The organism is Pseudoalteromonas sp. AWH4_217, assembly GCF_056161105.1.
This window is the reverse complement of record NZ_JBSWYM010000011.1, coordinates 115343-173013: the sequence shown is the minus strand read 5'-3', so window position 1 is coordinate 173013 and position 57671 is coordinate 115343. Positions and strand designations below refer to the sequence as shown.

48 protein-coding genes and 1 other RNA gene (2 of these 49 running past the window's edge) are annotated in these 57671 nt (G+C 45.6%); 18 read left to right on the top strand and 31 right to left on the bottom strand.

Annotated features, from left to right (window positions below; translation table 11 throughout):
* The 3 genes in view from ACXAH1_RS15360 to ACXAH1_RS15350 are tightly spaced (at most 19 nt apart) and all read left to right on the top strand, a layout consistent with a single transcriptional unit that may run on beyond the window.
* A protein-coding gene (locus tag ACXAH1_RS15360; protein ID WP_475197805.1) for an HlyD family secretion protein crosses the window boundary here: on the top strand, nucleotides 1-392 show its final stretch. The gene continues 859 nt to the left of window position 1, outside the view; the window shows 392 of its 1251 coding nt (coding positions 860-1251); its start codon lies off the left edge, out of view; its stop codon occupies nucleotides 390-392.
* Nucleotides 393-411: 19 nt separating this feature from the next.
* Complete coding sequence (locus tag ACXAH1_RS15355; protein ID WP_054016499.1) at nucleotides 412-1119, top strand: ABC transporter ATP-binding protein; 708 nt, start codon at nucleotides 412-414, stop codon at nucleotides 1117-1119.
* 1 nt (nucleotide 1120) lies between these two features.
* Nucleotides 1121-3559 carry an ABC transporter permease gene (locus ACXAH1_RS15350; RefSeq protein ID WP_253043501.1) on the top strand — a complete coding sequence of 813 codons (2439 nt, stop codon included), beginning with the start codon at nucleotides 1121-1123 and terminating at the stop codon, nucleotides 3557-3559.
* 241 nt (nucleotides 3560-3800) lie between these two features.
* Here ACXAH1_RS15350 and ACXAH1_RS15345 read toward each other — a convergent pair whose 3' ends face one another.
* On the bottom strand, nucleotides 3801-4664 hold the full coding sequence (locus ACXAH1_RS15345; protein ID WP_475197803.1) for a hypothetical protein: 864 nt from the start codon (nucleotides 4662-4664) through the stop codon (nucleotides 3801-3803).
* Nucleotides 4665-5372: 708 nt separating this feature from the next.
* Here ACXAH1_RS15345 and ACXAH1_RS15340 point away from each other — a divergent pair.
* A complete protein-coding gene (locus tag ACXAH1_RS15340) occupies nucleotides 5373-5546 on the top strand; it encodes a hypothetical protein (protein WP_475197801.1) in 174 nt (57 codons plus the stop codon).
* Between the two features lie 672 nt (nucleotides 5547-6218).
* On the opposite strand, the gene ACXAH1_RS15335 is transcribed toward ACXAH1_RS15340, so the two are convergent.
* The 6 genes from ACXAH1_RS15335 to ACXAH1_RS15310 all read right to left on the bottom strand — a co-directional run bounded on the left by ACXAH1_RS15335 (nucleotide 6219) and on the right by ACXAH1_RS15310 (nucleotide 10251).
* Entirely contained in the window at nucleotides 6219-6602 is a 384-nt protein-coding gene (locus ACXAH1_RS15335; RefSeq protein WP_475197800.1) for a hypothetical protein, read from the bottom strand.
* A gap of 105 nt (nucleotides 6603-6707) precedes the next feature.
* Complete coding sequence (locus ACXAH1_RS15330; protein WP_475197799.1) at nucleotides 6708-6998, bottom strand: putative quinol monooxygenase; 291 nt, start codon at nucleotides 6996-6998, stop codon at nucleotides 6708-6710.
* A 95-nt stretch (nucleotides 6999-7093) separates the two neighbouring features.
* Entirely contained in the window at nucleotides 7094-8014 is a 921-nt protein-coding gene (locus tag ACXAH1_RS15325; RefSeq protein ID WP_475197798.1) for a helix-turn-helix domain-containing protein, read from the bottom strand.
* Nucleotides 8015-8217: 203 nt separating this feature from the next.
* Nucleotides 8218-8547: a type II secretion system protein GspG gene (locus tag ACXAH1_RS15320; RefSeq protein ID WP_475197797.1), complete on the bottom strand. Its 330-nt coding sequence runs from the start codon at nucleotides 8545-8547 to the stop codon at nucleotides 8218-8220.
* Between the two features lie 126 nt (nucleotides 8548-8673).
* Complete coding sequence (locus ACXAH1_RS15315; RefSeq protein WP_475197795.1) at nucleotides 8674-9663, bottom strand: fatty acid desaturase; 990 nt, start codon at nucleotides 9661-9663, stop codon at nucleotides 8674-8676.
* 150 nt (nucleotides 9664-9813) lie between these two features.
* The gene (locus tag ACXAH1_RS15310) at nucleotides 9814-10251 is read right to left on the bottom strand and encodes an acyl-CoA thioesterase (RefSeq protein WP_475197794.1); all 438 of its coding nucleotides are present in this window, start codon (nucleotides 10249-10251) and stop codon (nucleotides 9814-9816) included.
* A gap of 801 nt (nucleotides 10252-11052) precedes the next feature.
* Between ACXAH1_RS15310 and ACXAH1_RS15305 the strand changes: the two genes are divergently transcribed.
* Entirely contained in the window at nucleotides 11053-13905 is a 2853-nt protein-coding gene (locus ACXAH1_RS15305) for a TonB-dependent receptor plug domain-containing protein (RefSeq protein WP_475197793.1), read from the top strand.
* Between the two features lie 345 nt (nucleotides 13906-14250).
* Here the strand turns inward: ACXAH1_RS15305 and ACXAH1_RS15300 are convergent, their stop codons facing one another.
* Nucleotides 14251-14679 carry a hydrogenase gene (locus tag ACXAH1_RS15300; protein WP_475197792.1) on the bottom strand — a complete coding sequence of 143 codons (429 nt, stop codon included), beginning with the start codon at nucleotides 14677-14679 and terminating at the stop codon, nucleotides 14251-14253.
* A gap of 169 nt (nucleotides 14680-14848) precedes the next feature.
* Nucleotides 14849-15442, bottom strand: coding sequence for a Crp/Fnr family transcriptional regulator (locus tag ACXAH1_RS15295; RefSeq protein WP_475197790.1), 594 nt, complete (start codon nucleotides 15440-15442; stop codon nucleotides 14849-14851).
* Nucleotides 15443-15733: 291 nt separating this feature from the next.
* Between ACXAH1_RS15295 and ACXAH1_RS15290 the strand changes: the two genes are divergently transcribed.
* Together ACXAH1_RS15290 and ACXAH1_RS15285 are read left to right on the top strand one after the other, a co-directional pair.
* Nucleotides 15734-16705: a transposase gene (locus ACXAH1_RS15290; protein ID WP_475197789.1), complete on the top strand. Its 972-nt coding sequence runs from the start codon at nucleotides 15734-15736 to the stop codon at nucleotides 16703-16705.
* 141 nt (nucleotides 16706-16846) lie between these two features.
* Nucleotides 16847-17506, top strand: coding sequence for an IS30 family transposase (locus ACXAH1_RS15285; RefSeq protein WP_475197787.1), 660 nt, complete (start codon nucleotides 16847-16849; stop codon nucleotides 17504-17506).
* A gap of 19 nt (nucleotides 17507-17525) precedes the next feature.
* Here ACXAH1_RS15285 and ACXAH1_RS15280 read toward each other — a convergent pair whose 3' ends face one another.
* From ACXAH1_RS15280 to ACXAH1_RS15260, 5 genes are all read right to left on the bottom strand, one after another.
* The gene (locus ACXAH1_RS15280; RefSeq protein WP_475197786.1) at nucleotides 17526-18002 is read right to left on the bottom strand and encodes a hypothetical protein; all 477 of its coding nucleotides are present in this window, start codon (nucleotides 18000-18002) and stop codon (nucleotides 17526-17528) included.
* 448 nt (nucleotides 18003-18450) lie between these two features.
* Nucleotides 18451-18933: a GNAT family N-acetyltransferase gene (locus tag ACXAH1_RS15275; protein ID WP_475197785.1), complete on the bottom strand. Its 483-nt coding sequence runs from the start codon at nucleotides 18931-18933 to the stop codon at nucleotides 18451-18453.
* 205 nt (nucleotides 18934-19138) lie between these two features.
* The gene (locus tag ACXAH1_RS15270) at nucleotides 19139-19588 is read right to left on the bottom strand and encodes an FxLYD domain-containing protein (protein ID WP_475197783.1); all 450 of its coding nucleotides are present in this window, start codon (nucleotides 19586-19588) and stop codon (nucleotides 19139-19141) included.
* A gap of 696 nt (nucleotides 19589-20284) precedes the next feature.
* Complete coding sequence (locus ACXAH1_RS15265) at nucleotides 20285-20797, bottom strand: DUF4410 domain-containing protein (protein WP_475197782.1); 513 nt, start codon at nucleotides 20795-20797, stop codon at nucleotides 20285-20287.
* A 1052-nt stretch (nucleotides 20798-21849) separates the two neighbouring features.
* On the bottom strand, nucleotides 21850-22419 hold the full coding sequence (locus tag ACXAH1_RS15260; RefSeq protein WP_475197781.1) for a hypothetical protein: 570 nt from the start codon (nucleotides 22417-22419) through the stop codon (nucleotides 21850-21852).
* 533 nt (nucleotides 22420-22952) lie between these two features.
* On the opposite strand from ACXAH1_RS15260, the gene ACXAH1_RS15255 reads away from it, so the two are divergent.
* Complete coding sequence (locus tag ACXAH1_RS15255) at nucleotides 22953-23858, top strand: IS30 family transposase (RefSeq protein ID WP_475197780.1); 906 nt, start codon at nucleotides 22953-22955, stop codon at nucleotides 23856-23858.
* A gap of 150 nt (nucleotides 23859-24008) precedes the next feature.
* Nucleotides 24009-26465 carry a patatin-like phospholipase family protein gene (locus ACXAH1_RS15250; RefSeq protein WP_475197779.1) on the top strand — a complete coding sequence of 819 codons (2457 nt, stop codon included), beginning with the start codon at nucleotides 24009-24011 and terminating at the stop codon, nucleotides 26463-26465.
* Nucleotides 26466-26743: 278 nt separating this feature from the next.
* Here the strand turns inward: ACXAH1_RS15250 and ACXAH1_RS15245 are convergent, their stop codons facing one another.
* The gene (locus tag ACXAH1_RS15245) at nucleotides 26744-27142 is read right to left on the bottom strand and encodes a hypothetical protein (protein ID WP_475197777.1); all 399 of its coding nucleotides are present in this window, start codon (nucleotides 27140-27142) and stop codon (nucleotides 26744-26746) included.
* A gap of 776 nt (nucleotides 27143-27918) precedes the next feature.
* Nucleotides 27919-30816, bottom strand: coding sequence for an aminomethyl-transferring glycine dehydrogenase (gcvP, locus tag ACXAH1_RS15240; protein WP_475197776.1), 2898 nt, complete (start codon nucleotides 30814-30816; stop codon nucleotides 27919-27921).
* 14 nt (nucleotides 30817-30830) lie between these two features.
* Here gcvP and ACXAH1_RS15235 point away from each other — a divergent pair, with 14 nt between their 5' ends.
* On the top strand, nucleotides 30831-30965 hold the full coding sequence (locus ACXAH1_RS15235; protein WP_475197774.1) for a hypothetical protein: 135 nt from the start codon (nucleotides 30831-30833) through the stop codon (nucleotides 30963-30965).
* A gap of 201 nt (nucleotides 30966-31166) precedes the next feature.
* On the opposite strand, the gene gcvH is transcribed toward ACXAH1_RS15235, so the two are convergent.
* From gcvH to ACXAH1_RS15220, 3 genes are all read right to left on the bottom strand, one after another.
* Nucleotides 31167-31556 carry a glycine cleavage system protein GcvH gene (gene gcvH / locus ACXAH1_RS15230; protein ID WP_054016478.1) on the bottom strand — a complete coding sequence of 130 codons (390 nt, stop codon included), beginning with the start codon at nucleotides 31554-31556 and terminating at the stop codon, nucleotides 31167-31169.
* A gap of 62 nt (nucleotides 31557-31618) precedes the next feature.
* The gene (gene gcvT, locus ACXAH1_RS15225; RefSeq protein ID WP_054016477.1) at nucleotides 31619-32701 is read right to left on the bottom strand and encodes a glycine cleavage system aminomethyltransferase GcvT; all 1083 of its coding nucleotides are present in this window, start codon (nucleotides 32699-32701) and stop codon (nucleotides 31619-31621) included.
* Nucleotides 32702-32781: 80 nt separating this feature from the next.
* A complete protein-coding gene (locus ACXAH1_RS15220; RefSeq protein ID WP_253111241.1) occupies nucleotides 32782-33372 on the bottom strand; it encodes a hypothetical protein in 591 nt (196 codons plus the stop codon).
* Nucleotides 33373-33501: 129 nt separating this feature from the next.
* Between ACXAH1_RS15220 and ACXAH1_RS15215 the strand changes: the two genes are divergently transcribed.
* On the top strand, nucleotides 33502-34347 hold the full coding sequence (locus ACXAH1_RS15215; protein ID WP_010385250.1) for a LysR family transcriptional regulator: 846 nt from the start codon (nucleotides 33502-33504) through the stop codon (nucleotides 34345-34347).
* A 464-nt stretch (nucleotides 34348-34811) separates the two neighbouring features.
* Here the strand turns inward: ACXAH1_RS15215 and ACXAH1_RS15210 are convergent, their stop codons facing one another.
* Genes ACXAH1_RS15210 through ACXAH1_RS15195 form a run of 4 tightly spaced genes read right to left on the bottom strand, consistent with a single transcriptional unit; the run spans nucleotide 34812 to nucleotide 39059 of the window.
* Complete coding sequence (locus ACXAH1_RS15210; protein ID WP_475197772.1) at nucleotides 34812-35978, bottom strand: FAD-dependent oxidoreductase; 1167 nt, start codon at nucleotides 35976-35978, stop codon at nucleotides 34812-34814.
* Between the two features lie 9 nt (nucleotides 35979-35987).
* On the bottom strand, nucleotides 35988-37160 hold the full coding sequence (gene ubiH, locus ACXAH1_RS15205; protein WP_475197770.1) for a 2-octaprenyl-6-methoxyphenyl hydroxylase: 1173 nt from the start codon (nucleotides 37158-37160) through the stop codon (nucleotides 35988-35990).
* 19 nt (nucleotides 37161-37179) lie between these two features.
* Nucleotides 37180-38496: a Xaa-Pro aminopeptidase gene (gene pepP / locus ACXAH1_RS15200; protein WP_475197844.1), complete on the bottom strand. Its 1317-nt coding sequence runs from the start codon at nucleotides 38494-38496 to the stop codon at nucleotides 37180-37182.
* Nucleotides 38497-38501: 5 nt separating this feature from the next.
* Nucleotides 38502-39059: a UPF0149 family protein gene (locus ACXAH1_RS15195; RefSeq protein ID WP_046005547.1), complete on the bottom strand. Its 558-nt coding sequence runs from the start codon at nucleotides 39057-39059 to the stop codon at nucleotides 38502-38504.
* Between the two features lie 220 nt (nucleotides 39060-39279).
* On the opposite strand from ACXAH1_RS15195, the gene ssrS reads away from it, so the two are divergent.
* Nucleotides 39280-39462: non-coding RNA, 6S RNA (ssrS, locus tag ACXAH1_RS15190), on the top strand.
* Between the two features lie 264 nt (nucleotides 39463-39726).
* Here the strand turns inward: ssrS and ACXAH1_RS15185 are convergent.
* The 3 genes from ACXAH1_RS15185 to zntR all read right to left on the bottom strand — a co-directional run bounded on the left by ACXAH1_RS15185 (nucleotide 39727) and on the right by zntR (nucleotide 42578).
* Nucleotides 39727-40824, bottom strand: coding sequence for a lysophospholipid acyltransferase family protein (locus tag ACXAH1_RS15185; protein WP_475197769.1), 1098 nt, complete (start codon nucleotides 40822-40824; stop codon nucleotides 39727-39729).
* A gap of 133 nt (nucleotides 40825-40957) precedes the next feature.
* The gene (locus tag ACXAH1_RS15180; protein ID WP_475197768.1) at nucleotides 40958-42178 is read right to left on the bottom strand and encodes an SO_0444 family Cu/Zn efflux transporter; all 1221 of its coding nucleotides are present in this window, start codon (nucleotides 42176-42178) and stop codon (nucleotides 40958-40960) included.
* Nucleotides 42165-42578, bottom strand: coding sequence for a Zn(2+)-responsive transcriptional regulator (gene zntR, locus ACXAH1_RS15175; protein WP_475197767.1), 414 nt, complete (start codon nucleotides 42576-42578; stop codon nucleotides 42165-42167). Before zntR ends, ACXAH1_RS15180 begins: the two co-directional genes overlap by 14 nt.
* Before the next feature lie 138 nt (nucleotides 42579-42716).
* Between zntR and ACXAH1_RS15170 the strand changes: the two genes are divergently transcribed.
* Nucleotides 42717-43664 carry a D-2-hydroxyacid dehydrogenase gene (locus ACXAH1_RS15170; RefSeq protein ID WP_475197765.1) on the top strand — a complete coding sequence of 316 codons (948 nt, stop codon included), beginning with the start codon at nucleotides 42717-42719 and terminating at the stop codon, nucleotides 43662-43664.
* 735 nt (nucleotides 43665-44399) lie between these two features.
* Nucleotides 44400-44762: a DUF3192 domain-containing protein gene (locus ACXAH1_RS15165; RefSeq protein WP_475197764.1), complete on the top strand. Its 363-nt coding sequence runs from the start codon at nucleotides 44400-44402 to the stop codon at nucleotides 44760-44762.
* A gap of 41 nt (nucleotides 44763-44803) precedes the next feature.
* Here ACXAH1_RS15165 and ACXAH1_RS15160 read toward each other — a convergent pair whose 3' ends face one another.
* From ACXAH1_RS15160 to ACXAH1_RS15145, 4 genes are all read right to left on the bottom strand, one after another.
* Nucleotides 44804-45706: a GGDEF domain-containing response regulator gene (locus ACXAH1_RS15160; RefSeq protein WP_475197763.1), complete on the bottom strand. Its 903-nt coding sequence runs from the start codon at nucleotides 45704-45706 to the stop codon at nucleotides 44804-44806.
* A gap of 4 nt (nucleotides 45707-45710) precedes the next feature.
* Nucleotides 45711-49406 carry a PAS domain-containing hybrid sensor histidine kinase/response regulator gene (locus ACXAH1_RS15155; RefSeq protein WP_475197761.1) on the bottom strand — a complete coding sequence of 1232 codons (3696 nt, stop codon included), beginning with the start codon at nucleotides 49404-49406 and terminating at the stop codon, nucleotides 45711-45713.
* A gap of 106 nt (nucleotides 49407-49512) precedes the next feature.
* Nucleotides 49513-50136 (bottom strand): LysE family translocator, encoded by a 624-nt coding sequence (locus tag ACXAH1_RS15150; protein WP_475197759.1) that lies wholly within the window; start codon nucleotides 50134-50136, stop codon nucleotides 49513-49515.
* Between the two features lie 229 nt (nucleotides 50137-50365).
* Nucleotides 50366-51766, bottom strand: a complete 1401-nt coding sequence (locus tag ACXAH1_RS15145) for a PhoH family protein (protein ID WP_475197758.1) — start codon at nucleotides 51764-51766, stop codon at nucleotides 50366-50368.
* A 385-nt stretch (nucleotides 51767-52151) separates the two neighbouring features.
* Here ACXAH1_RS15145 and rapA point away from each other — a divergent pair, with 385 nt between their 5' ends.
* The 3 genes from rapA (at nucleotide 52152) to ACXAH1_RS15130 (ending at nucleotide 56656) form a co-directional block, all read left to right on the top strand.
* Nucleotides 52152-55046, top strand: a complete 2895-nt coding sequence (gene rapA, locus ACXAH1_RS15140; protein ID WP_475197756.1) for an RNA polymerase-associated protein RapA — start codon at nucleotides 52152-52154, stop codon at nucleotides 55044-55046.
* Nucleotides 55047-55210: 164 nt separating this feature from the next.
* A complete protein-coding gene (locus ACXAH1_RS15135) occupies nucleotides 55211-55744 on the top strand; it encodes a hypothetical protein (protein WP_475197755.1) in 534 nt (177 codons plus the stop codon).
* Nucleotides 55745-56041: 297 nt separating this feature from the next.
* Entirely contained in the window at nucleotides 56042-56656 is a 615-nt protein-coding gene (locus ACXAH1_RS15130; protein ID WP_475197753.1) for a DUF4231 domain-containing protein, read from the top strand.
* 490 nt (nucleotides 56657-57146) lie between these two features.
* Here the strand turns inward: ACXAH1_RS15130 and ACXAH1_RS15125 are convergent, their stop codons facing one another.
* Entirely contained in the window at nucleotides 57147-57305 is a 159-nt protein-coding gene (locus tag ACXAH1_RS15125; protein WP_235414450.1) for a hypothetical protein, read from the bottom strand.
* A gap of 305 nt (nucleotides 57306-57610) precedes the next feature.
* Between ACXAH1_RS15125 and ACXAH1_RS15120 the strand changes: the two genes are divergently transcribed.
* Nucleotides 57611-57671 carry the beginning of a cytochrome c peroxidase gene (locus ACXAH1_RS15120; protein WP_475197752.1) on the top strand. The gene runs 2210 nt beyond the window's last position, so only the first 61 of its 2271 coding nucleotides appear in the window; the start codon lies at nucleotides 57611-57613; the stop codon falls past the right edge of the window.

Sequence of the window (57671 nt, the reverse complement as noted above, 5' to 3'; positions counted from 1 at the left end):
CAACCGTTAAAATTCGCAACGATCAGGTTGCTGCAAAAGTACAGCGCATTACCCCAGAAGTACAGGATGGCATGGTTGAGGTCGAAGTTGCATTTGTTGCAGAGCTATCCAGCTCGGCGCGGCCTGAACTCAGTGTCGATGCAAAAATCTTCACTAAAGCACTAGAAAATACCCTTTATATCGAACGTCCGGTCAACGTCAGAACCCAGTCGACACAAACCTTGTTCAAACTGGATGACAGTGGCGATGCGGCTTATCGGGCGCAGGTCACGTTTGGCGAAGACGCCGGACGCTATTTACAAATTACCTCAGGAGCCAAACTGGGCGACATCTTTATTTTATCGGATATGGCCAGTTTTAAAGAATCAAAAACAATAGGCATCATCAACTAGGAGCCGGGAGAAGCATTTTATGTCCAAGTCAATTATCACCCTTAACGGGATCAAAAAAGTCTACGCGACGGAAGAAATGGAAACCCATGCACTGCGTGGCGTGAATTTAGAAATCAAAGAAGGTGAGTTTGTTTCAATCTGTGGCCCTTCTGGCTGCGGTAAATCAACCTTGCTGTCTATCCTGGGTCTGCTGGACATTCCTTCAGAGGGCACCTATATGCTCGATGGCATGGACGTCAGCAGCCTTTCGATTAAAGAAGCGGCAGCCATTCGTAACCAGAAAATCGGCTTCATTTTCCAGTCATTTAACCTGATTGATGAGCTGAGTGTGTACGACAATGTGGCATTACCACTGGATTATGCAAACACCCAATATAGCGACGAAGAGATCCGCACCCGCGTTGAAAAATGTCTGGCGACGGTTGATATGCTGAACCGCGCTGGTCACAAGCCAAACCAGCTTTCGGGCGGTCAGCAACAGCGTGTGGCGATTGCACGGGCACTGGTATGTGAACCTGCTCTACTGCTGGTTGATGAGGCCACCGGTAACCTGGATTCCAAAAATGGTGATGCGGTAATGGCGATGCTGAAATCACTCAACGACAATGGCACGACAATTTGTCTGGTTACGCACGACCCTCGGTATGCCGATCACGCCAACAAGCAATTCCGCTTAAGTGAAGGCCTCATTGAGCAGCACATTGAGCAGGTTGCGGAGGCTGTGTGATATGTTATTCAAAAAGAATCTGCGCAACGCGCTGAATAACCTGCTGCGTGCACCAGGTTATTTTATCACCATAGTGCTGACCTTAGGGATCACCTTAGGTGCCCTGTCGTCCATTTTTAACCTCAATTACCTGTTGAGCTTCGAACCTTTGCCCTACCCGGATCAGTCACGACTGGTGATCAGTAACTGGCGTCATACCGACGATGGCAAGCTTAAATTCGCCAATGCCCAGAACTACCCGGGATTGCGCGAAATGGCCAACTCCGCAGAGCTCTTTGAGCAACACACCTTTATTAAATATGGCGAAGAGATACTGCAAAATGACCCGAGCAAAAGCAAACTCAAAGCGGCATACACAGGCCCGGAGTTCATGCAATTGCTGGCGGCTGAATATGCGCTGGGTCGTGGCTTTCAGGACACTGAACGCAAAGACAGCCACAACCCAGTTGCCGTGATCAGCTATGATTTCTGGCAGGACTTTTATGCCGGCAGCCAGGATGTACTGGGCCAGACTCTGGAAATTCAGGGCACTAAGTTCTCGGTAATTGGTGTGACCAGCCCTCAATTCGTTGAACCGCAGTTAATGTCGGTCGACAATAAAACGCAGGTGTGGATGCCATGGGACTTCAACCCGGTCAGTGAAAAAGACGATACCGACTGGGGACTGTTCTTCATCGATATCTTTATGGTTGCTAAGTTGCAAGCAGATCAATCGCCTAAACAGGCTGAACTGGTACTGAGCAACGCCATTAATACCAAATTCCGCGCCGAGAACGCAGGCGTGGCTTACTTTGAATCGCGCAAAATTGACGTTACTTTAGAAAAGTTTGAAACGGTCATTTTGGGTGATACCCGTTCTCAAACCTTACTGATGCTGGCGGGTATGATCATCCTGCTGCTGATTGCGGCGGTTAACGTGACCAACCTGGTACTTGCCCGTGCAGCCAACAACCATCGTAAATTCAGTATTCAGGCCGCACTGGGCGCCAACAAGCGTCATATTTTCTCTGCGATTCTGGCTGAAATTGGCCTGGTAATGACAGCCGCAGCGGTTTTCTCCGTCGTGATCACTTTGATTGCAAACAATCTGCTGGTCAGCTTTGCACAAAACCATATTCCGCGCGTCGCAGAGCTACACCTGAATGTGGCAACTGTGGTCTTCTCATTTGCGGTTGCCTGGTTACTGGCGTTTGCGTTTGCCACCATTACCACACAACAGATCAAGTACCGTGCTCTGGCGGGTGCCATTCAAACCAGTGGTAAAGGCAGCGGCCTGCAAATTTCAAGAAGCCTGCGCACGACCCTGATGGCCAGCCAGGTAGCCCTCAGCGCACTGCTGGTAACCTGTAATGCCTATGTGCTGAGCAAAGCGTTAGACAATATCCAGCGCCCGCTTGGATTTGAATCTGAACAGGTTGCCTATGTGTCTATGGAGCTGGGTGGAGTCGATCTGCAAACCCGTGAGCAATGGATGAGCCTGGTACAGGATCTGAAAGATAAAATTGCCACGCATCCGTCGGTTGCCGAAGTCAGTATAGGATCCAATGCCCCTATGGCTCGCACTAAAAACATGGAATGGACCATAGCGGTAACCACGGAGCAAGGCGGTGGTGACCGCATCAGCCCGGGGGTAGCACTCATCGATGAGCAATACGTACCTTTAATTGGTTTGCCAATGCATCAGGGCCGTAACTTTACCGCTGAAGATGTCGCCAATCGCCAGAAGGTTGCGATCATCAACCGCACCATGGCCGAGCAAATTGACCCAAGTGGTAACGTGCTTGACCGCCCTGTGTATTTACCTCGTCAAAAAGACCCTTACATTATCGTAGGTATCGTTGAAGATATGCAGGTACCTGCACAGGAAAATAGTCCACGCTTTTATATTCCAAGCATCTCGGCGGCCAGCTTTATGGTGAAGTATAAGCCGAACAATCGAGTCAGCATTCTGGAATACAACCAGCTGGCAGAGCAAGTACACTCTCAGGTATATCTGTACGACGCCTATGACATGACCAGCATCCATGACCAGAAACTGGCACTGGATCGCATCTTTGCCTGGATCTCAGCTTCGCTGGGTGTCTTGTCTATCCTGCTCGCAGCCATTGGTCTGTACGGTATGTTCAGCTACAGTGTGACACTGCGTAAGTTTGAACTGGGCGTGCGTATGGCCATTGGTGCGGCGCCAAATCGTATCATCTCTTTACTGCTTAAAGATGCGATGACACCTCTGCTGAGTGGTATCGTGATAGCACTGCTTGGCCTGGTTGGGATTTACTATTACCTAAGCAACCACAGCACTTACTTTGTAGAGCTGGATATAGTCAGCGTACTACTGTCATTGCTGGTGATTGTAGGCACATCTGTGTTGTCTGCTATCTATGCAAGCAGCCCGCTGATCCGCAACCGAGTGATTTATTCACTACGCGGCAGCGACTAACCACAAAAAGCCACCTGTGTGACAGGTGGCTTTACCCTCTTGAACTTATCTTTTTATTTAACACCCAGTTAAGGTGTGTTTGGTAGACAAATCTGTGTTTAGTAGACACGCACTATTACTTGAATTAACCATGTCAGAGCAGAGCTTTTTCTTCTCCAAAGCCAGGAAAAGCAAAGCCCCGCAAGTGTGAGGCTTTGGATTCAAAAATTATTGGGTTGTATTTGTTCGTAACAATATTTCTTTAAATCAAAGATTTTCTAATTTCTTCCAGGCTATGAGAGTACGATTTTTTTCTTTCTAAAAACAGACTGTTAAGCCTCATACCGACCAGTTCAGACAAGTCACCGTCCAATATCGTGGTTGAAGCTATTCGTAGTTTTTGCAGTTTACGCAGCTTAGAAATGCCAGAAATAGATTCAATGGTCGAGCAATTTTCAATTACTAAACCTTCTAACCCAGATAGAGTGAGTAGTTTTGATAACCCTCTGACCTGTTTACATCCTTCTATTTCAACACTAGCAAGGCCTAACGAAGTTATGGCATCAATGCTCTCCAACTTTCTACATTGATATAACGAAATAGAATTTAGCTCACTTAATTTTTCTAACCCATCTAAGGTCTTCAACTTACTTGGCTTTATGAGATCTAATCTGCGGATGGTTAATGGTAATAAACCACTTAGCGATTCCTCCTTAAATCCATTCAACAATAAAACCTCAACTGAAGTGCTCTCAGAAATATTTTTTAAGCAAGGTTTCCAGTCGATCCGCACATCTTTTAAGTTACAAAGTTGTGAAACATCAAATCCAACCTTTAATTTGGGGCACTCCAAATATAGCACTTCCAGATTCACTAAATGGGATACTTTTGAGATATCTGTGATTGTCGAATCAAAGATATACAACGCTTTAAGCTGCGTGAGCTCTGTCAAAAAATCCAATGGCTCACACTTCCAACCCAGCCATTGATTTAGCATCAGAGAAGTTACATTTTCACGGTTGATCACGTCAGCAATTTCACCATCAAAATCGCTGAATAATTGCATCTTGACTCCGTTTACTGAGTCATCATGTAAAAGCTTATATTTTACATTGCTTTCACTCATCAACACTCCCCCCCTTCTGCAAGGTTAACTTAATTTGTAATTTTATCAGATTTTGCACCTACACCATCAGCGGAAGCTTAGCTCGAAGTGCGGAGTTTTGTTCGCGGAGTTGGAGAGTTTTGTTCGGACACTCACTCAAAAGCAGTTTCTACTTGAAACTTCCCCTCGTAAAACACGGTTCGACTTGTAGTGATGAGATCAATGAGATCAAAGACACCCATTCCACAGCCTGATCAGCATCACAAAATATAGATAAATTTGGCTGGGTGCCTTTGCAATTACCATAGGCCTACTCGGCTTGACATCGCTGGAGCTCAATATATGTTCATGTAGCTGCGTGTAGCTTGCTCTTGCTAACCAGGCCAATTCGCCGGCAATACGCCCACAACCCATGAACGGATACTTCAGATGTATTTCATCTATTGTCTTCATACTGTCGAACGTTTCCTGCGACTCCCCTTGGGTTGGTAATAGGCAAATGCACGGCTAATTTCTAGCAGCTCATATTGGCGCTTCAACGCCATGAATGTGTTTGTCGGTTTATTTTTCTTATGTGCTATTGCAATGATCGAATATTCTAAATTTGCAGACAATTTCTGTTATGTACTTCAAAACTAACCACCTTAAACTGAACACAAAATAAACATTGTATTATCATATGTAATGCGATAGCTTATTATTTAACACAAAATAAACAAAGGAATAACCATGAAACTGAAACTAAAGAAAGGTATGCTTAAGAAACTTAATAACACTAAAGTTTTGGCTAATGAAAACACTGGGGCAGTTGTTGGTGGTTTACCACTAGACTCTCTTTATTGTGAAACCATGACTCCTTGTTTGACGAAAGAGACATGCACTGATTGTTTAGTGACCATGTAAATGGTTCTGTGTAACAGCCAGAGCTGTCAAGCTGAGTAGGCCTGCGAGATAGCGAATTTTCGTTATCTCGTGTGTTCTTTTACCTTTTAAACATGCTTGATACTTGGCTCAGTCCGTTGTAAATGTGTTGCTCTGATATATATCTTGCCTTAACTAACTGTTCTACGCCCCCAATGAGTTCCGAGTCTGTCTTCTAAAATTGATACACCCAATCGGTCTGTAGCGACCGAACCTTCGTCAGGGCTAGGCCCTTTATCATCGTACTTTGGCAAACCGATTAAGCCATACGCTGGGCGGGACCGCATTGCAGATTGCAACGCCAATATAGGATAAAGCAACCTCAGTAAGGGAAGGTCGGATTTACTGGGTGTCTTTGCATCTTTGTACTTGGAAAAATTGATCGGGATTACATTTGGGGTATGACTCAGAAGAGGCCGACAAGAACTTTAGTTCCTTTAAAGGCCTTGAAGAATCACTCAACCAAAATATTTTTAAAACCTTTCTGTTGTGATTCAATAAAACCATACATTATCAACACAGCTAATACTACTGATGCCAGTTTCATACACCGAAACACCTCTGGTTAATATAGTACGCACACTCCAAAGCGCAGCAATATGAGGGGTTGTTGCATTTGCATTTGCCCACTGAAGCAGCGAAGCCAGTAAATCTCTACTTTGAATACAGCTTAATATACTTTGCAGCGATTCCTTTTGCTTGAACTACCTCCTCCTTTTTCATTGCTTTGGTTAAGCTGGCTAACCTTTCTTTTGCAAAATCGGTATCGGTGCCATTTCTGGATAAAACAACGCCATACCAAGCATAAGCCTCAATTTTATTTTGAATTGGTTCAGGGCTTGATTCCAGTAAATAGGCAAATTCTACTTGAGCGGTATAAAAACCGAGCCTTGCGCTTTTTCTCAGGTATTTTACTGCAGAGTTAAAGTCCCCCTTTGATGCGGCCTCAACGCCTTTATCGCGCAACTCGATCTCTTCGCTCGCTATGCTATGACTGGCAAACATCAAAGCAATCAGGGGGATTATGATTAACCTCATACCTTCTCCTTGAATTTAATGGCGATCAACAATAAACATTGAGCGCCAGGTTAATTAATCGACTGCAGCTCTGTGTAAGGTGCTACATCCGTATTTTTTCAGTACTTAAATCTCGACCTTATCAAAATACTTGATTACTGGCGGCGCACAAAGGAATGCGCTCAGTTTTTCCAGTACGCCATTGCCGTGAATGAAACTCAAATAATTCTGGTGACTTTCTACCGTTAACCACTCTTCGTCCAAAAGCATTTCACCGTTTTTTTCGTCAAATAGAACGCTAACCAGCATATTTCCTTTAAACCCCCTAACATTGGGTAAGTTGTCTTCTAGAAATGATCTCAAGGCTTGAAATTGTTCTGGTTTCACTTGGCAGTTTAGGGTAACTCTAACACTCATTTCTTACTCCTTTGGGATAAAAACCGGAGTTCATACTAATTAAATAGCCAAAAACCAACTACCCAAAAGCTGTCAAAAATAACGATTTCCAGTCATTAAAGCCTTTTTATCTGTTTTGGTGTGACACCATACTTAAGTTTGAACGCCTTTATAAAGGCCGACACATTGTCATATCCTATGCTCAAAGCCACTTCAGTAACAGAAAGTTCTTTATTTATAAGGAGTTCTTTCGCCTTAGACAATTTTTTCTCTTGTAACCACTTCTTAGGTGTTAATTTGTATTGTTCTTTAAAATCACGATTAAAACTTGAAAGACTTCTGCCTGAAAGGCAGGCCAGGTCACTAACGGTTAAATGCAACACATCAAACGTTTCTAACATGCGGGTAAGATTTTGTTTAGGTGAGATCCTTTTTTGCTGAGCAAGCAATGCATTAAAAATACCCAGCTCGTCTCTCCAGGCAATAAGGTGGAGCAACTCCAAGAGCTTAATATTGAGATACAAAGGCAATTTGATTTCAAATCGAATTGAGTTAAAGAAAGCCCTAAATTCATCGCCACTTTCTAACAAACAAAACGTTTCTTTATTTTCATGACAAGCTACTGGCATCTTGATTTTGCTGACATACTCATTGACTACATCATCATCAAAAAATACAAGATAAGCTTTAAGAGACTCCGTTTCTTTAACAAAGTCAGACTGCAGGTTTAACCCTTGAGGGAGAAATACAGACGAACCAGCATTTAACTCCAGAGTCTCATTATTACTATTAGTGATCACCTCTCGACCACTTTCAATAAATATGAAACAAGGTGTATTGGTATAAAACTCAATATCTACCAAATCCTGCGCCAGGTTCTTGTAAACAATGGCTGAATTTCGGTAATGACTAAGCACAATAGCATCTTTCATGGCATACAAAGCTTGTGGGATCACCAACACGTTTGCTTGTGTATGCTCAAAAACCGTTTTTATTTTTCTATTTTTGACAGTGCTCATAGGATCATTTATCGCCACGACAACCCAGTCCCTAAAGGGTATGATAACCATTTGTTAGAGCTACTTTAACTATACCAATTATGATTAGCAATCAGGAACAAAGCTTTGTTTGGACATCCACTTCTAAGCTTGATCGTCCAATCTCAGTCACTTGAGGCTGGCTGTAATCTCAATGGGAAAAGAACGGATTACGCTGGGTGCAACTTTGCTCGGATATCCAATTACCAAGCTTGGAGGTCTTTCAACTTGAACCTGCCGCTGCCATTCGAAAAACAGTTCAATTGGGTGTCTTTATTCCACTTACAATTGATAATCTTTTCTTTTTTACAAGGGCAACTTTTACTGATAAGTACTTCCTGAGCCAACACACCTAATCCTTGTTCATTAGTTGGATAACTACCGAATTCACGATGGTAAAGCTCAACGGCTTCAGCCAACTGTTTAATATCTAGATAAGCTATTTCTTCCGGTGATAGCTCTCTACTTGAGCTTTTAGCAAAAGCTGAAATTAGAGTAATGATTACTATTGCTATAACTTTAACTTTTTGCATTGAAGTTTCCTTGTTTCCACCAGCATTGTGACCAGGCATATAACCACCATGTTTGTAAGCCTTTCAGTTTGGCATGGCCTTTTAAAAGCACTGTTTGACTGGATGTCTCTGGTTTAATCTGACTATTCAAGGTGTTGGGTAATGATTTGCACGTTTCAAGCTTTGTAAGTCGTCAAAACGTACTCCATGTAGCGCCATAATGGGCCGTATTTTTTTGCTTATTAATTGCCGAATATAAAAGGGCTGATTCGGCACAAAGTGATGAATTGTGTGTGTACGGCCAAAATCAAAACAAAAGAGTTGAAATGGTAAGAACCAGCGACTGGTGATCACATGCGTTTGCTCTAGCACATTGCTCACTCCACCATAATAATGCATTGAAGATGTGATCAAGTTGAGAGACGTCGAGCGGACAATATTAGGCACAATCAAAACCACCATCACAAATTGTGCAACCGCCAGTAGCTCAACTCCCCTGTTAGGTAGTTCAAATGGGTGAATAAATTGCAGCACATGAAAAGCGATTACACCGTATAAAATTGCAAAGTATGCCGTCGCAATGGGAAAACCGGCATTGAAGACCTGAAAAAACCTGAAGTCGCGAATTTCCCTACTAAAGCACTTTGAATTAATCAATAAACCTAGCAGACCATCAGTGATGACGATCGCTCTTAAAAAAGGAGATTTAATACCATTACCCACTAAGCGCTCTTCCAGATCTTGTGGGGTGCCAGACACTTTATGATGGTGCAAATGAATTTTTCTGCGATACCAGGGGTTCACGGTGTTTGGTCGCATCAACCACACGACTAGCATCATAAAGTTATGTATAAGCGGACGTTTACTAAAATACAGCTTGTGGATCAGGTCATGCTCAAGTTCATGTGTAATGGAAGTAATAAAGGCTACCAAAAGAATGCACAACCACGCGGGAATAGCAGCAAAATAATAAAGCGTAGCAACCCCAGTAAAAGAACATAATGACAACAGCAGAATAACCATAGCTATGCCATCTTGCTTTTCAAGTATAGGATAACGAGCTCTGAGCGATTTCTCTTCGGCTTTAATCGCTGTAACTATCGCTGCTATGTTTTGTTTCGCGGTTAATTTTGACATAGATAGTTTTTGCTAACTTATTGATACCAAAATCATACCTCAGATTTCGAACCTTGGGGATCTTTATAACCAAGGTCCGCCTGACTGTCACTCATGTCAGAAGCGACGAGCACAAGCTGCCTGTGCATTTACAGAAAACAGAAACCCGCTCTATTGCTCACTCTCCATCTCGTATTGCTTTAATATGGTCAACATGCTCTCTGGAATTGGCGATTTTTGCCCTGTTTTCATATTAAACATCACCACATTCGCATACCCTGTTGTGCATATCGCCTGCTGTGATTCACTAAACGCTTCGTAACGCATGGTGAAGCGGTCTTCTTTGATATCAGTGATATATGAACCAATATACAAAGTATCTGGAAAGGTCACCGGTCGCTTATATTGCGCATAAGTATCACGCAGTACCGGGCTGTGAGTCGGTTCTGATAAGACAGAAAGTAACCCTGTTTGTTTCAAAAAATCAATTCGCGCGGTTTCGAAGTAACGAAAGTAAGACACATTATTCACGTGCCCCAAAGCATCCATTTCACCCCATACCACGTTAATTTTGGTATTAATTGCAAATTTCTCGAAAAATTCCTGCATGATGTTGCCTTGAATTATGATTATTTGCTTTGAGGGTAACAACTCATCGTACCAGCAACAAGCGCTATGCGATATTTCTGCTGTCTAACTCAATAAGCGCAACTAACCCAGTTTTTCATGCTGTACATAATTCAGTGGTGAACCAAAGAACCCAAATAAGGAACAATTAAGACTGGGTGTCTTTCAAAACCTTCTTTCAAAACCTCTTTTCGAAGTGACGCAGAAAAACCCAAATTTGGAACAGTGAAAGCTGGGTGTCTTTCAAAACCTATCTAGGAACAATTGAGACTGGGTGCCTTTCAAAACCTCTCTTTTTCAAAAACTTTTATAACACTGCAGGCTTGTTGAATATGACCATACATTACTTCCTGATGTTAAACTTTTTAACTAACATGGATTCAAATCACCACACCAAAGCCCGCAACGCCGATAACACAAAAAACAAATAAAATAAACAAACCATTAACCAGGATACTTGTTTCAAACAAACTAAAGATGCAATTAATGCAACTTTAGGACATATTTGCACAAACAGCAGAAATAAAAAATACAACACCTAACACAATGAAGTGATTAATAAAAGGCGACTAAATCATTCTATTTAAAGATCAATCAAACCACCCAAAAACAAAACAAGAATACCATATTCCAAAACAATCTTTGACAAGTTGACATTTTTTCAATTGCCCAGCTTATTGCTCTCGTTACACTGCTCTGTAGAGTGACTTATATAACTTATTGATGTACTTCGGTTATTCACTTGCCCAGTTAATAATAACAATAAACCATCAAGGGACCCTTATGACTTACACTTTATCGCCTGTGCATATCGCCATCACGACAGCCCTAGTTTTGATGCCAAACCCTGGTTTCTCTGCTGAAAAGATAAATGAATCAGATAACAAAAATGAAGACAATGAGATTGAGATTGTTGCGGTAACAGGTTCTCGGTTGATCCGGCCCGAACTCACTTCTTCTTTACCAATCACAACAGTGACAAGCGAAGACATCGCGCTAAGCGGGTTAACTTCCATTACCGATGTTTTCACACGTTTACCCGCCATGAATGGCCACCAGGTTTCTATTGATGAAAACTTTGGAGCCGATGCAAGAAATAATGATGGTCGACAAAAAATTCAATTACGCGGTTTAGGGTATGCACGAACCTTAAACTTGCTTGATGGCGTCAGAATGGCGGCTGATACCGATGGCTCGGTGGACATTTCAATCATCCCCACAACCATGCTAAAACGGGTGGATATTAAAAAAGGGTCAGCATCTGCAATTTATGGCTCGGATGCCATTGCGGGGGTGGTTAACTACCAGTTACTTAAAGACTTTGAGGGTGTCAAACTGAATGTCTCGACAGGTATCAGTGAATACAATGATGCCCCAACTCACACTTTTAGCTTTGTCGGCGGCACCAGCTTTAACGAAGGTGGGGTTACATTAGGAATTGAAGCTAAGAAAATAGGAACATACAACAGAGGCTCGCGAAGTTTCTACTACCCCGATAGAAGCTCACACAAAGTTGATGGTATTTTTGAAGGTACCAACTGGCTGAGTATTTATGGGCCCGATGGCAATGCGACTTATGCAGATTGCGATGCAGACACCGCCACAGCAACCTACTACATGATGCACAGAAATAATGGCACAAATGGCAGCAGCTTAGATGACTTTTCCCCGTTCTCTGCAACTTATCGAGGACAAGTCGGGCAAGCCTGCTGGGAATTAGAAGAAATAGCGCAAGAAGAAGCCGAGAAGAAATATAAAGAAGCCCATGGCTATAACTTTCAAAGTGAAACGCTAGACGCATCCGAAAGAACCGAATACAGCATACTGTTAAACACATATTACAATTTTACAGATACACTTGAAGGTACCGCTCAATTACTTTACGCCGACAAAGAAAACTACGCACAAGAGGCAGCAGCGGTAGTCTCTGGCCTGTTCGTAAGTAAAGATAATGAATATAATCCGTTCGGCCGCGATGTACGCTTGAACCGTCGCTTGACCAACCTCAATAAACGAAACACAACAACAGTTACAACGCCTTTTCATGTGCGCCTTGGGCTCAATGGCGAACTATCTGAAAATTGGACCTGGTCCACAGATCTTGTACATAGCCGTTATGAAGCAAAAACAACTTATCCTGAAGCACTGAATAGAACTTTGTTACAAGATAGCCTGAGCGGCCCTGAGGTTTGCCTTGCTGAAAATAATTGCTCACCACTGAACCCTTTTGTCGACCTTGAGCAACTTAACAGCGATTTGCTAGATGCAATTATGGTTGATGGTATTTGGAGTAAGCACAAGGCCACAACGAACACCTTCAATCTAAGTGCGGTAGGAAACGTTTTCAACTTACCTGCAGGGACTATTCAAATGGCAGTAGGAGTCGAATACCGCACAGAAGAAGCCAGCAATCAATTCGATGATGTAAGAGGAAAATATAAATTAGTCGGTAACCTGAGTCAGGAAGACAGCAATGTTCCACCAAAACGTAAAATCAAAGAAGCATACATCGAAACCAGCATTCCAATTGCTGAAGATGCTTATTTGGCGAAACATTTAAGTGTTGAGCTAGCGGTTCGCTACTCCAATTATAGTGATTCGGGTTCATCAAGTACGCCCTCTGTTAATGTTTACTGGAAGCCAGTAGAACAACTCATGGTTCGAGCTAATTATTCTGAAGGTTTTCGGGCTCCGACTTTATTTGATTTATATCGTGGCAAAGAAGTATTCACTGATCGTTGGTACTCCAACTCTTCCGACCCATGTAGTAACACAGGCTGGAAGCAACTGGCATTGTGTAAAAGCTTTGGTGCAAAAGTGGCTGAAGCAGAGCCTTACCAATGGTCATTTGAAATGGGCGGCAATGAGAACCTTAGCCCGGAAACGTCTACATCACGTAACTTAGGCTTTGTATGGACCCCTGAGTACCTTAAAGGTTTTACTGCCACATTAGATTTTTGGAAAGTAGACATTGAAAATGCGCCAGAGCGTTTAACCAGGGTAATGCTGCGTGAAAATGCGCGCACCAATGGAGAGTTATTTGCCGATCTAATTCAACGAAACCCAACAACTCATGTACTTGAACACTATAAGAGCATCGTCATTAACATCGGTAAAACGAGATCCCAAGGCTATGATCTAGATTTAAACTACACTTTTCCTGATACACAAATAGGCCGTTTTCAAATAACCTACTCATTAGCTGAAATCACTCAAGGTGATAACCAGTACTTAGGTGATGACGAATGGACGCCCTATATTGGTCGATACAATAATTTAGAGACCAAGCAATCATTTGGCATATTTTGGAATAAAGGAAACTGGAATTCTTCTTTCACCATGGCGTACGGTAGTAAAGCCTTTAATTCGGATGAAGACGATGTTCTTGATTTAACAAACGTGCCAGAAAAAGACAAATACAGAACAGCCAGAGACTTTGCTCTGGACTGGTCGCCGTCTTACGACTTGAAAACGCTAACGGTTGGCTATGACGCACAACAATATGGTCGATTTAATCTCACTGTACAAAATCCATTTGGTGAAAAGCCACCATTTTTGGATGTCGCACGAGGCTATGATCGCGGGCCAAACCCAAGAGGTCGCTACTACACTTTATCGTGGTTCAAAGAGTTTTGATCTCCCTTTTCATCTTTGATTTCTATTCTCACCAAGTTCCGGGAAGTTAGAACGTAAACAAGGCATGGATGCCTTCACACCAATTCAAACACGCAAGCTGCCTCTTTAGCTTGACGCTAATCTCACCATTTATCACAACAGGTAAGTGACGGGGGTTATACGTTACCTCCTTAAGCGTGTAGTCACTATACCTAGCGCTTAACATTCTATGGTACTGACTTATTGCCGCCCTTTCGGGCAGGCTCAATTATTACTAAAGGCCGTTCAACATTCCATGGCTATGTTCTAAATAACGGTGGGTGTCGCTATGTTCTAAATTGAAGTGGGTGTCACCCAAAAACGCACCTACCCAAGTATCGGCAGCAACCCAAAAATCAATATGGAACAGGCGATTAGTGATAATAGAGACCCAATACGTACCAAAATCATCACAATGACTTCGGTTGTGATGTTTGCCGAAAACCCAGCACCGGCGATTGGCAACGCTTTACTTGCACCAGTCACTGACGCAATGGTTATTCCCAACCAAATCAGGATGAATCCAAATGCAGAACCATAAGCAGCAAAAAGTGCCAAAAATAAAGGCAGTTCAACCAGCGACCAGATAACACCAAAGAGAGCCTCAGCCATACCGCATTGAACAGCCGTCAGGTGACCGGAAAGCGCCATCCGGGAGTTTTTTACAGCGGGGATCAAAGCTCCTTGCACTAGGCCAACGAGAAAAAAAGCAATACCGATGAATATGAGTTGTGCGCCTGTTTGTGTTAGCTCCATCACTGCTCTCCCCGTATCTGCAGAACACCCGATTCAGTGATGCTACAGACGTTCCAGGCAATGTATAAAAGCTCACTTTGCTCAGCTTGACTTTTTAGATTTTGAAAGGCATTCATTGTTAATCTCCAGTGAAAAAACACATGATAAACAACGAAATATGAGAGTTCATTCACCTAGATTCATATTTTAGTTTACTCAAAGTCTGGGGCGCGACACCGAGATAAGAAGCGATATGGTATGACTTAACTTGCTTAAATATAAAAGGATATTCGTCCAGTAAACGCTCATACCTTTGGGCAGCCGACTCTGACATGAGAGAAAGGACGCGTTTGTACGTGGCCGAATAATAGGTGTTGTGTAACCATACCCTAGCCAAAAGCCCCCACTTTTTTTCTTGTGATATAAATTTATCAAGCTTTTCCAGAGACGTTACATAAAACACTGAGTCTTCAAGAATTTCAAAGTTAAGCATTGATCCTGTATTTTCATAAAAGCCAACACTATCATCCATAAAATGGTTTAAACCATGCTTACTTTTACCGCGAAAATAAAGTTGCCAGGTATGCTCTTTGCCATTCATATCACAGAAATATGATCTGGCTAAACCGCTTTTGATAAACCATATCTCACTAAACACGTCGCCAGCGCGATGTACAATTGTTCCTTTTTTGATATGTTTTCTCTCAAACATACTGCAAGCAGAGCTCCACTCGTCATCATTGACCGGAATATACTGCTCAATCAATTTTCTAAAATATTTCATATGGTTACAGCTATCTTTTTTTATTATAACGCTCGTTCTGGGATATCCGAAAAATACTTATTTGAAATCAATATAATGAAAGTGCACTCCGTTGCTCTATACAATTCAGTTCACCAACAATCAACCTGATAACAAAGTCATAAGTCATTGCTTTACCTTTCCGTATACCTTTCCGTAGACACCCACCTCAAAACTTGCGTATACCTTTCCGTAGACGCCCATCTCAAAACTTGTGTGCTCTGCTCGCATCAACTACGCTTTTAGACGACTCCAAGGATTAGGACGACAACCATGCCAACAGCACGAAAGAACCAAGTCAGTTTAGTGGACACAAAATACTACCATTGCATCTCTCGCTGTGTAAGGCGAGCCTTTTTGTGTGGCAAAGATAAATTTACAGGCAGGTCTTATGAACATCGTCGCGAGTGGGTTGAAGAAAAGCTACTTACACTGGCGACTGTATTCTGTATAGATATCTGCGCTTACGCTGTCATGAGTAATCATACCCATATCGTTTTATATGTGGATGATAAAAAGGCCAAACGATTGTCTGACAAGGCCATTGTTATCCGCTGGCATAAGTTATTTAAGGGAAACTGGCTGACACACAAATTCATTGAGGGAAGTGAGCTTAGTCATTCTGAGCTCATCATACTCAACAGTATCATTGAGCTATACAGAGAAAGGCTCGCTAGTATCAGTTGGTTTATGCGTGTGCTCAACGAAGATATTGCTCGCCGGGCAAACAAAGAAGATGGCTGCACAGGTCGATTCTGGGAAGGTCGATTTAAGTCACAGGCATTACTTGATGAAGCGGCCCTGGCAGCCTGTATGGCTTATGTTGACCTGAATCCAATCCGGGCCACAGTAGCTGATACACCAGAAACTTCTGACTACACCAGCATCAAACAGCGCATTGAACATGCCCATGATGGCAAACAACCAAAGCGTCTTCTGCGCTTTGCTGGTAACCCAAGACAGAGTATACCTAAAGGATTGCCATTTGAGCTTAAATACTACATTGAACTGGTTGAGCTAACAGGTCGATGCGTTCATGCAGACAAACGCGGTCACATCTGCGATGCTCAACCTATCCTTGCCCGACTACAAATCGAGCCCGAAAATTGGCTAAAGCTCACCACCCGATTTACCAAAGTATTCTATGGTGCTGCTGGCAGACGTCACGCGATGACTGAATACTGTACACATCTGCAAAAAAGGCGACGTACCAACCTGGCCAATTGCGAACGCTTGCTGGGATAAAAAGGCTCATCCCTGACTTTCGGATTAACACTGTAGCGACAGCAGGGATTAATCACGCCATTTAGCTTGAAATTAGCTACGGTATAGCTGAGACCTTACTCATCAAAGCCGTTCTTTAATAATTCCTATTTGGTTTAAAGCATGGTCACTTTAAGAAGGTACTGGTATCGGGTGAATGTCAGTGATTGTGAATTCCGTCACAGGCACTTTCAAGTTGAACCTGCCAAACACAAAAAGCGCAGAAAAAAGTATCCATCACGTCGATATAGCAAAAAATGCTCAATGAAAACAAGCATCCTGGAACGGCCCACATTTATAAATGAGCGCTCCCAATTAGGCCACTGGGAGAGCGATTCCGTAGTATCTAAGCACAAGAAATCGGCACTGAATGTCATCATAGAAAGAGCAACACGGCTAGTGCATATAACCAAGCTAAGCTCCAAGAGTGCATTAGTAACAAGCAATGCAATAATAAAACGTCTAAGTTCACACCCCGCAGGATTTGTTCAATCGATTACTTATGATAATGGGTCTGAAAATGCTCAGCACATAAAGGTAAACGGGACATTGCAGTGTGATTCTTACTTTTGCCAGCCCTACCATAGTTGGGAAAAAGGAGCTGTTGAGCAGATAAATAGCCTGATTCAAAGGTATCTGCCAAAAGGTACTGATTTCTCAACTGTAACCCACAAACAGATTCAAGAAATAGAGCATAATTTAAACTCAAGGCCCAGGAGGTGCCTTGATTACAAAACTCCATTTGAAATCTATAATGAAAAAGTTGGTGCACTTCCAGGTTGAACCTGCCCGTCCTTGTTAATTATGGTTTTAGATGGTTGTCCTTGTTAATTGTTGTGTTTAACTGCTTGTTAGCTGCTTTTACAATATCTGCCATGAAAAAAATTGCTTTATTCAGTGGGTAAACAGCTTTGATATAGTTTTCATCATTATAAACTTTGCCTGTTATAACAAACTCATCACCAATTATATTAGGCCAATAATTTTCCGTGTTTGGAGAGTTAACCCCACACATCGAAGATTGTTCAGCTTCCATATATGGCAAAGATTCTCCTTTTAGTAATTCTACAACTTTGAAAACGTACCCAGTATCGAGTTTGAAAAAGCTTGGTGTACCCGGAGGTCGATAGGTTCTGACAACTTCTCCGATATATACAAAATCCGCGTGGTTAACAGCAACTAAAAACTTTTTTTGACCCGAGTAACCATCTAAATAACCTTGAGCACACGCGGCTACCTTAAGATGAATTAAAGCTAATACAACTAGAGTAAATCTCATTATTCTGTAAGCACTCCATAGCAGCTAACGCCTCGTTTAACCGGCGAAAAATAGCAAGCAAAAATTAGCAACGAAGAAGCGCAAGCCTGCTGTTTTGCGTCCCTTGGTCAAAGCGTTTGTAAAGTGAACGTATACACACCAGCTGCAGTGCCCACGACACCTGAAACTAGAGCAAATGCACAATTATTTGATATTGGTTCACCAACAGCTTTTACTGAACCACCATTAAGTTCCTACCACATAGCTTTGGTGATTAGACTTCCATCAAGCGTACGACCCCAAAAAATATAGAACACATCCACTTTACGTAATGTGGATTGATGTAGTTTTACAAAGTCTTTATTTTCAAAAAGAATCAAAGGCACCCATTCAAAATTGCGGCTTTCTTCCATAGAAAAAGGACAGATATTGGTGGGTGCGTTCTAAAAATTTTCGCGATTTTTAATTGTTAGGCTTGGAGCTTTCGCCACATCAATTGCGCATCCGTACCATAACTTTTGCATACGTTATCTGACAATGGTTTAAAACCATGTCTTTGCCAAAACAACTTTGAGTTCTGGACAGCAACCAACCTAATTTCATTGAAGCCCAAACTAGTTGCTACCTTTACCAGGTGCTTCATTAATTTTGACCCAATGCCTTGTCCAAATGAAGAGCTTGCAATTGCCAAATCATGCAGAAACAAGATATTACCTTCTGAATCATTAGGTAAGACGTTAAACAACTTCGGAGGCTGTTTTCTATTCCACGAGTGCGCTAACAAATAACCCTTCACTTCTTCACTGTCGCGATAGATAAAACAACAACTGGGAGTTCGATTCCATTTGTCCTTTAACACCTCAAGACTTTCAGGCTCAACAAGCAGGTAGACCTCTGCTTGTAGTTGTAGTATTTCAGGCCACGCAGCTTCCCTAATTATTTCTATCGACATACTCAATTCTAAAATACTATTGGCCTAGCGCTGAAATTAAACAGCTGGCTATAGCTTGTGCGAAAAATTCAAATACACCGATTCTAAAGCCTGCCAGCATCCCAAAAAATATCGATAAATTTGGCTGGATATCTTTGCAATTTTAGATGGCTGCTCATGTAATTTTGCTTGTTAGTTCTTGAACCGTTTGCTTTGAGCAAAAAACTCATATCCACTTTATTTTCAATTTAGTAGAACTAACCCTTTTCGCTTGTGACGCGTATAGGGTACAAACAATGTCAACATAGCTGACCTCATTTGGACTAAGTGTGATTTCATTACCTTTACCCTGACAGTTTCCAATAAATCTACCTGCATTATCAAAAGTAGATGCAACAACTGTTGGAGTATACACATCTTTCTTTGTAATGTTTTTGAGCTCAGCTGTTATGCGGACCTGACCATTTTCTTTAAATATATCTGATAACACAATTTCAAAATCGTTTTCAAATTCAGATGTGCTTGAGATTGCTTCGTTTTCTGCTAATTTTTTAAAAGCACCATTAACATCAGCTGCAATCGTCAATGTGTATACTGTTCCCCCTCCGATAACAGCCACTACAAACCCGATCCCCCAAAAGAATCCCTTTAAAATTTCGTTAAAATTGTTTTCCATTACTTCAACTCTCAAATTTGCATATAACAATTTATTCTACCCATACATGTCGGAACATAAACCGACAAAGCGGTCTGAATTACATAATCTCATGGTCCCACGGGATAAACTCAAAGTAAACAACCTGTTGCGACTGTAAAAGTCACAGCAATGTGAAATTTGGGCAAATCGGGCGTCATAAAAAGATCAACGACACCCAGTCAAAATTGCCACTTCGCTCCGGCAAGTTCTACTTGGAATTGCACCTTCAGAATAGCTATCTGAAACTATAGTGTTGCACTTCAATTTAGAACATAGCTCAACAGAAAGGGGACAGATATCGCTGGATGTCTTTCAAAATTCTCTTGTAGTTTTAGTATTTCAGGCCACGCAGCTTCCTTAATTATTTCTATCGACATACTCAACTCTAAAATACTCTTGACCTAACGCCGAAATTAGACGGCTAACAATAGCTAGCTAAAGCTTGTGCGAGAAATTCAAAGACACCGATCCCAAAGCCTACCAGCATCCCAAATATATCAATAAATTTGGCTGGGTGTCTTTGCAATCTCTTCCTAAGCCAAAGCTAACCTTAAGTGATTGCTTCACTTCAAACTCCGAAGCCACCTGAGGTCGAAATAGTACAATTCGGTTGGGTGTCTTGAGTTTTTCCTCCTAAAAAAAGTAAGGGTATCAATGGATTTCTATGATTTCACTCTAGCTATTCTTTGCACTTGAATTGATTATGCTAATTATTTTCTTGGACATAGCTTCCAACTGCCTTGAAGTTGTTGGGCCAAAAATCCCTTCACTAAATTTTGAGCGTGTATCTAATTGGGATTCATTGACAATTTGGTTAGTAGCTAAATCTATAAGTCTTACGCTTAACTTTAATTCTGCTTTGCCTGCAAACGCACCAGCCATAAAACGGCCAAACCCTGAAACATAACGGAAGTGCTCTACTCTTATTTCCACCAGAATATCAGCTTGGTCAGGTGAGCTATTAGGCATTAAGTTGCCTTCGTACCCGTTAGTAATTAATTCATTAAGCTCAACGATACTTTTTGCTAAACCTTTTCTATTACTAACTGTTTCGGAAGTGACTATATCTAGCGTGATACTATTTAGCATAGTGCTTTGTTGAACGTTTGAAGTCTTCACAGAGTGCTTAATATTTGCAGCACAACCTGAAATAAGGCACAAAATAATTATAAAAATTAAGTTTTTCATCGGACGCTAAAACTCCTTGAATAGCAAACAACTAATTCTCTCCCAAAATATCAGAACATAAACCGACAAAACGGGCTATTTTACATGGCTCATGGTCACACGAAACAAACCCAAAGTAAACAAACAGTTGCAACTGTAAAGACCTACCCTCATGCTTTCCTCAAGTATTTTCTTTCCTCAGAAGAATCAAAAGAGGAGAATCGCAACCCCCATTCAAAGTTACTACTTTACTTCACAAAGCGGGTACAGATATCGGTGGGTGTCTTCCAAAATTGGCTTTATTCCTACTTTCAGTGCTTTGGACATTGATCCGGCCGTGTATGGTACTGACCTGATCACGCTTAAAGGAGCAAGCCACTATGAAACACTACAAAAACTTGAGGCGGTTTCTCCGTTCGACAAGATTTATCACATAGATAGCCGTATACACGACTACGAATTTAGTGATTCGGACATGTCCCATCTAGCTTCTGAATTAAAAGGCAGACATGATTTAGCCTATCTAGTACCCGTGATTAGAAACTTATTACATTAAAGTCAATCTAAAAGAGCCCTCTAATTGGGCTCTTTATTAAAATCAGAAAATCAGAGACATCCATTCCGAACCGAGACTTCCCCCGGGACAGGTTTGACTTGGATACCCACGCTACCTCCTAAACCAAAGCTGACCTTAAGTGATTACTTCACTTCAAACTCCGAAGCCACCTGAGGTCGAAATAGTACTATTCGGTTGGGTGTCTTAAGTTTTTCCCTGGTTGAAAGAGCGCATCCTTCGAAGAAGGACCCAGAAAATCAAATAGAAAGTCACAGACCCCCTTCCAAAGTTGCCACTTTACTCAACATAAAGTGGTAAGATATCGGTGGGTGTCTTCCAAAATTGCGTTCCAAAATTGGGCACCTGGCCTAGAGCTAAAAATAGCTGGCTATAGCTTGTGCGAGAAATTCAAAGACACCGATTCTAAAGCCTGTCAGTATCCAAAAAATATCGACAAATTTGGCTGGATGTCTTTGCAATTTTAGATGGTTGTTCTTGTTAAATCCGTAAAACCACCCTAAAGCTCCTGTTTTAGGTGACTCCGCTTTTTTTCGAACCGTACTTTACCGTGGTGATTCCTAATTGCCTTATATATGAACCCATCCTCTATATTTGCAGTCACTGTTATTACTGTTCTTTTTGTAACCTCTTCTTTAAAATTTGATTCATCAAACTCATCTCTTGACCAGCCATTACGAATACTTGTCATTTGAATCATTCCTAGTTTTAATCCAGAATACTCGTTCTTTTCCACACCTAATGTACTAGCTAAATCAGATAAAATATTTCTTAATATGGCTTCTTTATCTTTATCATTTGAAGCTTTAAAACCAATCATTTTTTCATTGACATCACCCACAAAAAAATTCATTTTTATTAGGTTTTCATCAAAATTATATTTAAGTGTAGTCAAGCATGGTGTTTCATGGTCTTTTGTCTTGGAGTTCCCAAACCAACCTCTATAACACTTTGACTGTTCTTCTATTTTAAAAAGAAACAAATCAAAAACTGAAGCCGGCGCTGCCATGGCTTGAGCTATAAACTTGCTTGGCTCTGCATAAGATTGGTTAGAAAGAAAAACAAACACAAATAAAAAAGCTGCTTTTTAAAAACACCCATAAAAACCCCTTTACGAATTACTATTTATTCCATTCCACTCATAGGAATATAAACCAAAAAAACAAACGCACTATATACTTATATTCACACGCAAAAAAGGATAAGTAAACAATAAGTCACAACTAAAAACACAGTTATATGAGGTTTAGGCATATCAATAATCATAGACACCCATACCAAGGGGACCCTCCTACACAAATGGAACAAATTCGGTGGGTGTCTCTCAAAACACGTGGATGTCTTCCAAAATTATGTGGCGCATTGACACCGATTTAGGAGCATCCATCTCAATCACCCATTCCAAGTTGCAACTTTACTCTGTAACTCCACAGAACGGGTACACATAGTAGTGGGTGTCTCCTATAACTCACTACTTACAGTTCTAATGTGAAGCTGATCTTGGATGTTGGGTACTTTTATCTTGCTGACAAATGTCTAAATGCAGTGTAGTGAAATGATTTCTGATGTGATTTCCGCTAGAAAAGGTACGAACAATGGTGGGTGTCTTCCAAAATTCTTCCAAAATTTGGATATGGGTGGGTGTCTCCCAAAATTTCCAAAAGGAATATCTATGACTATTACGTGCCAACATACTATCCAAATCCAGCTCATGATATGTACAAGGCCAGGATGAGTAAGCGTGCTCAACGTGAAAAGCTGAAGACTTCTGAGACACGGCTGTATGTGTTAGATAAGCTCAGGAAAGGCTGGTCCCCTCAGATTATATCAGGACGTCTCAAGCTTACTAATGAAGCTCCCTATGTGTGCCATGAATCAATCTATCAGTTCGTTTACAGTTCGCCTCCTGAACTCATAGCGTGCTTGGCTAGAAAACACAAAAAGCGCAGAAAAAAGTATCCATCACGTCGATATAGCAAAAAATGCTCAATGAAAACAAGCATCCTGGAACGGCCCACATTTATAAATGAGCGCTCCCAATTAGGCCACTGGGAGAGCGATTCCGTAGTATCTAAGCACAAGAAATCGGCACTGAATGTCATCATAGAAAGAGCAACACGGCTAGTGCATATAACCAAGCTAAGCTCCAAGAGTGCATTAGTAACAAGCAATGCAATAATAAAACGTCTAAGTTCACACCCCGCAGGATTTGTTCAATCGATTACTTATGATAATGGGTCTGAAAATGCTCAGCACATAAAGGTAAACGGGACATTACAGTGTGATTCTTACTTTTGCCAGCCCTACCATAGTTGGGAAAAAGGAGCTGTTGAGCAGATAAATAGCCTGATTCGAAGGTATCTGCCAAAAGGTACTGATTTCTCAACTGTAACCCACAAACAGATTCAAGAAATAGAGCATAATTTAAACTCAAGGCCCAGGAGGTGCCTTGATTACAAAACTCCAGTTGAAATCTATAATGAAAAAGTTGGTGCACTTCCAAGTTAAACCTGCCTCCACAGAACGGGTACACATAGTAGTGGGTGTCTCCCATAACTCCGCGTGTAATTCTTTCCAACATCTTTAAAGAATCTCGGATTTATTTTGTGCAAAAAACAAACTAACTTTGTAGTATCGACTAGGGGTAGGAATACGGATATGGCAACTAGATTAAAACTTGGATTTGCAATGGGCGGTGGCGTTTCATTGGGATCATTTAGTGGCGCTGCATTGACCGAATCAATAAAACTTGCATTGCTTTACGGCAAAGATGAAAACCATAACGCCTATGATAGCGTTGAAATAGATGTTTTTGCCGGCGCAAGTGCTGGTGCAATGAGCTTAGGGATCATGCTGAAATGTTTGGCATTTCCTGACAAAGATAGTGTTAAAAGACAAAATGCTGAAAACAAGTTAAAGCAAGATTATCAATTGACACATGATACCTGGCAAGCCTTGGGAGAGCCTAAACGTCAGCAACTGATAGATGCGCAACTTGCACAAGACGTGATGAATGATATTTGGGTTAACCAAATAACGTTAGATAAATTACTCAAACCTGAAGGTGACGATAAAATCCCGCCACTTAAATTTCAGTGTGGTGTTGTTAATAAAAAAACGGTGGTAGATATTGCTAGGGCAAATTTAATGCCGGCTAGTGGCCAATATCAGGACAGTGATAAGGCAAGTCATATGCTATTGGCTGGTCGTGTACTTTATGGCTGTAGTATTGCAAATTTAAACCCGCTGCATGCAAAAGCCTATGATTTATACCCTGTAGCTAATAACAGCAATATTGCAACTAATGATGCATTGACGTCTTTTCACCATAAAGAGATGCGAATTTTTGATATTAACTTTGACTCGGTACCTATTGCCGCACTTAAGCAGCAGGATAAACACCCTAAGCGATGGGTACGTTTGCATTGGGACAATAAAGTAAACCATGAAACGTTTGATTTACGCTCTGGCGAAGACTGGAAACATATCGTCGCAACTGCTGTGGCGAGCGGAAGCTTTCCTGTTGCCTTTGAGCCGGTAACGTTAAAGCGCTATCGTTGGGAGTATCCTTCAACGCTTTGGCCTTTTGCAACGGAAACCTCAGGGTGTTTCAGTTACATTGACGGAGGAGCGTTCAACAATGAGCCAGTAGCCGAGGCGTTTAAACTTGCTTCACATATTGATGGATTGGATGAAAGTACCAATTATGAACGCCGTATAATTTTTGTTGACCCTAATGTGGGGAGTGAACCGAGTTATCGCTTACCTGGGCTTGCCGATTGGCAAACCCAATCAGCATTTGGTGGCCCGTTGAGCATATTTAAAGCGTTTGATGGTAATGATTTATACCAAAAAACCTCGTTGGATAAGCTTATTGGGCAAGTCATAACCCAGGCTGCGGTGTCAAGTGCTCAGGCAGAAGCCAAAGAGGAACATCGTACTTTTCAAATCGCTAACAAGCTTGTGATGCGTAATAAATTACGAGAGTGTGTTAACAATGTTATTAAACCCGATAACCATAACTTTTTGGCGTTAAAAGAGGAAATTGCCAATTTTCTTACTGAGCTATCTGATAAAGATGCCATTCCAACACTACCTTCTACTATTAAGGGGGAAATAAAACGATTAGCTAATGAAAAAGGCTCTGTTGTATCTGATTTAAAAAATCTTGCAGGCCAAATAGAGCAAAGTCACGACATCACAGAGTTTAGTGCAACACAGCAGGAATTAATTATGACTGCGCTAGTGTTTAGCTTTGTTGATATTATCAGTGGGTTGGCGGCAAAAAGTCGAAATAGTCAACTAATTGCCATTGGTCCATTCAAGAAAACAGCCCACAATACCTTTGAGAAAGTGTTTTTGCCGGGTAGCCCTATTGCCGCTTTTGCCGGTTTTATGTCTCCCATACCAAGCCTATATGAGGTTGATGCCGCGAAATATTGCGCCATGGAATTTATGCAACAGGCAGAAATTATACCTACTGGTTTAGTATCCACTGCTTTGCCTCCAGCTTTTGATTTGAGTCACCCAGAATATGACATGTATATGTTGCACTTTAAATCGGGCCTGTCGTCACTGGCAAATCGAGTAGAACAAATGGTGAAGAGTTCTAATTTGCTTAATTTAGGTATGATTAATGGACCTCTGCTGAGTATGCTCGCTAGCTTCTTAAAAGATAAGATAAACGCGATTGAATACGAGCAATCTGAAACCGAAGTGGTAGAGCTTAGAGTGCCGGTAGCCGATGGCGACTTTGAATTAGATGGGAAAAACACTTTTGACGACGACCGCCACCCAATACGACTTAATAAATATGATAACCAGCTTTATTTGATAAGTTTTGCTACATGGCATAAAAAGCAAAAAACGTGGAGTGGCTACAATGTAAAAGATGATGAGCTGATCATTGACAGAGACGGATTAATTAATGATAGGCATGGTTATTATCGTATTACTTTACCCAGTGAAGCAGAGCTTGGTAAGGCGAAACTTTTAGGTTACCCCGTTTTTTGGGGCAAGACCCAGCTGGTCAAAACAAACTCACCGAGAAATAACCCTATCACGCAATATTGGCGACTTGAAAATGCGTTAACGTCATTTGATCAGTTAATTTAAATATTTTGGCATATTAAGTATTTGTTGGCTTAACATGCCTAATTTTTCGTCATATTTTTAACGCTTGCATCAATGTTGTCGCTTGCTGATTATTTGGATCTTGTCTCTGTATTTGTGTCAACACCTCTTTGGTGACTGATGTATCCAGATTTTTGTTTTGCTCTAAATAAGCAAGCCACATAGGGTGTTCTGCCAAGGTAAAGTTACTTTTTTCTTTGTTAAAACTGCAATCGCATGATCTTTAAGTTGTGCATCATCTGTTGTTTTGGCCAAAGCGATTAAGCGTTGCCAAACAAAAGGAGAATAGGGGGAAAGTTTGGCAAGGCCTTGCCAAACTTTTTGAGCACTTTGGTAGTCTTTCCTAGCGAAATACCGCTGTGCGGCTCTATTGATAAAATAATGTTTAAATTTAGTGGTACTGCGTGGCCAAAGGCAAATGCCTGTTCAAAAAATCCATTTCCCAAATAGTTCGATGCAAAGCTAGTTACCATACCATTAAGGTATCTGAAATCAGGGTTGATACTTGTGCTGAACGGCATATTTTGTTCGCTGCCCATTAGAAAGTCAGCGTGGATTTTGCTTAACCCTTTTGTGATGGCAATGGGTAAAATAAAAATTGCCCTTGAAATTAAAACCAAAACCTGATTACGTGCTTTTTCCTGAACTATCAATTCCACTGAAATGGCTTAACAGTATTGCTGCTAGATTAAGTAGCGCAGGGATAAGCCTTGTTGCAGGAACAGAATACCAGCTCGTTGGAGCTAGTAAGATATACGATGAGGCTTCAATGGTTTTGGCGGATAACCGACTCGGTTATCCCACCTTTGTCAAAATTAGACAACCTAAACTTGAGCCAGCTGTTGGTGAGGACAAAGAGCTCACTAGTAAGTTTTGTATGCAATGGGACTCACTAGGGAAATCGTCAAAACCAGTGTATATACATAACGGTTTTAATTTTGGTGTTATGGTTTGCTCCGAGTTGCAAAACAGTAAGGCACGTGTTCGCTTCCCAGGAGCCGTTGACGCATTAATGGTGCTCAGTTGAACAGGATCCATTGGGGTCAGCTCTTGCACTGTGCAACCCAAAACACAAAACGACAAGACGCCTCCACTTCCCCTTCTATCACGCCTGAAAATAAGCAATTGATGAGTAATACGCTCGCATGGATGCGAGCTAAGCCATGCAGGGACATGGATGTGCCTTCATGGCGTTTACGTTCACATCAATTGCTGGTTTGAAGATTAAGTGTGATAGCGGGGCGCCGTGGGGTTCCAAGGGGCGGCCGGCGACAGCCGCCCATTGGTTGCCGTCGCCAACGCGACAAAGCGCCAAATAGAAAACAGATTTCAAATCTAGTCGCACTACATCCGACCTATACCCACAAAAAACCGCCTCAATCTCAGGCGGTTTTCAAAAATCTAAGTCGTGGATTAGCCCGACTCAAAGATTCACTTACTCAGCATAAGTCTCTACAGCTGGGCAAGAACAGATCAGGTTACGGTCGCCGTATACGTCGTCGATACGGGTTACCGTTGGCCAGAACTTGTCTTTCGCTACTGATGCAACCGGGAAGGCTGCATAGAAGCGGTCGTAGGCGCGATCCCACTCGTTGTCCAGTACGTCTGCCTGGGTGTGTGGTGCGAACACCAGTGGGTTGTTTTCTACTGACCATTCGCCGTTTTCTACTTTGGCGATTTCAGCGCGGATAGAGATCATGGCTTCGATGAAGCGGTCGATTTCTACCTTAGACTCAGATTCTGTTGGCTCGATCATCAGCGTGCCAGCAACCGGGAATGACATAGTCGGTGCGTGGAAGCCGTAGTCCATCAAACGCTTCGCTACGTCCATCTCTGTGATGCCAGAGGCTTCTTTAAGCGGGCGCAGGTCGATAATACACTCGTGGGCAACGCGGTCGTTGCGGCCACGGTAAAGTACCGGATAGTGCTTGCTCAGTTGCTCTGTCAGGTAGTTGGCGTTCACGATGGCCATTTCAGTGGCCTGCTTCAGACCTTCGCTGCCCATCATGGCAATGTACGCCCATGAGATTGGCAGGATAGCTGCTGAGCCGTAAGGTGCTGCAGAAACTGCGCCGTTACCTTCGTTGGTGCCCGCTACTTTGATCACGCTGTGGTTAGGCATAAATGGCGCAAGGTGCGATTTAACACCGATAGGACCCACACCCGGGCCACCACCGCCGTGCGGGATACAGAATGTTTTGTGCAGGTTCAGGTGCGATACGTCAGAACCGATTGAGCCCGGGCTGGTTACGCCAACCTGTGCGTTCATGTTCGCGCCGTCCATGTAAACCTGGCCGCCGTGCTGGTGAACGATGTCACACACTTCACGGATGGCTTCTTCGTATACACCGTGGGTAGACGGGTAAGTAACCATGATACAAGACAGGTTCTCAGACACATCTTCTGCTTTCGCACGCAGGTCGTCCAGGTCGATGTTACCGTCTTTGTCACAGCCAACCACAACTACTTTCATGCTGGCCATTTGCGCCGACGCCGGGTTAGTACCGTGCGCAGAACTTGGGATCAGACACACGTTACGGTGGCCTTCGCCGCGTGACTCGTGGTATTTACGAATGGCGATAAGACCCGCGTATTCACCTTGAGCACCTGAGTTAGGTTGCAGTGATACTGCATCGTAACCTGTGATGTTAACCAGCCAGTCGTGCAGTTCAGTCATCATGACCTGATAACCCTGTGCCTGCTCTAATGGGCAGAACGGGTGTAGTTCTGCGAACTCAGGCCAGGTGACCGGGATCATCTCAGCCGTTGCGTTCAGCTTCATGGTACAAGAACCCAGTGAGATCATAGAGTGGTTCAGTGCCAAGTCTTTGTTCTCAAGACGCTTGATGTAGCGCAGCATTTCAGTTTCGCTGTGGTAGCTGTTGAAGTTGTCGTGCGTCAGTACTTCGTCATCGCGTACCAGGCTTGCCGGAATACCTGTGATGTTGTTTGCAGCAACTTCGCTGTCCAGTGCTGCTACATCTAAACCATGGCCTTCGCCCAGGATGATGTCGAACAGTTCTGCAATGTCACCGCGGGTGGTCGTTTCATTCAGTGCAATCGAGTACTCGCCAGCGTGGTTAATGGCAAAGTTTACTTCGTTTGCAACTGCGCGCGCGACTACTGCGTCTTTGTCTGCGTCGCCCGCAACCACTGTGATGGTGTCAAACCAGGTATCGTGCTTCAGTGCCACGCCTTTGGCTTTCAGGCCGGTTGCCAGAATGCTGGCGAAACGGTTAATGCGCTCGGCAATGGTTTTCAGGCCTTGTGGACCGTGGTACACCGCATAGAATGCAGCCATGTTGGCCAGCAATACCTGCGCTGTACAAATGTTTGAGTTGGCTTTTTCGCGGCGGATGTGCTGCTCGCGTGTTTGCATTGCCATACGCAGCGCGTCGTTACCTAAACGGTCTTTCGATACACCAATGATACGCCCTGGCAGTGAACGCTTGTAAGCATCGCGTGTTGCGAAGAACGCAGCGTGTGGACCACCGTAGCCCATAGGAACACCAAAGCGCTGTGCAGAACCCAGTACCACGTCTGCGCCCAGTTTACCTGGTGCTTTCAGTAGCATTAAGCTCATGATGTCAGCGGCCACACAGGCAATCGCTTTTTTGCTTTGTACTTGTGCGATGATATCCGTGATGTCAACCACTTCACCAGACGTAGTTGGATACTGGAACAGGGCACCGAAGATCTCGTGATTTGCCGCATCGCTTGCAGGACCAACGATCACCTCAAAACCAAACTGCTCGGCACGGGTTGTGACGACGTCGATGGTTTGTGTGTGTACATCTTCTGCTATAAAGAACAGGTTCGCTTTTTTCGCTTTAGACACACGCTTAGCCAGCGCCATGGCTTCGGCTGCTGCGGTTGATTCGTCAAGCAGTGACGCACTGGCCAGGTCAAGGCCGGTGATGTCCATGGTCATAGTCTGGAAGTTAAGCAAAGACTCAAGACGGCCCTGTGCAATCTCTGGCTGGTACGGCGTATACGCGGTATACCAGCCTGGGTTTTCCAGTACGTTACGTAAAATAACGTTTGGCACGTGTGTCGGGTGGTAACCCTGACCGATGTAAGATTTGAAGACCTTGTTTTTGCTTGCTACAGATTTCAGGTAGCTCAGCGTTTCTACTTCGGTACGGCTTTCACCAATTTGCAGGCCTTGCTCTAAACGGATTGAGCTAGGTACTGTCTGACCGATCAGCTCTTCAACACTCGATACTCCAAGCGCAGCAAGCATGTCACTCACCTGAGCCGGGCTCGGGCCGATATGGCGACGAATAAAGTCTTGCTTTTGCTCTAGTTGTTCAAGAGATTTGGCGTTTGACATGTGTCCAGATTCCTATGATCCAAGTAAAAATGGGGGTGTCACTGTTGCTCGACGACCTGCACCTTTATGTACAGCACGACGAAAATACCTTGGTAACAGTCACAGAGTTTAACGGTGTTGCCACGCCTTATACCAATTTGCTTAATTAAGTGTTCTATTTTGAGGCGAGAAAATATGTTCGATAACCAGGCAAAAATTTTGCTATTTAGTTGTTCTAAATGAGAAATTTTTAACACAGTTAGCGTCATATTTGCTCCGTCAAATTGAACAGGTATTAAGTGAAATTGGTATTACACCGGGCGCAACTATAAAAGCCCCACGCAGGGGGCTTTTATGATATCTACAACGAATTAGTCTTCGTCGATGTTGGCTTCGTAGCCTTCTGCGTCAAGCAGGTTTTCAAGTTCGCTTTCGTCAGACGCTTTAACACGGAACAACCAGCCGTCACCGTAAGGGTCGTTGTTGACTGATTCCGGAGAGTCTTCAAGCTCTTCGTTGATAGCCACGATCTCGCCACCAATTGGCGCGTAGATGTCAGAAGCGGCTTTTACAGACTCAGCAACCGCGCAGTCTTCACCAGCGTCAACTTCGTCACCTACGTCAGGCAGGTCAACGAATACCATGTCACCCAAAAGTTCCTGCGCATGCTCAGTGATGCCGACAGTGTAAGTGCCGTCGCCTTCAGCGCGAACCCACTCGTGAGACGTTGCGTACTTTAACTCGCTAGGAATGTTGCTCATTTTTTTGTTCCTTTGGTCGATTTATGTGGGCCATCGCCCGTTATTCTATTGTGCTCTGTGCGTTACAGAACCGACTTACCATTGCGTACAAAGCAAGGTTTAACCACTTTAACGTCTACCAGCTTTTTGCGCATTTCAACCTGAGCTGTGTCACCCGTAGAGCGAGGTACACGGGCCAAAGCTACGCTAAAGCCTAACGTCGGCGAGAATGTACCAGAAGTGATAACACCTTCGCCACCTTCTACGATAACTTTAGAGCCACCGCGCAGCACGCCTTTGCTCTCAAGTACCAGGCCAACCAGCTTGTCAGTGCTCTTGTCAGCACGTTGCTGCTCAATCACTTTACGACCGATAAAGTCACGCTCTGCCGGCTCCCACGCAATGGTCCACGCCATGTTAGCAGCCAGTGGAGAAACGCTTTCGTCCATATCTGAGCCGTAAAGGTTCATGCCCGCTTCTAAACGTAGCGTATCACGTGCACCTAGGCCAGCCGGACGGACGCCCGCGTCTAATAATTTTTGCCACAGTTGCGCTGCATCATCATTGTGTACAACGATTTCATAGCCGTCTTCACCTGTGTAGCCCGTGGTTGCAATAAACAGCTCTTCAGCCTGTACGCCAAAGAACGGCTTCATGCCTTCTACTGCTGCGTTTTGTGCATCGCTCAGGATAGTGGCTGTTTTTGCTTTGGCATTTGGACCCTGTACCGCAATCATTGCGTACTCAGGGCGCTCTGTGATGGCCACATCAAAGTCGGCAGCAACCGCATTCATGTGTGCTAAGTCTTTTTCGCGTGTTGCAGAGTTTACAACCAGACGATATTCAGTTTCTGTGAAGAAGTAGATGATCAAATCATCAATCACACCGCCCTGCTCGTTTAACATGCCGGTGTAAAGTGCTTTACCTGCAACTTTCAGTTTAGCCACATCGTTGGCAACCAGCTTGCGCAGGAATGCCTGGGCATCGGCACCTTTTACATCGACAATGGTCATGTGAGACACGTCAAACATGCCCGCGTCTTCACGCACAGCGTTGTGCTCTTCGATTTGGGAGCCATAGTTGATTGGCATTTCCCAACCGTGGAAATCAACCATTTTCGCGCCAGCTTCTAGGTGCTTGGCATGCAGTACTGTTTTAGAAGTCATACTCTTCCTTCACTTATTGTCATCACCCACCCGGTTATAAGCCAGGTGCATGTTCACCAGCGCAACACTGGTGAATGGGGTTAATTTGGGGCGTGTTCGTCTGGCTGAGCAAAACCCTGTTCAGCCAGTCGAGCCTGCCACAGGCTCAAAGATTCCTGGTTTGCAATCAGCTGGTACTGCTGCAGGCCCTGTTGTACTAAGGTAGTGACGAAAACGTCGCCGCTTTGTTTACCATAGCACGCCTGCAAGTCTGAAATTTGCAGACCCGGTGTCAGCGAAAAGCTGCTAAGTACCGTCTCAAGCGCAGCCTGACCGCTCAGTTGCGTAATGGCTAAGTCGCTGCGACGTACCAGTTCAATGTCGTAGTCGCTGTCATGTTTGCTTACCAGTGCTGAGAGCGCTTGTGCAGCGTCTTCGCTCAGCACGAAACGGTAGGCTGTTTCGCTAAAGTAATAAACAGCAAATGACTGTGCGCCTGCCAGCTGACCTTGCACACCCAGTCCGGGTGCCATCAGTTTGTTGAGGTTCAGCCCCAGCTCCTGATTCAGAAAAGGTGTGGTTTCAAATCCGCTGAAATCCAGTACAACCAGATCCTGTGGCGAGAAAATGCGATTTTCCGCCGCCACCGTGCCCTGACGGTGCTTAGCGAAGATGATTGGCGTGCTCATCATGCGACTATCCTGATGAAATTAAGATGGAGAAAAGTATAGGGATCCGTCTGCGCAACAACAAATTGTATTTATTTATCGTTTGATAAATAATATTAATGTATTTGGGTTTTATAAATTGATTTTATTAATATGAAAAACTTATCGATTGATGGCCTGCGCACTCTGGTAACTGTGGTTGAAGTGGGTGGTTTTGCCAAGGCCGGCGAGCTGCTGGGCCTGTCTCAGCCGGCGGTGAGCTTGCAGATAAAACGCCTTGAAGAACAACTGGGCTGTAAACTGTTCAAAAAACAGGGTCAGCGACAGGTGCTCAACCAGTACGGCGAGCTACTGCTGCCTCAGGCCAAGCAAATGCTGCAATTCAACGATGGGATCATTCAGCAATTTACCTCTGAGAGCGTTACCGGCCGGGTACGTCTGGGGATCCCCAGTGAGTTTGCCGCACGCATATTGCCCGCCATCATCGGCGACTTTGTGTCTTTATATCCGGACGTGGCGCTGGAAGTGAAATCCCGACTCAGTAAACATCTGTTATCGGTTTCTCGACAGGATCAGTTCGATTTAGTCCTGGCGCTGAACGAAGATCTTAATTCGTCAAATTATCCGGTGTTTATGCAGGACCAGCTGGTATGGGTGGGCGACCTGTCTCTGGCGCAACAGCAGATTGTTACTTTGGTCACGGCGCCGGAGGGCTGTATTTATCGTCGCCGTGCCATTGAGGCACTGCAACAGGCCGGTCTGCAATACCGCATTGTGTACAGTAATGCCGATTTAACGGGGCTGACGGCTGCGCTTAAAGAAGGCCTGGGCATTACGGTGCTGGCTAAAAGTACCGTGCCGGCTACGCTCAGTTACCAGGCGCAAACGCCCTTTTTGCCCGAGCTGGGGCAGATTGGTATCAGCCTGGTTAAAAACACCCAGGAATCTGCCCACGCGGTGAATAAGCTGGCTGAGTTTATTGCACTACGTTTAGGGTAGCACTGCTTTTGAGAACTGCTGGATGACAGGTGGCGTATGTGGGAATGGGTGTTATTGGTGTCACTCCTGAGTCGCCTGTTAGCAGATCCCGCATCAAGTGCGGGATGACAGGCTGTGAATGTGGGAATAGGTGTAATTGGTGCAACTCCTGAGTTGCCTAGCCGCTTTACACTCTGTCTATTATGGCTCCCAATAGGCATGCCTACAGACCGTCATCCCGGCCCCCGAGCCGGGAACTATTTGAATTCAGCTTAAACGTATCTTTTTGACACCTGGTCGCCTGTTAGTGGTTCCCGCATCAAGTGCGGGATGACTGGGGTGTATGCGGGATGACTGGGGTGTATGCGGGATGACTGGGGTGTATGCGGGATAACGGAGTTGGGTTTGAAAAGCTGTGTTTGATGCTCAACCCTACAGGTGTAAGCGGGCTGCTTGTTTGGCATCAAGCAGCCCTTCAGTAATGGCTATTCGCCGATGGCTTGCTGTACAAATAAGTCTTTAATGGGGCCGAGGTTATCTACTACATTCAGACCCACACCACGGACTAACTTTTTCAGCGGATGATTGCCGCTGAACAACTCTTTTAAGCCCTGCATCATGGCAATGTGTTTTTGTGCATCGAGTTTGCGGGTTCGTTCGTACTCACGCAAAGTACGATGAGAGGCGAACTCCTCGTTGTCTTCGCTCAGTGCTTTGATCAGGTGTGCAGCATCTTTAAGGCCCAGGTTCATCCCCAGTCCGGCAAGCGGATGAATAGTATGTGCGGCATCGCCCATTAACACCACTTTGCCGGTCAGCCACTGCTGTGCGTAGCGCATGGTCAGCGGGAATACCGCTCGCTCGCCCTGAACCTTACACAAACCGCATTGCAGGTCACTGGCCGCGCTTAAAGCTTTATTAAAGCTCTGCTCCTCCATGGCCATCAACTCGCGGGCGTGTTCAGGTGCCGTAGACCAGACGATTGATTGAGTATGGGGATCAGACAAAGGCAACAACGCCAGAGGACCATCCGGCAGGAACACCTGACGCGCAGTCGCATCGTGTGGTTGCTCTGTTTTGATGGTGGCCACAATGGCGTGATGATCGTAATCCCAGAAGCTGATCGGCAGGTTAAACTGGCTGCGTACCCCTGAGTTGGCACCGTCTGCGGCAACCAGCAGTTTGGCCATCACAGGTGTACCCTGCTCCAGCGTGATCAGCACATCGCTGTCAGTCTGATGAATAGACTGATAACGGCTGCCAAACAGTAAACTCGCCTGACTGTGCTGCTGCAGAGCCTGATATAGGGCAAAACGAATGGCGTCGTTTTCGATAATATGGCCCAGCTCAGGCAAGGCCAGCTGCTGTGCGTTAAACTGAATGCGGCCAAAGCTGTCGGCGTCGCACACCGACATCTTGCGATAAGCCGTGGCCCGCTGCGCCTTAATGGCATCCCACACGCCTAAAGACTCAAACAGACTCTGGCTGGCCAAACTGATGGCACTGACCCGCGCACCATAAGTCTCGTTCAGTGGCTGCGGCTCAGGACCGGCATCCAGCACCATCACCGAGATATTGTTCTTTGCCAGACCCAGCGCCAGCGCCAGGCCGACACACCCACCACCGACTATGCACACTTGTACTTGCTGCATGATTATTCCTTACAGGGTTCGTCCCATGAGTTGTCGCGCCAGTGGCGCTTTCAGTTGTGAGAACAGGCTCATCGACAACAGGCCACAACTGCGCCCCAGTGCCAGCATACGGGAATCATTAGAAAACAGTCTGACCAAAGAATCGGTCAGCGTCATGACACGATTTATGTCTGACTCGCGTGCAGTTTTATAGTTTTGTGTGAACGCGTGATTGCCCCACAGCTCTCGGTCTGTCTGTTGTAGCTGTGTAACCAGCGCCTGAATATCACGCAATCCCAGGTTAAAGCCCTGACCTGCAATAGGGTGAATGGCATGCGCGGCATTACCAATGAGCACACAGCGATGATGCACCAGCTGCTCAACCCGACCCAAAACCAGTGGGTAACTTGTTCGTCTGCCAACCCGTTCAAACATCCCGGCGCGATAGCCAAATGCGCTTTGCAAACGCGCCAGAAATTCCGTCTCATCACACTCTCGCAGCGTATCAAGCTCCCGCTGCGGCATACACCACACCAGAGAGTAGCGGTTGTTGCTCATCGGCAGCAGGGCCATCGGGCCATGCTCGGTAAAGCGTTCAAACGCCTGGCCCTGATGATTATCGCTTACCTGCACGTTTGCTATCAGGGCGCCCTGTTCATAGGCCACGCAGTCAAAGCCAATATTCAGCTTACTGCGAGTAGGCGATTGCGCGCCATCAGCCAACACCAAGAGTTTACCCGACAGAGTTTCACCACTGTCGAGCACCACATCGACCTGCGCCTGCTGCTGATGCAAGCTGGTAATTTTGGCCGGGCAATACAACGCAATGTTCAGTTTGCTCAGTTGCTGATGCAAGTACGCGCCGTAAGGGTTCACTTCGACCACATAACCTAGCGCCTCAACAGCAAATTCATCATGGGTAATCGTGGTTTTGCCAAAGTGACCACGGTCAGATACATGCACCTGAGTGATCGGCTCTGCAAACGTCCAGTGCGGATCAAACAACCCCAGTTTACTCAGATAAGAAACCGACTGCTCAGCCAGTGCCAGACTGCGGTCGTCAAAGCTGGGATGATGCGCCGCTTTAGGCTCAAAGGCTTCAATCACCGCGATGCGGCTGTCGGGAAGCTGTTTTTTGATCGTGACGGCAGCGGTGGCACCGGCCATACCACCACCCACGATTAACACATCAAAGTGTTGCAAGTGTTGCTCCTGCTTGTATTTATTCGCCTGAGCGCATTAAGGCTTCAATCTCAGCAATGGTTTTAGGCACCCCTGCGGTGAGGTTTTCAAAGCCATTCGCGGTGATCAGTAAGTCATCTTCAATGCGCACGCCAATGCCCTTAAATTGCTCAGGTACTTCGGCATCTTCGTCAAAGTACAGGCCCGGCTCTATGGTCAGCACCATACCAGGCTCAAACGGTCTGTCGGCTTCATCCAGCTTGTATTCGCCGACATCGTGCACATCCAGCCCCAGCCAATGGCCCAGGCCATGCATATAAAAGGCTTTACAGGCTTGCTTGTCGAGCAATTCATCGACTTCGCCAGCCAGAATACCCAGCTCTATCAGCCCTTCGGTCATCACCCGCATTGCGGCTTCATTGGCTTTGACCAAAGTGCCGCCTGGTTTAACCTGTTCAAAGGCCGCCTGTTGAGAGGCCAGTACCAGCTCATACACCGCTTTTTGCGATGCACTGAAGCGACCATTTACCGGGAAGGTACGCGTAATGTCGGCAGCATACCCTTCAAGTTCACAGCCGGAGTCGATCAGGATCAAATCTCCGTCGGTTAATTCATCGCAGTTGTCGGTATAGTGTAAAATATTGGCATTATTACCCGAGCCCACTATGGTGCCATAGGCTGGGTGACGGGCGCCATTCATGGCGTAATGGTGGTGAATTTCGGCTTCCAGCTGGAACTCGGTGGCACCGGGCTTTGCAAACTGCATGGCACGTTTGTGAGCATCTGCACTTATCTCGCCCGCTTTGCGCATCACCGCAATTTCAGCTTCTGACTTAAACAGGCGCATTTCATGTAATAACGGGCGCACATCTTTAATGATTTCTGGTGCCCGGTAGCCTTTTTTCGGCGCGCCACGCAAAGTGCCAAGTAAGGTCCAGATTTTATCGTCAAACGCACCATATGTGCCCTGTCCGTAGTAAAGTACCTTGCGACCGTTAACCAGGGTCAACAGTTCCTCTTCCAGCTCACTCAGTGGAAAGGTCTGGTCCAGTTCTAAGGCGGTTTTGGCTTTTTCGTGACCCATGCGGCGGCCGTGCCAAATCTCGGCTAACTTGTCTTTGTTACGACAAAACAGCGTTTGCTGTGTTGCGCCGTCTTTGTCTTTACTCAGCACCAGTACCGCATCGGGCTCTTTAAACCCGGTTAAATAGAAAAAGTCGCTGTCCTGGCGGAACGGATACTCAGTATCACGGCTACGGGTGAGCTCAACGGCAGCGGGGATCACTGCCACCGCATTGTTATCCATCTGCGCCAGCAGTTCAGTGCGGCGCGTTACAAATTCCTGGTTGGCTATCATCATAATTAATGCACTGTTTTAGAGGTCGGTGAAGCAGCGTCTTTGCCTAGCTCAGCAAAACACAACAGGGCCGATACACGGATGTATTCAATCACCTCATGCAGTGCCTGTTTATCTTCTTCACTTTCGTCAAAATGGGTATCTAATTTAGTGATTTCGCTAAAATCACCAATCACTTCCTTTACATCAGCCGAAAACTTACCATAGTCTTTTTGCTTGAGGCCAAAGCCCAGTAAAAACCCGGACACCCAAGCCACCAAGGCATTTGCCTGATCGCTCAGGCTTTCTTCCATTGGTAGATACAGCTCAAACAGGTGCTCTGGATCATTAAAATGAGCAACGACAAGTTTGTATAGCTCGGCAAAAAATTCTTTCAGTGGCGCTGCAAACTTCTGACCATCGTTAAAGACATCACTCAGCAGCCCAAGGTACTCCTGCTCTTCGATATTCAGGCCACATGCCAGTAAACCGCTGATGGTACCGTGCACCTCAGCCGGGGCAATGTAGATATCGTGTTGTTCCAGCAGTAGCTGTGCTTGCTGATAATCTCTTAATTCACTCATGGATAATGTTCTCGTTTGCTTTGTTCTGCTTAGTTAATGCTACCACCCGAAGTATAGCAACAGCAATGACTTGTCTGTTTGCGTACAAATAATCTACGCACTTTTTTGCATTGTTCAGATGCCATACAAAAAGTGCATGAATCGCGGCCAGTCGGACGACTTTTTACGGATATTTGCCGATAAAGGTTTCTAGATGCGGCTGGGTCTTATATACTGAAATCGTTCCCTAGCACGTTGGACAGTGGATGATGTCCCTGAGCCGATAACTTTTTCTTAGGAACGCAGTTTGCTTACTATTGCGCAGGCTCGGCAGGTACCGAGAAGCCTACGGTAGGCTGTTGCTTTCCGCCTTGAACCTTAGGGTTCAAGGACTGACATCTGCATCCGCGTTGCCGGGGACACCTTTTCCTTTTGCTGCAAAAGCATCGCCATTCCTTGCACCATCATTCAGATATTAAAAACCAGCCAGGTATAAAAAAACGCCCCGAAAGGCGCTTTAGATTATACCAATTTGCTTAATTAAGTGTTCTATTTTGAGGCGAGAAAATATGTTCGATAACAAGGCAAAAATTTTGCTATTTAGTTATTCTAAATAAGAAATTTTTAACGCCGTTAGCGTCATATTTGCTCCGTCAAATTGAACAGGTATTAGGTGAAATTGGTATCATTATTGCGACAACTTGCGTTTGGCAGGCTGCGCGTAGATAGATAGCACTAGCTGGCGTAACTCTTCCGGTACTTGCTCCAGCGCTTCCATAAAACGGTTTTTCTCCAGCTCACTGCTCTGGCTTTCATCGCCGGCAGCCAGGTAGTTGCTCGAATGCAGATAGTAATTGCTGACAATCTGCTGATCGATGATTTCGGCCAGCTGCTCCGGCGTTTCGAATTCTTCGTCTATGGGTGAACCAAATGCCACATGCACATGGCCTTTATCGCTGCTGAACCCTTCGATGATGCTGCTGATGTCTTCGCCTTCGGCTTTCACATATTCACCGAACTGCTGTTTATGGTACAGCTCGCGGGCTTTTGACACAGCACAGGGCTCGTACTGGTAAGAAATCGACACAGGCACAATCTTCAGCTGGCGCACATATTCGGCAAAAGGCAGTTTTAGCTTACGCCCATTCAACTGCAACATTTTCAGCAATGCCGGATCGGTAAAGTCGACACCATCTTTGGCACGGCCTTCTTTTTGCGCAATCCAGATTGAGTTGCCTTCATCCAGCGAATCATAAATATACGCAGACAGCTGAGATAAGGCACGCAGCATCTCTTTTGGCGCTTTGGCCGAGCGCTTCACAATAAAGCTTTTGTTCAGGCGCATCAACTCTGTGATATAAGGCACCTGAAGCAGGTTATCACCAATGGCAATGCGCACAGTTTGCATTTTTTGCTGATGCAGTCCCCAGTTGACCAGTGCCGGGTCAAGGACTATGTCTCTGTGGTTAGAGATAAACAGGTAGGCGCCCTGCTTTTCGAGCTTGTCCAGGCCAGAATAGGTGACTTTACTGGTTGTACGCTCAATCAGCATCGACAGATAACCGGCCACTTCATTCTGAACCGCTTCAACATTGGTGACAGACTGCCACTTTTTCTTCAACCGGCTGCGCACCAGTGGCCGGGATATCAGATCCCATCCTGCCAGCCATTTGGGCAGGTTATGCTCCGCAATCACATCAATAAACTGATCATCGTCCAGCAAACGCTGCAAAGCTGCGGGGACTTCATCGTCATTGTAAGGTCTGATATCTGCGTATTTATCCACTAAACTACTCTTTATTATTGGGTGGTTGTCATCAAAACGTCTTATTCTATCGTGCAGCCTGATCGGAAGCTAAGAATATCAAGTCTGACCAGAAGCGCCTGTATCACTTGTTTCATCATGCAGGCACCTGCAGTTACGCCGAGGCCTGAGTGGGCGTAAAGCGTTGTTTAATACCCAGCAACATCAACCTTGCCATCAGCAGAGCCAATACCACGCCTGACCCCAGCGTTAGCCAATAGGGTAAGACTTCATGGTCATGCCCCATCATAGGGGCCACTGTAAAGCCAAACTGTGCCACCAGCCAGTCGGTCAAAAACCCGAATACAATTGCGACACCAATGACTGCCCCCAGATAAGCAAACACCGCGCGACGGCCCAGCTCTTTAGCGACCACGCCTATGGTAGCAACGTTGGTGGCGGGACCTGCCAGCATAAAGACCAGCACAGCACCAGGAGAGACGCCCGCCAATAATAATCCCGCAGCGATTGGCGTCGATGCTGTGGCACATATGTACATTGGAATACTGACCAGAATGACCACAATCATGGCCAGGATGCCATTGCCCCACTGTGCTAAAAAGGCTTCGGGAACATAGGTTTGCACTAAGGCAGCAAAGAATAGACCAATCAGTAGCCATTGCATAGTATCGGCTAACAATTTGTTACAGCTAAATTGCACGGCGGACGTTAACTTTTGCCACAGCCCGGGCTTAGCTTGCGCGGATGCACAACAGGATACAACCTGCTCGGCGGACTTTTGTTCAGGCTTACTGTCGCAACAGCTGGTGTGTGATGCCGGTTCTACCTTAGCTTGGCTATCACAACAGCTGGCAGACTGCGCAGGTTCAACGACTTGTTCACTGGCACAGCAACTACTTTTTTCAGGTTCTACTTTTTTTACTGAGCTGCCACAACAGCCACTGTCTGAGGCGCTTACGGCGGGCGGCGTTGCATTGCGCTCGTCTTTGCCAACCAGCACACCGGCGGTGATAGCACTGGCTACCGCGGCAATAGGCCGGATCACGGCCATAAAAGGCCCAAGCAGTGCGTAAGAAACCGAGATAGAATCCACCCCGGTTTCGGGTGTCGATACCAAAAAGGCAGTAGTGGCACTTTTGGACCCACCGGCACGACGCAACCCGATGGCGGCCGGGATTACACCACAAGAACACAACGGCATAGGCGCACCTATCAGAGCCGCTTTAATGGTCGTCCAGAGCCCCTCTTTACCCAGGTGCCTTTGTAAGAAATCTTTTGGAATAAATATGTTAAGCAACCCCGCAAGTAACAGGCCCAGCATCAGCCAGGGCGCTGAAACCAAAAAGAGTTGCCAAAAGTTATCAAGCAGAGCCATCTACATCCTCCAACGCGGTTAAAATGGAACAATCATCAGCACTTTCTTCGCCGCCACAGCAACGCTCGGCCAGCACGCTCAGTGAGCGCTCGAATTTCAGTAATTCTTCAATTCTTTGCCGGGTTTGTGCCAGCTTCTGTAACGTCAGTGATTTCACTTCTTCACAACTGTGATTGTGTTTATCAATTTTAATGGTCAGCAGTTCCTGAATATCTTTGAGACTGAAGCCCACCGCCTTTGCCCGCACAATAAAACGCATCTGCTCAAGCGCGCTATCGTCATATAACCGGTAACCTGCCGGGCTGCGAACACTGGCCTGCAACAGACCCTGGCGCTCATAATAACGCAGTGTGTCGGTAGACACATTCAATTGTTTTGCAATATGGCCAATCTTATACATAGTCAGTTTTGCCGTTCTTTATGAATCTGATCACAGTATAAACCTTAGAGTTGAGTTCAAGGTCAAGCACAAAGATAAACTTTGGCAATAAAAATGATACACTCGGCGCCATCTGTTAGTAAGGAATGTTTGCTCACCATGAATATTGTTGTTTTAGATGCCGCCACACTGGCGGGTGTTAGCTTGGATCCGCTCAGAGAGTTTGGCACAGTCACCGAGTACGATACCACCTCAGCTGAACAGCTGATGTCACGTATACAGAGCGCTGAGGTGGTGGTGACCAACAAGGTGGTGCTCAATGCCGATACTCTGAGCCAGCTGCCCAATCTCAGATTGATCTGTGTGGCCGCAACCGGCACCAATAATATCGACCTGGAGGCTGCACGTGCCCACAATATCGCGGTGACCAATGTGGCTGGCTATTCCACACCTTCAGTGGTTTTGCACACTTTTACACTGCTTGGCAATCTGATGAGTAATATTCACCGCTACGCGCAGGATTGTGCCAATGGTGCCTGGCAACGCAGCGAACTGTTTTGTCGTCTGGACTACCCAATTCACGATTTGTCGGGTAAACGCTTTGTGATAGTCGGCTATGGTAACCTTGGCCAGGCGGTTGCTAAGGTCGCCAGCGCTTTTGGGGCCGATGTGGTTATTGCAGAGCGCCCTGGGCAAGAAACGGTACGTGCCGAGCGCGTTGAATTTACCCAAGCGCTGCGTAGTGCCGATATTGTCTCTATTCATTGCCCTTTGACCGACACCACCCGCGACTTGTTCGATGCCGACACATTGGCACTGCTTCCGGCTCACGCCATCTTACTGAATACGGCACGCGGTGGCATTGTCAATGAACAGGCACTCGCGGATGCGCTTGCCACTAAGCAGCTACTCGGTGCCGGCGTGGATGTTCTCAGCGTGGAGCCCGCAGCGCCTGATAACCCACTGGTGCGGTATCAGGGTGATAACTTGCTGCTTACCCCGCACACGGCCTGGGCCAGCCAGGAGTCGATCACCCGCCTGATCCAGGGTATTGCCGAGAATATTGATAGCTTTTTACAGGGGCGCGAGCACAACCGGCTGGTGTAACCCAGTGGCGTACGGCTATATAGGAATGGGTGTCATTGGTGTAAATCATCATTAATGTAAATCACTATGGGTGTCACGCATAAGTCACCTCTAAGTAGTTCCCGTATCCAATGCGGGATGACAGGCTGTGTATGTGGGAATAGGTGTTATTGGTGTCACTCTTGAGTCGCCTGCCCCTTTAAGCTCTGTCTATCATTGCTCCTAATCGGCATGCCTACACGCCGTCATCCCGGCCTGCGAGCCGGGAACTATTTGAATTCAGCGTAAGCGTATTTTTAGTCACCACGTCGCCTGTTGGAAGTTCCTGCATCAAGTGCGGGATGACTGGGGTTGGATGCGAGAGTTGCTGCTTACAAGGCAGCATTCAGTCGTCAGGCTCTCTTGCGCTTTATCTATTACCGCTCCTAATCGGCGTGCCCACACTCCGTCATCCCGGCCTCTGAGCCGGGAACTATTTGAATTCAGCTCAGGCGCATTTTTTAGGCATCAAGTCGCCTGTTGGTAGTTCCCGCATCGAGTGCGGGATGACAGTCTGTGTATGTGGGAATGGAGTATGGTGATAAGTTCGTGCTTTTAACCAACTATTGGTTAATTCATTCAAAATATAGCATTTCATAATAGTTACCTCCTTATCTAAAAACATAACCACTTGATTTATAATCATTTAAAAGTTGGCAAACTCTTTGCTCTGTACAACTCAAAGAAAATAAAGACGGCTTAGCCTGGGATATAACGATGAAAAAATTACTAATTGCAATTGCGCTATTAAGTTCAACCGCACTGACTGGCTGTGTTGTTGCAGTCACAGATGGCGAATATAACGGTCACCACGGCTGGAAGAAAGAACAAAAGCAGAATCGCGAAAAAATAAGTCAGCTCAAAATGGGCACTGAGTATCAGCACGTGCTGAACAAACTGGGTACCCCTGAGTTCACAGATATGGTATCTAAAGATGATACGGTTTATCAGATACTGTACTTTGCAACCAACAGCAAACACTCCGACGGTGTCGTTACAAAAGATGAGTGCACACCTTTACTTTTCAAAAACAATAAACTGGTCGGTTTTGGTGACACTGCTCTGGCACACCTGCTGTAAACAGCGCCCTGACGGGATCAGAGTCTTGTACTCTGAACCCGTTACACCACATTCAATACTGCTTTTTGCTGGCGTTCACGCGCATCATTAAGCGCCATGGCAGCCTGATCTAACGGCTCGTTGTGGTCTCTGGAAAAATCGGCTTTGGTATAACAAATACCCACACTCACTGTCACATGTGCGCAAGTTGGCGACGCGGGATGTCGTATGGCTAACGCAGCCACCGCTTTGTGAATCGCTTCGGACACTTCAAGCACTTCCACCTCACTGATATCACGGAGCAACGCAACAAAACGCCCGCCATCGTGTCGCGCTGTAAATCCATCCATATTGGTTATCAAACCGGAGACCACTTGGGCAATTTTACAGAGGCATTCATCGCCACTCACATGACCAAATAACTGGTTGTAACGTTCAAAATGATCGACCCCCAACACAAACACCGCTAAAGGCCGCACACCCGACGCACACTGTCGCCAGTAGGTTGACAACGTTTCATTCAGTGCACGGCGATTAGGTAACGATGTCATGCTATCAATTAAAACTTGCTGGGACAGTTGATCGTTTCGCTGTTTGTTGCTGAGGTGGATTTTTACTCTGGCTTTCACAATGTTAGGGTTAAACGGCTTGGTAATGTAATCGACCGCGCCTTGCTGAAGGCTGTCTGCTTCATCCAAAAAACTGGCACTGGCGGAGATCACAATAACAGGTAACTGTGCGGTGTCGGCATTTGCTTTCAACGCTTGCAGAAAAGGTTCTGTCTCCCCCCCGAGCTGTTGATTGTCCATGATGATCAGGTCGATACTATTCGTTTTCAGTAACCCCAGCGCCTGCTCCTGAGATGAGCTCAGCGTCACAAAGTAAGTTTCTTCCAGAGTATTTTGTAGTACCACCCGGTTCAGGGGATCCGGGTCTAACACCAGAATATGGGCCGATTTGTGCATTTTCTTATCCTTTTAGCCACAACGAAATAAAACACAAAGTTTGTTCTACAGCCGTATAGAGTTGCTCACATAACTGTTCAGATGCTACCTCATCCGCTTGTTTTGCCAGCGCTTCACATTGACGCGCCTGATCTGCCAGGCGACGTAATCCAAGACCCGCAGCAGACCCTTTAATGGTATGTGCCAGACTCGCCAGTTCCGTAACAGTTTCAACACCCTGCAAACTCGTCATATACTCTTCACAAAGCTTAGCAAACTTTTCGAGCATAGTGCGTAGCAGCGCGTCTTTATTCATCATTTGTGTCAGCGCAAACGGATAATCAAACACAACTTCCCCTGCTGGCACATATTCCAGCAGTGCAAGGCATAGATCTGCAGGTGTGATCGGCTTCACTAAAAATCCGTTGAGTCCCGTCGCCAGCGCTTGCTGCTTTTCCTGTTCATGAGCATTCGCGGTCAGCGCTACGATAGGTAGTGCCTGGCTGTTGAATTGGCGTCGCAGTTGCCTGCTGGCCTCATAACCGTCAATATTGGGCATATAAAGGTCCATCAATACCACATCCGGGCGCAGCTTCTGACAAATGGTCACTATATTCTCAGCATTGCTAAGCGCAATCACAGTTGCCCCACGCTGCTCCAGTACAGTTCTGCTAATATCCAGGTTCACCGGATTATCATCCACCACAATACACAATAAAGGCGTTAAGGTATGGGTGTCTGGTAAAGCGGTGGCCGACCTTTCCAGTGAACATACACTCAGGCTCTGATAAAACACGGGGGCTGACAACCTGATGGCATCAGACTCTGCAGGCAGAGCGTCGGTAAAGGGGTCTGTGTCAGGCACCAACCACTGTACTTGCCGTCCAAACTCAGTCTGACTCAATATACGAACACGTTCTGCGTTGTCACAGGCCAGATAGGCAACAGAGCTGGTTGTATTGAGAGTGTTCAATTCCGTCTCACTTCCCTGGTGTATACCCTGATGGGCAAGATAAGGGAGAGGAGCCTGTCGCTCCAAAATTAGAAACAGAGATTGAAGACTGTCGTTGTCTGCCAGTGCCGCGCGCTCTAGCCGTAAAGTAAACTCAAACCGGCTGCCTACTTGTGGTGTACTCGAGAGTGTCACCTCTCCCCCGAGTAATTGAAGAACCTGTTTCACTATCGCCAGCCCGAGTCCAATGCCCTCATGTGGACGTGAGCTACTTTCATTCCCCTGAGTAAACGCATCAAATAAACGAGCCTGGTCTTCTTCACTAATGCCCGGACCTGTGTCCCAAACACAGAATCTGACAGCCTGCTCCGGACCATGGCTGTCCTGCTGCAGGGACATAGTCAAGCCTACCCGGCCATGCTCAGTAAACTTCACCGCGTTCCCCAGCAGGTTCATCAACACAAGTTTAATACGTGCCTCATCGCCAATTAAGCGAGGCCAAATAAAGGGGTCAACCTCTACCTCAAATTCCAGCTGTTTAGCACTGCTCAAAGGTGTAATTAAACTACTCAGGTTGGCAATCAGGTCAACAATACAAAACGGCTGGTCGTTGGATTTACCTTGTCCACTTTCGAGCCGGGCAAAGTTGAGGATATCGTTTAGCATCGCCAATAGCTGCTGGGCCGCACTTTCAATCTGCTCCAGCTTGTGCTGCTCCACCCTTGCGTCCAATGCGGGTTTAAGAATGCTAACCAGACCCAGGATGGCATTAATCGGTGTACGGATTTCATGACTGATATTGGCAATAAAACGACTTTTGGCGTGATTGGCCCGTTCGGCATCAAGCCGGGCACGAATGAGCGCCGTGACATTTTGTACGTGAATTACGAAGTATTTTGGGTTTTTCTGTTTGTCCCAGACCAAAGAGACACTCAGGTGCAGCCAGCGTTTTGGATCCTGCTGAGCTAGGCTCAGTTCACTGGCTCCCTGTCGCTCGTGCAAACAATGATCCAGTACGTCATTTAAGGCTTCAACATCTGCATCTTCAAACACACTGTACAGACTGCTGCCAATATCTACCCGGTCGAATAACTTACGCGCAGTCCGATTGAGCTCTAGTACCAGCCGGTCAATAGACAACAGGATCACGCCGTTTGGCGCATACTCGATAGCCGCTTTAAAATTTTGCTCCGATGCCCTGAGTGCGGTCAGCGCCTGTTGTTGTTCACTGATGTCCCGAGCTACCCCTAAGGTGCCGATACGCTTGCGCAGATCATTGTATAAAGGAGAAACCGTGATCAGGTAACTACTCCCTTCTAGTACCAGAGTATCAGTCAGGCTTTGTCCCTGGCGATTCATTGCCAGCTCCAGGTCCAGTAAAGCCAGGTGTCGTTTGGTCACTTCCTGATGTTCGCGCGCAACCAAGTCAACCTGAGCGACTCCAATAAACCGCTCAAACGCTTCATTGCAGCCAATAAAAGAACCATCGATGTTCTTATAGTAAACCAGATCAGGCACTGAATTTAATACGGTTTTAAGTAAGGCGGCCTGGCGCTCTTTGGCTTCAAGGCTTCGTGAAAGTGCTTTCTTCTGCTGCTGAACCTGTTCATCAAGCCTTAAATTGTTCTCCTGAAGCTGCTGTAACGCATTGCGCTTTTGTGTAACAACCCGTTTGATTTCAATAAACCATGGCTGCCAGTCTTTTGGAACCGCATAATTCATTGTCGCTTGTGGAGTATTTTCCTGATAGGTCAGATACTTTACAAAATGCTTAAGGGGGCGAATAAAGACCTGGGCGTTGAGCCATACATAAGCGACAAAGGTGGACACTATAAACAAGATCAGGAAACCCAGTTCGAGTAATGCTTCATATCGCGCCGGCGCAGAAAAGCTTGCTTCACTCTGAACAAAACGCAGTGTAAAAGGCTGTTCCGGGGGTTGATAACTAAAACGTACACCACCTTCCCAGGGAAGCTTATCGTTGTGTGATGGGTCTGCTTCTGGCTCACGGTAAGCTTTGCTGGTGGCCAGCGTTACACCCGGCTGGGTGCCCTTCAACGCCAGCTCCCCTCCACCAAAGGTCATCTGCTGTAATCGACCAGCCAATTTATCTACATCATAGATAAGCAGTATCTGTGCAAGCGAGCCACTGGCCAGACGCTGTCCTAGCGCAAAATAATGTTTGCCAAATACCCGGGTTGGCATACTCGTGGCGGTGATCCCCTGACTGAATTGCGGTGTAAAACGCGATTCGACGATGGCAGTTAATAAGTTGCTCTGGCTGGTATCGCGCCGCTTAACAAAGGCAAAACCATTATCCTGAATAAATACGACCGCCTCGAGCTCATCAATCAGGGCCAATGCAGTATCAAAACTGGGACCCAAAGCCATGATTTGCTGCCATTGCGCAACGAGTGCGCCCGTGGGCACAAACCTGCCCAATCCGACAACTTCCCCTCCGTTGTCGGGAAGCTGCCGATAAAAATACCCCGTCTGCTGACGAATATTTTGTTGCCAGTTTTCATCCAGCTGATAGCGAATAGGCTCAGCCAGACTATCTCGAATACTGGTTATGACGGTTTGCGCGGCCAGCGTTTCCTGCTCTACTTGACCTGCAAGGACATAAAATTGAGCCTGATAAACCTGATACTGGCGCTCAAGTTTGATCTGATACAAATGAAAACAGAGCACTACCGCAAGTAGCATAGGCACCAGCAAAGCAATGCTGATAGCCTTTCGATAGTTCTTAAGAGGGAGAAATTCCGGCACGCAGTGGCTCGATGTTAGTTCCTTGTTTTAGCAAGAGTAACCAGCGCTTAGCGATCTTTCAAGTGGACATAGTCCCTGCTAAACGGCTCCAAAGCTTGATAAGGGTCTAGTAGCCTTTACGCTGGACAGATAAACACATGGCTGCGGCAGTGCCGATAAAGGTGAGGCCAATACATCGGGACATAACTGACAAAACTTTATCTGATAGCTTGTTCGTTACCTTCTCCCCCCACTTCGCATAACAACTGAGACATATAAAGGAGCACATCAGCAAAGTGAACACCAGAACCATAAACTGAGGAACGAGCGGCTGCTCCGTCACAACAAATTGAGGAAACAAAGCCGTTGTGAACACAATAGCTTTAGGGTTAGTCATGGCAATAAACATTCCCTGCCCAAAATAGTTTTTTTCGCTCTTTTTTGTGTTAACAGCAACGCCATCAGCCAGCCCTTTACGCCACAGCCTGAAGCCCATATAAAGCAAATAAATAGCACCTAAGACTTTTACCACGGAAAACAGTAATGAAGAGCTGACAATGATCGCGCTGACACCCAACACGGAACACAAACTCATCACAAACAACCCTGTGACATTGCCCAAAATGGTATAAGTAGCCTGACGCCGGCCAGCTGTCATTGAATGACTCATCACTAAAAACACCGCCGGGCCGGGCGTTATCGTCGCTGCCACTGCAATAGACAAAAACGCAAGCCAGTTTGCTATTTCCATATAAGTCCTTATACCCAGTACAATGATTAATTCTTCGCTCTGTACGAATGCCCTAACTCTATCTTAGCAGCAATCACAGTTAATTTTGTATACAAACTTGGCTCATGTGTACCCGACGAAAAGAGTTAACATCGCGATGTGACTAAACCGCCACACCATAGCGGATCACAGAGCAATGCCCTGGCAACATAACAGGCCAGCCATGTCCATAGCTGACCTGTTGATTTAGCTATAGGTTTTGCTCAGCGAAAGAGGCAAGACGACTTCTTACCACACCGTTGAGATTAATGGTGGCGGAGCCTTCAAAGTCCTTAAATCGCTCCACAATATAGGTTAGCCCTGAAGTGACCGGAGTAAGGTAGTTACTGTCAATCTGGGCCAGGTTACCGGTACAGATAAGTTTGGTGCCTTCACCACAGCGCGTGATAATGGTTTTCAGCTGCGAAGCAGTGAGATTCTGGCTTTCATCCAATATCACCACCGCATTCTGGATACTGCGCCCGCGCATAAAGTTAACCGACTTAAACTGGATGTTGGCCTTTTCCATGATGTAGTTACGACTCGAAATGGGGCTTTCGTCGTGTTTATGCAGTACTTCCAACGTATCCGTTATTGCCGCCAGCCAGGGCGCCATTTTTTCTTCTTCCGTGCCTGGTAAAAATCCGATGCTTTCTGCGATTTCCGGCGTATTTCGCGTCACGATCACTTTGTCATACACGCCCTTCTCAATGATCATCTCCAGCGCACTGGCCAGCGCCAGTAAAGTTTTACCGCAGCCCGCCGGACCGGTCAGGATCACCAGTTCAATGTTAGGGTCAAGCAGCGCATCGAGCGCCATACCCTGATACACATTCTTGGGAGAAACGCCCCAGGCTTGCTGGTGCATCAATCGCTCAACACTGATGTCCTTAAGGGTGACGTGCTCTGCGTCGTAACCCGTCACACGGGCAGCAAAATGCTCACCCTCGTCTATCAGGTATTCATTAACAAACACTTCAGGCATCAGTTTGGCGGGCACCTGATGCAAAGTATAGCGCCCCTGCTGCTCGGTTTGACATTCGCCTACATTGGCCCAGAAGTCGCCTGTAAACTTGTTATATCCTGAGGTCAGCAAGTTAATATCATCGATCAACTGATCAGTACGATAATCTTCGACAAACTTCAGTCCTGCCCCCTTGGCCTTCAGGCGCATGTTGATATCTTTGGTAACCAGCACCACTTTTTTGTCTGAGTATTGCTTTTGTAGCTGTATGGCGCAGTTAATTATACGATGGTCGTTTTCGTTACCCGGTAATCCGGAAATGCTATCCGGATAAAGGTGGTCGTTGATCACAACCAGCCTGCCGCTGCTGGCAGGTTTGTGTGTGTCGCGCTGCACTTTAGGCAAAGCCACACCTTCGAGCATTTGCTCTGGTGATGCATCACGTAACACGTCGTCAAGGCTACGAATGGCCACCCTGGCATCGCTGCTGACATCGCGTTTTCTGTCTTTTATGTGGTCCAGCTCTTCCAGAACTGTCATGGGGATTACTACGTCGTGTTCCTGAAATGAAAAGAAAGCGAGGGGTTCGTGAAGGAGTACGTTGGTATCTAACACATACATTTTCCGGTCGAGGTCGTCATTTCCCATAGTGCGTTCCTATTTAGTGAAAACTACTACTGAACAAAGACTTGGTCGCCACGCAAGTCCGTGCCCTTACCCTAAGTTTAGTCTATTTGTCACAAAAGTCGTTTTTATGACAGTCAGGTCGAGTACCAGGATGAACGAGCGGGTTAAATACCTCAATTTTGAGCAACTGAGCTATGCTTATTTTTTGTCGTGAGGACGTAAACGCCACTGCCCGAAATAACGCGAAACAGGACAACAAATAGTCCCAGCTCCTGCGCCGGCTCAGGTCAATAGCATAAAGTGAAAAAAATCACAGTTTATGTACGTTTATCCATGCCTCACAACCTTGAACAAGGCGGTGCTTCTCGGTACCATGGCCGCCTTTTTTCCGCGAGATGAGACAAGCATGAATTTTTCCTTAGGTCAGCGCTGGATCAGTGATACTGAATCAGATTTAGGATTGGGCACCATAGTGGCACTGGAAGGTCGCCAGATGACTATATTGTTTCCCGCCAGCGGTGAAAACCGCGTATATTCTGTGCAGGAAGCCCCGGTTACCCGCGTGATTTTTAATCCCGGTGATGTGATCCGCTGTGTTGACGAATGGGAAATGCGTGTTGAGAAGGTCGAAGAGCAAGGCGATCTCCTGTGTTACCACGGCGAACGCCTAGATAATGAAGAATCCGTCACGCTGAAAGAAACCTTTCTGGATCACTTCATTAAGTTTAATAAGCCACAGGATCGCCTGTTTGCAGGTCAGGTTGACCGCTTCGACCGCTACACCCTGCGCTATCAAACCTGGCAACACCAGTTCAGCCGCCAGCAGTCTCATTTGAAAGGTCTGATAGGTCAGCGCGCCAGCCTGATCCCACACCAGCTGTATATTGCCGACGAAGTGGGTAAACGTTTCGCCCCGCGTGTATTGCTGTCGGACGAAGTGGGCTTAGGTAAAACCATCGAAGCGGGCATGATCTTACATCAGCAGATCCTCACCGGCCGTGCCAGCCGGGTTTTGATTGTGGTGCCAGAAAGCCTGCAACACCAGTGGCTGGTTGAGATGCTACGCCGTTTTAACCTGCACTTTTCTATTTTTGATGAAGACCGTTGTGACGAAGCCTTTGCGGATTCGCCAAACGTGTTTGAAACCGAGCAACTTGTTTTGGTCAGCCTGGAATTTATCACTAAGAAACGCCGCTGGTTTGAGCAAGCCACACTGGCCGACTGGGATCTGTTGGTTGTGGATGAAGCCCACCACCTGACGGTAGAAAAAGACAAACCCAGCACTGAATATCAGCGTATTGCTGAGCTGAGCCAGGACATTGCCGGCCTTATCTTGCTTACCGCCACACCGGATCAGCTGGGTCACCGCAGTCACTTTGCCCGTTTGCAATTGCTTGACCCGGACAGATTCTACGATTACGACGCCTTTGTAGAAGAAGAAAGTCACTACAAAGAAGTCGCCGATGCCGCCAATAAACTGCTTCAGGATGGCAAACTTGACGACAAAGCCAAGGCAACCCTGAGTGAGCTGTTAAAAGAAACCGACATCAGCGACCTGCTGAGTCAGGTTGAACAAGGCGAAGAGACTGCTAAGCAGACACTGCTAAACAACCTGTTAGACAGACACGGTACGGGCCGTATTTTGTTCCGTAACAGCCGCAGTGGCATCGACGGCTACCCAAGCCGTAAATTGCACGCCTGCCCGGTAGACATGCCAAAGCAGTACAAAACCGCCATTTCTGTGATGGGTAACATTGGCGGTATTCAGAGTGCTGAAAAGAGCGCGCTGCGTGCCCTGTTCCCGGAAAAAATCTTCCAGGAGTTTGAAGGCGAAAGCGCCAGCTGGACTCAGTTCGACCCGCGCGTTGCCTGGCTGATCGACAAACTTAAAGAGCTGAAACAGCAAAAGGTATTGCTGATCTGTGCCGAAGCGCAAACCGCCATCAGCCTGGAACAGACCCTCCGCGAGCGCGAAGGCATTAAGTCGGCGGTGTTCCACGAGGGGATGTCGATTATAGAACGTGACCGAGCGGCGGCTTACTTTGCTGACGAATATGACTCTGCCCAGGTACTACTGTGTTCAGAGATTGGCTCGGAAGGTCGTAACTTCCAGTTTGCCCACCATTTGGTGCTGTTTGATTTGCCACTCAACCCGGATCTGCTGGAGCAGCGTATTGGTCGCCTTGACCGCATTGGTCAGCAACAGGATGTGAACATTCACGTGCCTTACTTCGAAAATACCGCACAGGAAGTGTTACTGCGCTGGTACGACGAAGCGCTGGACGCGTTCGAAACCACCAGCACCACCGGCCAGTTACTGTACAAAGAGTTCTCAGACGACTTGCTGGAACTGGTAGCAGCGCATAACTGCGACGAAGAAGAGCTCGACCCGTTACTTGAACAGGTCGCCAAGCAAAACACTGTGCTGCGCGCCAAAATGGAGCAAGGCCGTGACCGCCTGCTGGAGCTGCACTCAAGCGGTATGGGTAAAGCAGACACGATTGTCGAAGAAATCGAAACCCTGGACGACGACGTGGTACTGCCAACTTACATGATCAATGTATTCGACATCTTTGGTGTCAATCAGGAAGACAAAGGTGAAAACACCATTATCCTGAAACCCACAGAGCATATGCTCAACCCGTCTTTCCCATGTCTGAAAGACGATGGCATTACCGTGACCTTTGACCGTGGCACTTCGCTGTCACAGGAAGATGCACAGTTTATCAGCTGGGACCATCCTATGGTTGAAGGCGTGATGGACATGATCTGTGATGACGACTTTGGCTGTGCTTCTGTTGCGCTGTTGAAAAACAACAAGCTGCCAGTGGGAACTTTCTTTGTTGAGCTGATCTTTGTGGCCGAAACCTCAGCGCCTAAATCACTGCAAATTGGTCGCTTCCTGCCGCCAACGCCAATCCGAGTACTGATGGACAAAAGCGGTAACGACCTGGCGCAAAATGTGGCCTTTGATGCCTTTAACAACCAGCTTTCTGCCGTTGGTCGCCAGACTGCCAGTAAGCTGGCCAATGCTCTGCAGTCGGGTATTCACCCGCTGATCAGCAAAGCCGAAGAGCAGGCCAAAGCACAGATGGCTGAATTGCAACAAGCGGCGCAGGCACAGATGGAAACCCGATTGGGTGACGAACAAGCTCGTTTACAGGCACTGAAAGCCGTTAACCCGAATATCCGCGATGAAGAAATTCAGGTATTCGATAAACAACGTACTGCACTGAGTGAGCACATTAGCAAAGCACAGGTCAAACTGGATGCGATTCGCCTGATAGTGGTAGCGCACTAACTCCTGAGAACAGGGTACAGCCGTACCCTGTTCAATATAATGCAAGACTCTGACTTGCAAAGCTTTATTACTTCAGTTAAAACTAGTTCTTCGATAGTAGGTTAGCACGCTATTTGAGTACGCCAACAACTTATTCTTCCCTATCAAGATACTGAACAAACCATATGGACATCGTATATTTCAACGACTATTTACTTTATGCGGCATTTTTTATTGCCGTATTTCTCAGCTGGCACAATGTTAGCGCTCGATGGTTTCTGGCCCTAATTGGCATACTCGAAACCTTAGATTTTCTGACTCTCTCTACCGTGCTAACCTGGCACACTCACTTCTATATCTGGTGTGCTTCTCTGAGCTTGCTATTTCTAATACCGATGATCTTTCGTACTCAGCTTGCTAACTGGCTTTATCAAAAAACAGGCGTTCGGTATTTTCTAATTACCGCGCGGATTAGAGGCTTTTCGCTACGAGAGAATATACTCATTTGCGTATTTATTGTGGCTATTTTTGTGAATCTGGTTACTTACATAGAAGTGCTGCTATACAAATACTCCGTGCTCGACAATGCTATTATCAAACTCTACATTCGGGATAATGTCGCCGCGCTACTTCACTACATTGAAATAGGAATAGTACTATCATTCATATTGTGCAATCGTAAGAAAAGCCAGCCAATAGAACACAATGCCCAACATTAAAAACCTCCGACCTGAGGCGCATCAGCAGAGCTTTTCGGAGCCGGTGTGGCACCAAGTTCCATATAGAATCTGACAAAGCAGTTGAAGGTGCACCTTAAATCAGTCGCCTGCGCTTATGTTTGATAAAACTAACTTTTTGAGTAGCTTGCTAACAGCACCACAAGCTGTTAACTTTCCAGTCTAATTATTGCTCTACCACTTATCTAGATGTTCTCTGCGCTTTGAGCTAATTCAATTGTACTGAGCGCTATATTTTTTGAGTAAAATGAAAAAGACAGGGCTTAGTTTGGAGAAACGATGAAAACTGTATGGGTTATTCTGCTGTCACTTTTATTATTGGGTTGCAATAATGACAAACGAGATATCAATGCAACCTTCCAGAACCACTGCAAAGAAGAAAGTTCAGAGAGTTTAGACCGAGCGCTTTGCGATAGTGTAAAATATAGGGAAGCTGTTGTCGCAGAATATCACTGGTTTCAACAGGAAGCAGATACTGAGCGACTGTTTTATCGTGTTTTTGGAGCTGTGGTCATTGTCCTGAGTATTGCTATTCCAGTACTCTCTCGCGCTACATTCAAACATAAAGAAGTGTTAGTAACCATAGCGTCTTTATCTGTCGCGATTGGCACAAGCTTTTCTGCATTCTTTAACTGGGGGGAAGCATGGGGGCAATATAGATCGGCCGAATACGCATACGGCGCTGAAATTAGGCGGTGGGATATCGCTGTTTTGCAACTAGTGCAAAATAACGATGATGATCATATTAAAATTGAGCAACTCAATAAGCACACCCAGCATCTACTGAACCAAGCTCATTCCATAAATATGCAAGCAAATACACGATTTTTTGAGATGAACGGCAAAAATATACAAGAGTACCTGAACTTCAACGACGTTAAACCCATTGAATAATGGTCAGAAAGAACAAATCGATATACTTGAGCGTTAGAACTAGCTTAGTTCAGAGCTTCGTTTCACCTAGCATTTCAGTCAGCACATTGCTATCTGGATTGGATACAACCATAGAACTGGTATCGTGTATAAACAAAAAACCACGTCTGGACAAATTCGATTTACATAGCAATTGACCTGTTTGCACTTATAACCAAAACACACCAACATCCGATTACTTCCTACAGTACCATACGAAGTATCCGCTCATGTATTAACGTGACGCGTAGTATTAGATTCAAGAAAATAGTAATGAACGATTTTATTGCCAGAACGGAAAAATAGCTGACAGACCCAAGCTAAAGCTCCAATACTGAAATTAAACCAGAAGTTCATCACAAAGCAGGCCAGTAAACTGGCCTACGATCAACAACATTGTCTAGCAAGAAACTAAAAATATCACCTTATCAGGTTACCCACTCGGGCGCCTGTTCAGGTCATACAATAGCAATTAAGCGCACTGCCAGGTTTGCGGGCACTGCATGGTTTTCAGACACATAAGTGTGTCCAGGTTAGTACCACCAGCAACCTGCGGAGTTTGCTGTGGGTTAAGTTTAGCAGAAGTGGTGTTAAGGTTTTTAACGGTCTTTTTGCTTAGTTTAAGTAACATTTTAATTTCCTTTGGTTAGTTACATATTTCGCGAACACAGTATCAGGTTTTTATAGTCGCAAAAAGCCGAAATAGATGAAATATTTATTTAAATCAAACCCAGATTAATAAACAATCATTCATTAAAAAACATTTATAAAAATAGCTCATACTTTGATCACTCCGTTTTCTAAAGCGCATTATTCCCTAATTGGGAATATTTCTACCCATATCAACTTTAACCTTTATTTAACCCAGAACACGTTAGCTTAACCTCTGAGCCGGCCCGTCCGTACTAAAGCAACTGTAGTGAAAGGAAGATCAACATGAGAAAGGTTAAAACGAGTGCCATTGCACTTTTAGTGGGCAGCGCGTTTAACGCACACG

What these genes read in the sequence shown, in the direction of transcription:
- ACXAH1_RS15355 (WP_054016499.1), top strand. Translation starts at nt 412, where the DNA reads ATGTCCAAGTCAATTATCACCCTTAACGGGATCAAAAAAGTCTACGCG.
- ACXAH1_RS15350 (WP_253043501.1), top strand. Translation starts at nt 1,121, where the DNA reads ATGTTATTCAAAAAGAATCTGCGCAACGCGCTGAATAACCTGCTGCGT.
- ACXAH1_RS15345 (WP_475197803.1), bottom strand. Translation starts at nt 4,664, where the DNA reads ATGAGTGAAAGCAATGTAAAATATAAGCTTTTACATGATGACTCAGTA.
- ACXAH1_RS15340 (WP_475197801.1), top strand. Translation starts at nt 5,373, where the DNA reads ATGAAACTGAAACTAAAGAAAGGTATGCTTAAGAAACTTAATAACACT.
- ACXAH1_RS15335 (WP_475197800.1), bottom strand. Translation starts at nt 6,602, where the DNA reads ATGAGGTTAATCATAATCCCCCTGATTGCTTTGATGTTTGCCAGTCAT.
- ACXAH1_RS15330 (WP_475197799.1), bottom strand. Translation starts at nt 6,998, where the DNA reads ATGAGTGTTAGAGTTACCCTAAACTGCCAAGTGAAACCAGAACAATTT.
- ACXAH1_RS15320 (WP_475197797.1), bottom strand. Translation starts at nt 8,547, where the DNA reads ATGCAAAAAGTTAAAGTTATAGCAATAGTAATCATTACTCTAATTTCA.
- ACXAH1_RS15315 (WP_475197795.1), bottom strand. Translation starts at nt 9,663, where the DNA reads ATGTCAAAATTAACCGCGAAACAAAACATAGCAGCGATAGTTACAGCG.
- ACXAH1_RS15310 (WP_475197794.1), bottom strand. Translation starts at nt 10,251, where the DNA reads ATGCAGGAATTTTTCGAGAAATTTGCAATTAATACCAAAATTAACGTG.
- ACXAH1_RS15305 (WP_475197793.1), top strand. Translation starts at nt 11,053, where the DNA reads ATGACTTACACTTTATCGCCTGTGCATATCGCCATCACGACAGCCCTA.
- ACXAH1_RS15300 (WP_475197792.1), bottom strand. Translation starts at nt 14,679, where the DNA reads ATGGAGCTAACACAAACAGGCGCACAACTCATATTCATCGGTATTGCT.
- ACXAH1_RS15295 (WP_475197790.1), bottom strand. Translation starts at nt 15,442, where the DNA reads ATGAAATATTTTAGAAAATTGATTGAGCAGTATATTCCGGTCAATGAT.
- ACXAH1_RS15290 (WP_475197789.1), top strand. Translation starts at nt 15,734, where the DNA reads ATGCCAACAGCACGAAAGAACCAAGTCAGTTTAGTGGACACAAAATAC.
- ACXAH1_RS15285 (WP_475197787.1), top strand. Translation starts at nt 16,847, where the DNA reads ATGGTCACTTTAAGAAGGTACTGGTATCGGGTGAATGTCAGTGATTGT.
- ACXAH1_RS15280 (WP_475197786.1), bottom strand. Translation starts at nt 18,002, where the DNA reads ATGAGATTTACTCTAGTTGTATTAGCTTTAATTCATCTTAAGGTAGCC.
- ACXAH1_RS15275 (WP_475197785.1), bottom strand. Translation starts at nt 18,933, where the DNA reads ATGTCGATAGAAATAATTAGGGAAGCTGCGTGGCCTGAAATACTACAA.
- ACXAH1_RS15270 (WP_475197783.1), bottom strand. Translation starts at nt 19,588, where the DNA reads ATGGAAAACAATTTTAACGAAATTTTAAAGGGATTCTTTTGGGGGATC.
- ACXAH1_RS15265 (WP_475197782.1), bottom strand. Translation starts at nt 20,797, where the DNA reads ATGAAAAACTTAATTTTTATAATTATTTTGTGCCTTATTTCAGGTTGT.
- ACXAH1_RS15250 (WP_475197779.1), top strand. Translation starts at nt 24,009, where the DNA reads ATGGCAACTAGATTAAAACTTGGATTTGCAATGGGCGGTGGCGTTTCA.
- gcvP (WP_475197776.1), bottom strand. Translation starts at nt 30,816, where the DNA reads ATGTCAAACGCCAAATCTCTTGAACAACTAGAGCAAAAGCAAGACTTT.
- ACXAH1_RS15235 (WP_475197774.1), top strand. Translation starts at nt 30,831, where the DNA reads ATGATCCAAGTAAAAATGGGGGTGTCACTGTTGCTCGACGACCTGCAC.
- gcvH (WP_054016478.1), bottom strand. Translation starts at nt 31,556, where the DNA reads ATGAGCAACATTCCTAGCGAGTTAAAGTACGCAACGTCTCACGAGTGG.
- gcvT (WP_054016477.1), bottom strand. Translation starts at nt 32,701, where the DNA reads ATGACTTCTAAAACAGTACTGCATGCCAAGCACCTAGAAGCTGGCGCG.
- ACXAH1_RS15220 (WP_253111241.1), bottom strand. Translation starts at nt 33,372, where the DNA reads ATGATGAGCACGCCAATCATCTTCGCTAAGCACCGTCAGGGCACGGTG.
- ACXAH1_RS15215 (WP_010385250.1), top strand. Translation starts at nt 33,502, where the DNA reads ATGAAAAACTTATCGATTGATGGCCTGCGCACTCTGGTAACTGTGGTT.
- ACXAH1_RS15210 (WP_475197772.1), bottom strand. Translation starts at nt 35,978, where the DNA reads ATGCAGCAAGTACAAGTGTGCATAGTCGGTGGTGGGTGTGTCGGCCTG.
- pepP (WP_475197844.1), bottom strand. Translation starts at nt 38,496, where the DNA reads ATGATAGCCAACCAGGAATTTGTAACGCGCCGCACTGAACTGCTGGCG.
- ACXAH1_RS15195 (WP_046005547.1), bottom strand. Translation starts at nt 39,059, where the DNA reads ATGAGTGAATTAAGAGATTATCAGCAAGCACAGCTACTGCTGGAACAA.
- ACXAH1_RS15180 (WP_475197768.1), bottom strand. Translation starts at nt 42,178, where the DNA reads ATGGCTCTGCTTGATAACTTTTGGCAACTCTTTTTGGTTTCAGCGCCC.
- zntR (WP_475197767.1), bottom strand. Translation starts at nt 42,578, where the DNA reads ATGTATAAGATTGGCCATATTGCAAAACAATTGAATGTGTCTACCGAC.
- ACXAH1_RS15170 (WP_475197765.1), top strand. Translation starts at nt 42,717, where the DNA reads ATGAATATTGTTGTTTTAGATGCCGCCACACTGGCGGGTGTTAGCTTG.
- ACXAH1_RS15165 (WP_475197764.1), top strand. Translation starts at nt 44,400, where the DNA reads ATGAAAAAATTACTAATTGCAATTGCGCTATTAAGTTCAACCGCACTG.
- ACXAH1_RS15160 (WP_475197763.1), bottom strand. Translation starts at nt 45,706, where the DNA reads ATGCACAAATCGGCCCATATTCTGGTGTTAGACCCGGATCCCCTGAAC.
- ACXAH1_RS15150 (WP_475197759.1), bottom strand. Translation starts at nt 50,136, where the DNA reads ATGGAAATAGCAAACTGGCTTGCGTTTTTGTCTATTGCAGTGGCAGCG.
- ACXAH1_RS15145 (WP_475197758.1), bottom strand. Translation starts at nt 51,766, where the DNA reads ATGGGAAATGACGACCTCGACCGGAAAATGTATGTGTTAGATACCAAC.
- rapA (WP_475197756.1), top strand. Translation starts at nt 52,152, where the DNA reads ATGAATTTTTCCTTAGGTCAGCGCTGGATCAGTGATACTGAATCAGAT.
- ACXAH1_RS15135 (WP_475197755.1), top strand. Translation starts at nt 55,211, where the DNA reads ATGGACATCGTATATTTCAACGACTATTTACTTTATGCGGCATTTTTT.
- ACXAH1_RS15130 (WP_475197753.1), top strand. Translation starts at nt 56,042, where the DNA reads ATGAAAACTGTATGGGTTATTCTGCTGTCACTTTTATTATTGGGTTGC.
- ACXAH1_RS15125 (WP_235414450.1), bottom strand. Translation starts at nt 57,305, where the DNA reads ATGTTACTTAAACTAAGCAAAAAGACCGTTAAAAACCTTAACACCACT.